A 57,671-nucleotide genomic window follows, 5' to 3' on the forward strand; every position below is an offset into this window, starting at 1 on the left:
CGACGAATGCTGGTTCAGCAGATCGGTGCGCAGCTGCCCCGGCCACCAGTCGCGGTTCTGGACGCCGCCCCCGGCCACCGACTCGGTCGTGGCGCCTGAGAACGGGCATTTGGCTTCGGTTGTCATGGCGGTCTTCCCTGTGATGGCGCGATGCGACGGGCGTGTTGGCGATAGCCCCTTCGTCGATGTGGCTATTTCTGCACGGCCCAACTTCATAAGGCCAATCGATTATCTTTGATTTCAGCATAGGCCTGGCCTATCTGCTCTGGATGCTCCCCACCCTGCGACAACTCCAGTACCTCAAGCTTCTCGCCGAACACGGCAGCTTCTCCCGCGCCGCCGAGGCCGCCCACGTCAGTCAGCCCGCCCTCAGCGCCGGGGTTCAGGAACTGGAGCGGATCCTAGGGGCCCCCGTGGTCGAGCGCGCGCGCGGCGCCGTCATCATGACCGCTGTGGGGGTCGAAGCCGTGCGTCGGGCCGAGGACGTCCTGGCCCGGACCGAGGATCTGGTCGAGGCGGCCAAGAACGCCGGCCGGCTGCTGTCGGGCCGGTTCCGCCTGGGCGTCATCCCGACCGTGGCCCCCTTCCTGCTGCCCGCCAAATTACCGTCGCTGAAGACGGCCTATCCGAACCTGAAGCTGTTCATCCGCGAGGACCTGACGCCGCGCCTGATCGCCGCCCTGAAGGCAGGCCAGATCGACGCCGCCGTCATCGCCCTGCCCTATGACGCGCCGGGCGTCGAACACGCCCGGATCGGCGACGACGAGATCATGGCCGCCGCCCCCCATGACCACGCCCTGGCCGCCCCCGGCCCGATCCGGCCGGGATCGCTGCGGGCCGAGGATCTGATCCTGCTGGAAGACGGCCACTGCCTGCGCGACCACGCCCTGGCGGCCCTGGACATCGAGGCCCCGCGCGGCGACGACGTCTTCGCCGCCACCAGCCTGCACACCCTGGTCCAGATGGTCGGCTCAGGCCTGGGGGTCAGCTTCCTGCCGAAGATGGCGGTCCAGGCCGGGCTGGCCGACACCCCCTCGGTCGTCATCCGCGCCTTCGAAAACCAGGCCGACGGCGTCCCGCCCCACCGCGAAATCGTCGTCGCCTGGCGCTCCGGCTCCAGCCGCGCCGCGGAGGCGAGGCTGCTGGCCGAAGCGCTGAAGCTGGATTGAGGCCCCCTCAACGACCGAAAGCGGGCGCTTCCACAATTCGCCAGGCCTGCGGGACTGGAAGCTCGGTCGGGCATACGGCCTCCAGGGTTCTGCCGTCCCGGGTGCGATAGCGAACCGACTGAGCAGCAGCGCAGCGCTCCTTGACCGCGTCAAACATCGCCCGGCCGTGCTCCTGGGGATTAAGGCCTTCGACCGCATCTATGATCGGCCCGCCGGACAGCGGGCCGCAGTTCTCTCCATCAAGCTTCAACGCCCCAGGCTCGTTGTAAAAGCCATAGGACCCCCTGAGGCAGTTGGCCTTGGCGACGTGGAAGAGCGCGGCCGCCATGAGCTCCTGATCACTTGGAGCGTTGACGACCCTCACCCCAAGATCCGCCATACGGCCCTGGATTCGGCCCCAGCGATCCTCGACCTGCGGGTCCAAAACAAGATGCACGGCGCTGGCGTCAGTCAGCGCCGCCAGGAATTCGGCCGTGCCGAAACCCTCCTCCCGCCCACGCGCAGTCTCCAGCATTCTCCCCCACAGCGCAAAGAAGTCGGCCTGGCCAGCCTGCCGGAGCTCCATGTCGGCGATCCACTGGATCACCGTTCCACAATCATAAACGGCGCTGCCGGACTTCAGCGCCGGCCGTCGGCCCCCAGTGCTGTTAAATGCACGACGGCAACCGTTCACCTTGTCGCTCATCCGTTCGCGGGCTTGATCTTCCGACATGCCGCCGCTGGAGACCGGCCCCGCGATTGCGGCATACTCGGCAGAGCCTTCATGCAACCAGGGGGCCGTATCTCCGTCCCTGTTGTGCACGCCATGACCGTTCCACAGATGGAAGGCCTCATGCCAGACGAAGGGCGACACCTCCTCTTGAGCTGACCGCCATTCCTCTCCCTTGAAACGTAGGGATATGACGCCCGTATCCGTGACGTCCCCCCTGAACGTAGAAGGCCCCGGACTATCGACGCTGACCACGAGGACAGGCTTCAGGGTCGGGGCGATGCCCAACCGCGACCGGTAAAACGCCCGTGACCCCGCAAAATCGTTCCGAATGGACTGGTCGAGTTCAGACGCCAATTGCGGCGGGGCGATCACCAAGGAGTCGCCGTAGTCGGTGACATAGTCCTTCGGCCCGACAAAGACGTAGCCATCTATCGCGTCGCTGGACGGCACGGCGGCGGAAGCGCCGTCTATTTCGGCGCGAAGACTGGTCGAAATATCCTCGCCCTTCAGACCAGGGCCATAGAGAACGAAGCCGGTTCCGGTTCGGCTCAGCCCCATGTAGATGCGATCCACCTCCGCGAGGTCGGGCGTGATCAGAAGCTCGAACCGGGAGATTGGCCCATCCCCCGTCACGACGCCGTCCTTGAGCTTCAGTCCGGGCGTCGTCACGCGCCACTGATCTCGGATGATGTCCTTGTCCGCGAAGGCGAAACTGTCTGAGGGTGCGGACAGGGCGTATCGCACGACCATGCCTTCCGACGTCTGGGTCAAGACAGCCTCCGCCGCTGTCGGCGCGGGAGGCGAAGGAAGTTCAATCTGAGATCCGACGAGCCCGAGAAGAAAGGCGCTCCACACCAATGACATTACATTACCCCCAGGCTGTCCAAGACACTCAACCTGAACGCGCACACAAATCAAACGAAAAGGGCCGGCGGATCGCTCCGCCGGCCCTTTCTGTTTCAACGATCAGCCGCTGCCTATTCAGCCGCGATAGGGGCTTCGGTTTCCGGGCCGCGGGCCAGGTTGCGCAGGACGTAGGGCATGACGCCGCCGGCCAGCAGATAGTCCATCTCGGTCTGGTTATCGATGCGGCAGCGGACCGGGAAGCGGGCCATCTTGCCGTCCGACGGGCGGAACAGCTCGACCCACAGGTCCTGACGCGGACGCAGCTTGCCGACATTGGCGTCTGACAGGCCGCGGATGGTGACGATCTCCTCGCCGGTCAGGCCCAGCTTCTGCCAGCCGTCCTGTTTGAACTGCAGCGGCACGACGCCCATGCCGACCAGGTTCGAACGGTGGATGCGTTCGAAGCTTTCGGCGATGACGGCGCGAACGCCCAGCAGGCGCGTGCCCTTGGCCGCCCAGTCGCGCGACGAGCCGGTGCCGTATTCCTTGCCGGCGAAGACGACCAGCGGCCGGCCCTCCGACTGGTAACGCATGGCCGCGTCATAGATCGACATGGTGTCGTTCGACGGGAAATGCTTCGTCACGCCGCCTTCGATCTCGGGCGTGATCCGGTTCTTGATGCGGATATTGGCGAAGGTGCCGCGCATCATGACTTCGTGGTTGCCGCGACGGGCGCCGTAGCTGTTGAACTCGGCCGCCTCGACGCCGTGGTTGGTCAGATAGACGCCGGCGGGCGAGGTCTTCTTGATCGAACCGGCCGGAGAAATGTGGTCGGTGGTGATCGAGTCGCCGAAGATGGCCAGAACGCGGGCCTCGACGATGTCCTGGACCGGAGTCAGGTCCATCGACAGGCCTTCGAAGTACGGCGGGTTGGCGACATAGGTGGAGGCGTCGTCCCACTCATAGGTCTGGCCGCCCGTGACCTTGATCGCCTGCCAGTGCTTGTCGCCCTTGAAGACGTCCTTGTAGCGTTTGGCGAACATGGCCGGGGTGACCGACTTCTTCTGGATGTCGGCGATCTCCTGCGAAGTCGGCCAGACGTCCTTCAGGAAGACGTCATTGCCCTTCTTGTCCTGACCGATCGGATCCTTGGTGATGTCGATCCGCATAGAGCCGGCGATGGCGTAGGCCACGACCAGCGGCGGCGAGGCCAGATAGTTGGCCTGGACGTCCGGGTTCACCCGGCCTTCGAAGTTGCGGTTGCCCGACAGGACCGAGGTCGCGACCAGGGCGTTGTCGTTGATCGCCTTCGAGATCGCCGGATCCAGCGGGCCCGAGTTGCCGATACAGGTGGTGCAGCCGTAGCCGACCAGGTTGAAGCCCAGGGCGTCCAGATCCTTTTGCAGGCCGGCGTCGGTCAGATAGTCGGTGACGACCTGCGAGCCCGGGGCCAACGAGGTCTTGACCCAGGGCTTGGCCTTCAGGCCGAGCGCGTTGGCCTTGCGCGCCACTAGGCCGGCGGCGATCAAGACCGACGGGTTGGAGGTGTTGGTGCAGGAGGTGATGGCGGCGATGACGACGTCGCCGTCGCCGACGGTGAACTTCTCACCGTCCACGGCCGCACGCGGGGCGTCGGTCGGACGGGCGAAGACATCGACCAGGGCCGTTTCGAAGGCGGGGGCGGCGGTGGTCAGTTCGACGCGGTCCTGCGGACGCTTCGGACCAGCCAGCGACGGCACGACGGTGGCCAGGTCCAGTTCCAGCACGTCGGTGAAGACCGGGTCTTCCGAGGTCTCGTCGATCCACAGGCCTTGCGCCTTGGCGTAGGCTTCGACCAGTGCGACGCGCGCCTTGTCGCGGCCCGTGGCGGTCAGATAGCCGATGGTGGCGGCCGAGACGGGGAAGAAGCCGCAGGTCGCGCCATATTCCGGGGCCATGTTGGCGATCGTCGCCTGGTCTTCGATGGTCATGTTCGGCAGGGCATCGCCGAAGAATTCGACGAACTTGCCGACCACGCCCTTCTTGCGCAGCATCTGGGTGACGGTCAGCACGAGGTCGGTGGCGGTCGTGCCTTCCGGCAGGCGGCCGGTCAGTTTGAAGCCGATGACCTCGGGGATCAGCATCGGGATCGGCTGGCCCAGCATGGCCGCCTCGGCCTCGATGCCGCCGACGCCCCAGCCCAGAACGGCCAGGCCGTTGATCATGGTGGTGTGGCTGTCGGTGCCAACGACGGTGTCGGGATAGGCGACGGTCTTCTTGCCTTCGTCCAGGGTCCAGACGGTCTGGGCCAGGTTCTCCAGGTTCACCTGGTGGCAGATGCCGGTGCCGGGGGGCACGACGCGGAAGTTGTTGAAGGCCGACGAACCCCAGCGCAGGAAGTTGTAGCGCTCGATGTTGCGCTCATATTCGCGCTCGACGTTCTGGCCGAAGGCCTTGGCCGTGCCGAAGTGATCGACCATGACCGAGTGGTCGATGACCAGATCGACCGGAACCAGCGGATTGATCTTGGCGGCGTCGGCGCCCAGGGCGCTCATGGCGTCGCGCATGGCGGCCAGGTCGACCACGGCGGGCACGCCGGTGAAGTCCTGCATCAGGACGCGGGCCGGGCGGAAGGCGATCTCGTGCTCGACCGAGCCCTTGTTCTCGACCCAGGCGGCGACGGCCTTCAGGTCGGCTTCGGTGACGGAAACCCCGTCCTCGTTGCGCAGCAGGTTCTCCAGCAGCACCTTCATCGAGCGCGGCAGACGGGAAATCCCGGTCAGACCGGCTTCCTCGGCGGCGGGAAGGCTGTAATAGGCGTATTTCTTACGCCCGACGGAAAGGTCCTGGCGGGTCTTGAAGCTGTCGTTCGACGGCATGGAGTCTTCCTCTGGTCAGCGCCGCCCGACAATCCGGTTGCGCCTTCGCGCGGCAGACGCAGCGGCTCACAGGGCCCCTGCGCGCGCGGCGAAAGCCTGCTGCGGCAATCGTGCCTATAGTCCGCTCATCGCGCACCGTCCATGTGTCCACACCCTCGACGCGGACATTGAGAAAGGTTCTCAAAACAATGCGTATTTTCTCCCTCCCCGTTCCGGGGAGGGGGGCTGAGCGGAGCGAGGCCGGGTGGGGCGGGCTGCGCGACCCATCGCTCGCCTTGTTTCCAAGACATCGAGCGCCCTCGCCGGGCCGCCCCCACCCCGTCGCTGCGCGACGCCCCTCCCCGGAACGGGGAGGGAGAGTGTCGCCGTCATGATCCACACCCTCTCCATCTCCGAGCTGACCGTCTCACGCGGAGAACGCCTCCTATTCCAGGGCCTCGACCTGCGTATCCAGGCCGGGGAAGCCGTAGTGCTGACGGGCGCCAATGGCGCGGGCAAGACCAGTCTGCTGCGGACCATCGCCGGCCTGCTACGCCCCGACGCTGGCGAGGTCGCCTTCCACGACGGCGACGGCAATCCGCTGGACGAACGGCTGGCGCGCGGCCGCGAAACCCATTTCCTCGGTCACCAGGACGGACTGAAGATCAGCCGAACGGCGCGCGAAGAACTGGGCTTCCAGTGCGATTGGCTGGGTCATGTCCAATGCGGCATGGACGATGCGGTCCAGGCTTTCGGCCTCGCTCCCCTGCTGGACCTTGAAGTCCGCCGCCTGTCCGCCGGTCAACGCCGCCGCCTGGCCATGGGCCGGCTGGTCGGATCGCCGCGCGCCCTGTGGCTGCTGGACGAGCCGATGGCCCCGCTGGACGCCCGCTGGCGCGCGGTCTTCGCCGACCAGATGCGCCGCCATCTCGACGCCGACGGCCTGATCCTCGCCGCCGTCCACGACCCCCTGCCCCTCCCGGCCCGCACCCTGGACCTGGGAGGCCTGACGTGAGCCGTCCTGTCGACGCCGAACCCCGCCCGCCCGGCCTGCGCGGCGCGACGCGCGTGCTGTTGGAGCGGGAGCTGGACCTGGCCTGGAGCGGCGGGGGTGGCCCCCTGCTGGCCTGCGGCTTCTTCGCCTGTCTGACCGCCGTCCTGCCCCTGGCCGTGGGGGGCGATCCGCGCACGCTTTCGCCCGTGGCGGGCGGGATCGCCTGGCTGGCCCTGGCCCTGGCCTCGCTGCTGTCGCTGGAGCGGCTGTTCGAGCGGGATCTGGAGGACGGGGCGCTGGACCTGTTGGCGCTGGGCCATCTGCCGCTGGAATCGGTCGTTCTGATCAAGGCCCTGGCCCAGTGGATCGCGGTCGGCCTGCCCCTGGCTCTGACCGCGCCGGTCGCCGCCCTGGCCCTGGGCCTGCCGCCCGCCTTGGTCCCGCTCACCGCCCTGTCGGCCCTGATCGGCGGCGCGGGCTTCGCCTGTACAGGAACCCTGGGCGCGGCCCTGGCCCTGGGGGCGAAGCGCGGCGGCTTGCTGATCGCCGTCGTCGTCCTGCCCCTGTTCATTCCCCCCGTGGTCTTCGGCGCCGGAGCGCTGGAGCGCGCCGCCTCGGGCCAGTCGCCCGCCCCGGCCCTGGCCTTCCTGGGCGCCTATGTCCTGTTCGCCGGGGTGATCGCCGCCTTCGCGGGAGCGGCGGCGGTGCGCAACGCCCAGGGATGACGAAGGTGATCCGCCGCTTGCCCGCCGTCGCGACCCCGCGTAATCGCTGACGCCATGTTCGGCCTGTCCAACCCGCAGCGTTTCATGGCCTTCACCGGCCCTCTGACGCCCGTCCTCTGGGCGGTCGCGGCCGTGTTGCTGGCGGTCGGGACCTGGCTCAGCTTCTCCGTCCCTGCCGACTATCAGCAGGGCGACACGGTGCGGATCATGTTCGTCCATGTGCCCGCCGCCGTCTGGGGCCTGGGCGCCTATTCGGCCCTGGGCGTCTCCAGCTTCTTCGCCCTGGTCTTCCGTCACGCCCTGGCCGACGCCGCCGCCCGCGCCGCCGCCCTGCCCGGCGCCGCCTTCACGGCCCTGGCCCTGTTCACCGGCTCGCTTTGGGGCCAGCCGATGTGGGGGACCTGGTGGGTGTGGGACGCGCGCCTGACCAGCGTGCTGGTCCTGTTCCTCTTCTACCTCGGCTATATGGCGCTGCGGGCCTCGATCGACGACGAGCAGAAGGGGGCGCGCGCCGCCGCCGTCCTGGGCCTGGTCGGCCTGATCAACCTGCCCATCGTCAAATTCTCGGTCGACTGGTGGAACACCCTGCACCAGCCGGCCAGCTTCCTGACCCCCGGATCCTCAGGCCTGGACCCCGTCTATCTGCCGCCCTTCCTGACCATGCTGGCGGCCTATGGCGTGCTGTTCGCGGCCCTGTGGCTGACGGCGATCCGCACCGAGATCCGCCGTCGCCGCGTCCTGACCCTGCGTGCCCGGAAGGCGCTGGAGGCGTAGATGCTCGACCTCGACATGACCCCCTACGCCGCCTTCGTCTGGCCCGCCTGGGGCGTCAGCGCCCTGGTGCTGGCGGCCCTGATCGTGCGCGCCGTCATCGCCTCGCGCAAATGGAAGCGTGAACTGGAGCGGCTGGAGGCGGAGGACGCGCCGCCTCCTCAAGCAACGTTGGACGCCGCCCCCCGAGCTGACGGCCCTCAAGTAGTGCGAAGCACGATAGGGCCAAAAGAATGAACCGCTGGCTGGCCCTGCTCCCCCTCGTCGTGGTGGCGGCGCTTTTCGCCTTGTTCGTCGGCTGGTCGCTGAAGCGCGATCCGGCCTTCAAGCCCGACGCCATGGTCGGCCAGCCCATCCCCGAGACGGTCCTGCCCATGCTCACCGGCGACACCGCCGGCCCCGGCAATCTGGACCTCAAGACGGCGGGCGTCGGCCGCCCCATGCTGGTCAATGTCTTCGCCTCCTGGTGCGCCCCCTGCCGGATCGAACACCCCAAGCTGCTGGCCCTGAAGGCGCGCGGGATCGCCGTCGTCGGCGTCGCCTACAAGGACGAGCCGGTCGCCACCCGCGCCTTCCTGGACGAGCTGGGCGACCCCTATTCCATGGTTCTGGTGGACCGCGAGGGTCGGGCCGGTCTGGACCTGGGCATCTCCGGCGTGCCCGAGACCTTCGCCGTCGACGCCATGGGCCGGATCACCGCCAAACAGTCCGGGCCCCTGCTGAACGACGCCGACATCGACCGTCTGGTCGCCTCGATGCAGGCCCCGCCCCGTCCGGCTCCCGGTGAAAAATCGCATTAACTTTCTTTCGAGAGGCCTTGTTAACGATTGATCGCTCCGGATGCGTTAACGTTTGGGCATGAGCGCGATTCGCCCAGGTTTGCCGCAGCCCGTCCCGTCGCAAGGTCTCGACCTGCCGACGGCGCGAAACGCACAGGCCGCCTTCTTCCGCGCTGCACTGGATCAGGCCTCACGCGTTCAACCCAGTCAGGCGCCCGCCGCCGCCGTCATGTCCACGGTGCGCACCGCCAATCCGGCGCGCCCGGTCGAACCGGCCCCGGCGGCGCCGGAACGTGAAGAGCCCCGGATCATGCGCCCCGGCTCCTATCTCGACATCAAGGTCTGATCCGACCCAAGTTGAGCGCGCGCCTCGGGCCGCCAGGGCGATGCGCTTGGCCGTAGAGCGCGTCGGGGCACGTCGTCCCTCATGATTTTGAGCTGGATACGGAGGGATACCCCTTATTGCGCTCACCTGGGCTTTCAAGGACTCTCGACGCCGAAAACGAGAGACGGCGATGGCAGAGCGCTTCGAAACCGGCCGCTGGGAGAAGACGACGTGCCAATGTCCCAAGTGGGGCGGCGTGCGAACCTGCGGACCGGCCAATCATCACGCGGTGGGGACCATGCTGCAGTCCGCCGTCATCCTGCTTGCGCGTCGATGGACGACGCGGGTGGACGAGGTGCTGGCGGAAGGCGGCCTGAACGCGGGCCAGCTGGCGGTCCTGAACCTTCTGGCCCAACGCCCCTCCGGCTTGATCCAGAGGGAAGCGGCCGATGCGCTGGCGCTTTCGGAGGCCGTCATGTCGACGCGTGTCACCAGCCTCCTTGCGGCGGGTCTGGTGGAGCGTCAGCCCCTGAAGGGGGATCGACGCGCCCACCTCCTGCGCCTTACCGACAGCGGACGAGAGGCGGCGGACGTCTGGTCGGCCTGCGCCTCATGCGTGCAATACAGCGTCGAAAGCTCTGTCTCGCTTCAGGACCTCTCGACCGCCCTCGCCGTCCTGTCCCGGATGAACGCCGCCCTTGGCGCGCACGACTGTTCCGTTGCGACGGACGCAGACCCGGCGCCGCAGCCCCGAGGCTGCACCCGCATGCCCGGACCGGTCTCCACGCTCGGCGCGTGACCGGTATTCCCATTCGTTCCTGATGGCGCCCGGGCGTTCCGAAGATCGGGACGCAGGCTCGCCTTCAGAACGCCTCCCAGTCCGATGTCGCCTGCGCAGCCTGGGCCCGTCCGCCGCCGACGGCGACGAGGCGGACCGGGCGAGGCTCGGGCGCGGCCTGCTGTCGAGTCGAGCTTCCTGCCGTTCCCAGTTGAAACCGCCCGATCATCGTCATCAGCCCTTCCGTCTCCTGACGGAGCGAATGCGAGGCGGCCGTGGACTCCTCGACCATGGCGGCGTTTTGCTGGGTGACCTGGTCCATCTGGTTGACCGCCACATTCACTTCGCTCAGGCCCGATGACTGCTCGCGGGCGGAGGTGGCGATTTCGCTGATCAAGGCGTCGATTTCCGCCACGCGCTCGACAATCACGGCCAGAGCCTGTCCGGTCTCGCCGACCAGTTTGACGCCCTTGGTGACCTGCTGCGAGCTGCCCGCGATGAGTCCCTTGATTTCCTTGGCGGCCTCCGCAGATCTCTGGGCAAGCGCCCGCACTTCGGAAGCGACGACGGCGAAGCCGCGGCCGGCGTCCCCGGCCCGCGCCGCCTCGACCCCGGCGTTCAGGGCCAGCAGATTGGTCTGGAAGGCGATCTCGTCGATCACCCCGATGATGTTGGTGATTTCAACGGCGGATCGCTCGATTTCCGACATGGCGGAGATCGCCTCGCCCATGACGTCGCCCGAGCGTTGGGCGTCCCCCCTGGCCCCGAGCGCGACGGCGGCCGCCTTCTGCGCATTGGCGGCGCTGCTGTTGACGGTCGAGGTGAGCTGATCAAGCGCCGCGGCGGTCTCTTCCAGGCTGGAGGCCTGCTGTTCGGTCCGGCGCGACAGTTCGTCGGAAGCGACGCCGATCTCGTCGGCGCCCGCGCGAATCGCACCCGCTGTCGCGCCGACGCTGGTCATGGTCGCCTGGAGGGTTTCAACGGCGCTGTTGAAGTCGAGCCGGAGCTTGTCGAGCTCTGGTATGAATTTGGTGGTTATCCGCCGTTGGAGATCGCCTCCGGCGAGCGCGGTCAGAGCGTCGCCGATCACGGTCACCGCCTCCACACGCTGCGTCACGTCCGTGGCGAATTTGACCACCTTGGCCACCTTGCCGTCGGGGCCGAGGATGGGATTGTACGCGCCCTGGATCGTGACGACGCCCCCGTCCTTGCGGACCCGCCTAAACTCGCCGGACTGGAACGCGCCGCTCGCGAGCGCGGCCCAGAAATGCTGATATTCGGGGCTTTCGCGGTATTCCTGTTCGGCGAAGATCTCGTGTTTGCGGCCGACGATTTCATTGAGCTGGTAGCCCATGACATCGAGAAAACGCTCGTTGGCGTTGACGATCGTGCCGTCCAGCTTGAACTCGATCATCGCCTGGGATCGCCCGATCGCCTCGATCTGGGCCGCGAAATCCTCGCTGGCGAGCCGGTGGTGGGCGTCCGACCACTCCACGACAAAACCGGCCGACTTGCCTCGCCGCTTCAGCGGGCTGACGTGAAGGTCGAACGCCCAGTCTCCAACGCGGATGGTCGCCGAATGCGGCTTGGTCAGCGCCGCCAGCATCCCGCGCTGATGGGCCGGGTTCTTGTGAAAGATGTCGATGTTGCTGCCGACCAGTTTGGCGACGCTGAAGTTCGGAAGTTCCTTGCGCAGATCCGCCTCGGCGGTCTGAAGCAGCTCCTGAACCGCCGGATTCAGATAGGTGATGTTCAGATCCTTGTCCGCGATCATCACATTGGTTCGCAGGGCTTCGACAGCTTCTTCAAGCACCAGCGACGCCGATCGTTTTCCCCTGCCCAACATTGCGTCCCAGTCTTTGCCCAGTTGATTCCCTGCTTGGATATCATCCATTCGCTACCAAGACGTATGGATATGCTCAGCCCCCGAAGCATCTGAATCGACACGTCGTTTTCCGCTTCGGCACGGTGGGTTCCGGCCCCTGTCAGCCTGGCCTCTCATGGCGAAGCCACCGCCTCCGACGACAGGCGCGGCGCAGGATCTCGGCCAGGGCGCTAGTTCGAGGTCCGTCGGGAGGAGGCTCGTTCGACGAGACGTCCCGGCAAGAGGACGATGCGGGTCTCCGCCCTAGGGTTTCGGATCCTGTCGGCCAGGAGCCGCATCGCTTCCTGACCGATCTGATCGACCGGCTGGGCCAGCGCGGTGAGGCCGGGATCGACGAGACTGGTCCAGGGTTCGTCGTCGAAAGTGGCCAGGGCGATGTCATCGGGGACGCGAAGCGCCTGGACGCGAAGCGCCTTCAAAAGGCCCAAGGCGAGAAGACTGTTCGAGGTGATGACGGCGTCCGGTCTCGCTTCACGCCACAGTTCGGGAAGCGCCGCTTCCGCCGCCGCGGCGCTGGGGGAAACGAGGCGGCTGAGGTCGGGCAGGCCGCGCGCCTTGAGCGCAGCGGCGTAGCCCGCCTGCCGCTCGACCCCCGTGGTGCTGGCGGCGCCGAAGAGGCCGGCGATGCGGGTGAACCCTTGAGAGGCGAGGTGATCGACCAGCAGGGCGGCCGCCCGACGATTGTCGATCATCACGGCGTCATGGCCGCATCTAGGACTGGCGCGGTCGACGAGCACGGTGGGAAGGTCGAGCGCAAAGCCCTGCTCCATCGCCTCCAGCGTAATGCGCGTCGGGGCGAAGATCAGACCGGTGACGCGCTCCTCCTGCATAGCCTGCATGTAGAAGGCCTCGCGGTCCGGATCCTCGTCCGTGTTGCACAGGATCACCCTCATCCCCTGCGCATAGGCGATATCCTCCACCGCGCGGCTCACGGCGGTGAAGAAGGGGTTGCGGATGTCAGCGACCATCAGCCCGATCGTCCGCGTGTCCTGGGAGCGCAAGCGGCGAGCGGACAAGTTGGGGCGGTAACCTATGGCCCTCGCCGCGGCCTCGACCTTGGCGCGCAGTTCGGGACTGATGGGGCCTCGCCCGAAGGCGCGGGACACGGTCGCGGGAGACACGCCGGCGGCCTGCGCAACGTCCTTGATTCCGACAGGTTCGACCGAGACAGACTTCATCGGCAGTGCATCGCGCGCGGCGACCGCCTTTGCAAGCCGCCCAGGACGGTTGACAAGCGATGTGAAAACGATTTCACATGCCGTCAATAATCGAGCGTCAGGGAGGCGCCTAATGACATCGACTTCCGCCACAGGACTGTTGACTCACGAGTTGATCCGTTTGGGCGGCGCCGCCTCGGACAAGGCGGACGCCATCGCCCAGGCGGGCGCGCTGCTGGCGGCGGCGGGATGCGTCGACCCCGACTATGCTCAGAGCATGATGCGCCGCGAGGCGGCGGCCAACACCTTCCTGGGTCACGGCGTGGCGATCCCCCATGGCCTGGTGGAGGACCGCGCGATGGTGCGCCGTAACGGCATCGCCATCCTGCAGTTGCCGAACGGCGTTGAATGGAATCCAGGCCAAACGGCGCGGCTGGTGGTGGCGATCGCCGCCCAGTCCGACGCACATCTGGACGCGCTGCGCCGGTTGACCCGCCTGCTCCAGGACGAAGACCGGCTCGTGCGGCTGTTCGAGACAGACGAGCGGTCAGAGATCATCGCAGCGTTGCAGGACGAGCATCAGACGGCCGCCCAGGGCGCGTCCCTGGGCGACTTGGCCGTCGTCTTCGATTGGGTCGTGCCCTATCCCTCGGGGCTGCATGCACGGCCGGCGGCCCGATGGGTCGAGACCGTCCGTGGTTTCGCCGCCCAGGTCAGGGTGCGGCGAAACGCCGATGCCGGGGATGCGAAGTCTCTGATTTCACTTCTGCAACTGGGGCTAAAACACGGCGAGTCCGTCGTCGTCTCCGCGACGGGATCCGACGCGGAGGCTGCGCTCGCCGCCCTGCGGCGCGTGATGGACGGCCTGTCCGTTCAGGAACAGGCCGACGCCGCGCAGGCGGCGGCGCGCGCCGCTGAGCGCGCACCGGACTGGAGCCCGCCGGGGGCGCCCGCCTATATCGCCGGCGTCGCAGCCTCGCCGGGCCTTGCGATCGGAACGCTCAGGAAGGTGTCCGCCGTCGAGGCCGAGATCCCGGATAGGCCCGTCGCCCTGACCGAAGGAGGGGCGATGCTCGACGCCGCCCTGAGCACCACGCGCTTCCAGCTTCGAGCGCTCGCGGACGATACGGCGCGACGCGTCGGAGAATCCGAGGCAGGCATATTCCGCGCCCAGTCGGAACTGCTCAACGACACCGATCTCATTACTCTGACCTGCCAGCTGATGGTGGAGGGCCATGGCCCCGCCTGGGCGTGGAACGCGGCGGTCGATCGGATCGCCGCCGGCCTCAGCGCCCTGGGCAACCCGGTGCTCGCCGCGCGGGCGGCGGATCTGCACGACGTCGGACGGCGCGTGCTGACCGTGCTGGAGCCGACGCTCAAAAGCGACGCCCTTTCCGGCTTGCCCGACGCGCCGACCGTGCTGGTGGCCAGCGACCTTTCGCCCTCCGATACGGCGGCCCTGAACGTCGACAAGGTCGCCGGCCTGATTACAGCTCTGGGGGGACCGACCTCGCACACGGCCATCCTGGCGCGGACTCTCGGCCTGCCCGCTGTCGTTGCGGCGGGATCGGCGGTGCTCGATCTGGCCGATGGGGCGACGGTCATCATCGACGGGCAGGCTGGGCGGCTGTATCTGGAGCCCTCGGAAGCGGACGTGATTTCCGCCAGCGCCTGGCTGGAGGCCCAGCGTGAGGTCCGCGAGCGGGAAAGCGAAGTCCGCGCCCTGCCCGCAGTCACCCGCGACGGGCGCCGCATCGAGGTGGCGGCCAATATCAACCAGGCGCACCAGGCCGCCTTCGCCCTGTCGCAGGGGGCGGAGGGCGTCGGACTGATGCGGACGGAGTTTCTGTTCCTGGAGGCCGATCACTCCCCGGACGAGGCCGAACAGTTCGAGGCCTATTGCGCCATGCTGGACGCGATGGGCGGCCGACCGGTCATCGTGAGAGCGCTGGACATCGGCGGCGACAAGCAGGTCGCCCATCTTGAGCTGCCGCGCGAGGACAATCCCTTCCTGGGCGTGCGCGGCGCACGGCTGCTGCTGCGGCGTCCCGAACTTCTGGAGCCCCAATTACGCGCGCTTTACCGGGCGGCGGCCCACAGGCCCGGTACGCTTTCGATCATGTTCCCCATGATCACCTCCGTCGGCGAGGTTCTGGCCTTAAAGGCGATCTGCGCCCGTATCCGCGCCGAGGTCGGCGGGCCCGAGACGCCCCTGGGCGTCATGATCGAAGTGCCGGCGGCTGCGCTTCAGGCCGAGTCTCTGGCGCGCCACATCGACTTCTTCTCGGTCGGCACGAACGACCTGACGCAATATGTGCTCGCCATCGACCGCCAGAATCCCGACCTGGCGGCTGAAGCCGACGCCCTGCACCCAGCGGTGCTGCGGCTCATCCATGAGACCGTCAAAGGGGCCGAAGCCCACGGCAAATGGGTCGGCGTGTGCGGCGGCCTTGCCGGCGACCCGTTCGGCGCAAGTCTGCTTGCGGGACTGGGCGTCCAGGAACTGTCGATGACCCCGCGCGAGGCGCCCGCAGTCAAGGCGCGGCTGCGCGAGGCCCTGTGGCCTGACCTGCGCGAGCTGGCCGAAAGGGCGCTGGCGGCGGAATCTGCGGCGGATGTGCGCGCCTTGGAAAGACGCGGCGCATGACCGAGCGGATCGTCACCGTCACCCTCAATCCTGCGATCGACCTCACCGTCGGCGTCGATGCGCTACGTCCCGGCGAAACCCATCGCGCGCGTGCGGCGGGCTCCAACCCGGGCGGGAAGGGCGTCAATGTCGCGAGTTGCCTGGCTGACTGGGGGGCGCCCGTGACCGCCGCCGGTTTTTTGGGCGCAGAGAACGCGGCCCTGTTCGAATCGCTCTTCACGGACAAGGGGATCAAGGACGCCATGACGCGTCTGCCGGGCGCGACACGGGTCAACATCAAGCTGGCCGAGCGCGACGGGCGAACCACCGACGTCAACCTGCCCGGACTATCGACGGCCCAGGACGACTTGGCGGGCGTGCGCGCTGTACTCGAGCGTTTGTCGCCGAGTCTGCTGGTTCTGGCGGGAAGTCTGCCGGAGGGTCTGCCTGGCGGCACTTGGGCGGATCTGTCCGCCGAGTGGCGCGCGCGGGGCGCACGGGTCATCATGGACGTCAGCGAGGGGCCGCTCGCCTTGGCGCTGGCCGGGCCGAGGTCCCGTCCGCATGTCCTGAAGCCCAATCGCGACGAACTGTCGATCCTGGCGGGGGGGGCGCTCGACGACATCGGCCTGTTGCATCAGGCCCGCCTGATCCGCGCCGGCGGGGTCGCGCTGACCGTGGTGTCCCTCGGCGCGGGCGGAGCCCTTTTTGTCGGGTCGGACGAGGCGCTTCACGCCGAGGCCTTGCAGGTCGACGCCTTGTCCAGCGTCGGCGCAGGCGACGCCATGGTCGCCGGTCTGGCGGCGGCCCTGGTGGAGGGCGCGGATCTGGATCGCACCGCGCGGCTCGCGACCGCGTTCGCTGCGGGCAAGCTGCGGGTCGTCGGGCCGCATCTGCCGCCCCGAGAGGTGATCGAGGGCTTGGCCGCACAGGTGAAGATCAAGTCCGCCGATGCGTGGGTCGGCGCGCAAGACGGCGCCGCATAGCGTCGCTGCAGAGAGGAAAGACACTCATGTTGTTGGCCATCATTGTCGGGGACATGCAACGCACGACACAGGCGTTGCTGGCGTCCGAAGCCTTGCGCAGGGCGGCGGCCCGTCGCGGTCTGACGCCGCCGATCGAGGTTCAAGTCGAGGGGGCGGTGCTCGGCGCCCTGGAGGTCGACGCCATGCCCGACCTTCTGCTGTTGGTCGGCGACCCCGAACCCCGACCGGTCGGATCCGAGCCCGTCCGCACTGTGGCGACCCTTGAGGCGGTCTTGGCCGACGCCGACGCCGTGCTGGCCCGCGCGATCGACGGCGCCGGCGCCCCCGCACCGACGGCGGGGCTCAGGCGGATCGTCGCCGTCACCTCCTGTCCGACCGGAATCGCCCACACCTTCATGGCGGCGGAGGGCCTGAAGGCGGGCGCCGACTCGCTGGGCTACGCCATTCGTGTGGAGACCCAGGGTTCCGTCGGCGCGCGAGACGGCCTGACGCAGCAGGAGATAAACGCAGCCGACGTCGTCGTCATCGCGGCGGATACCCAGGTCGATCTGTCGCGCTTCGCCGGCAAACGCGTTCTGGTCACAGGGACGAAGCCCGCCATAAACGACGGCGCGGCCCTGATCGAACGGGCGCTGGCCGAAGCCCGATCCCATGACGAGGCGCTGACGCCGACCCCGGGCTCGACGCCCGTCAAGGCGCCCGGCGGAGCCGGCGTCTACAAGCATCTGATGACGGGCGTGTCCTTCATGCTGCCCTTCGTCGTGGCGGGCGGGCTTCTCATCGCCCTGGCCTTCGCGGTCGGCGGAATCTACGCCGGCGACCAGCAGGGCACCTTCGCCGCCGCCCTGTTCCAGATCGGCGCCAAGGCCGCCTTCACCCTGATGGTGCCCGCTCTGGCGGGCTATGTAGCCTTCTCGATCGCCGACCGGCCCGGCCTTGCGCCCGGCATGATCGGCGGCGTCCTCGCGGCTCAGCTCGGCGCCGGCTTCTTGGGAGGGATCCTCGCCGGCTTCATCGCCGGCTATGCGGTTCGTCTGATGAGCCGATGGATTCGTCTGCCTCAGGGGCTCGAGGGGCTGAAGCCGGTGCTGCTGCTGCCGCTGCTGGGAACCCTGATCACGGGGCTGGCGATGATCTATGTCGTCGGCCGGCCGACGGCCCTGGTGCTGGCGGGCCTGACGGCCTGGCTTCAGAGCCTCCAGGGCGGGGGCGCCTCCACTCTCGGCGCCCTGCTCGGCGGCATGATGGCGATCGACATGGGCGGTCCCATCAACAAGGCGGCCTATGCGTTCTCAACCGGCCTCCTGACCAGCGACGTCTATGGCCCGATGGCCGCCGTCATGGCGGGCGGCATGACGCCGCCGCTCGGCCTCTTCCTGGGCACGCGTCTGTTTCCTCAGCGCTTCACGCCGGCGGAACGCGCGGCCGGTCCCGCCACGGCCTTGCTGGGGCTGGCGTTCATCACCGAGGGGGCCTTGCCGTTCGCCGCGCGTGATCCCTTGCGCGTCATCCCCGCACTCGTTCTGGGCGCGGCGACGGCCGGGGCGATCTCAATGGCCGTGGGCGCCGAGTTGCGAGCGCCGCATGGCGGGCTCTTCGTCATGCTCATCCCCAACGCCGTCAGCCATGTCTTCGCCTATGGCCTGGCCGTCCTCGCAGGTTCGGCGATCACGGCCGTGGCTCTGCGCGGACTGTTGCCCCGCCAAGTCGCGTAAACCCAAGAAAAGATAAAGGGAGAGGGATCGCTTATGCGTCACATATTGAAATCGTTTTCAGCCGCCTGCGTCGTCTTCGCGTCGCCGGCCGTCGCGCAGGACGCGGGGCGTGTCGTAAACTGGCAGGCAGGCTACACCGGCGAAGGCGCTGCGGTGGTCGACGGCGGGCTGGACCGAACCGGCGCCTACGCCGGTCAGCTCATGGTGGGCGCCGACGTCGATCTGAACCGACTGGCCGGTTGGAAAGGGGGCCGGTTGCACGTCGCCTTCGTCAACCGCCACGGCGACAACCTTTCCGAAGACGGGATCGGCAACAGCACCTCCGTTCAGGAAATCTACGGCGCGCAGAACAGCAGACTGACCCTGTTCACCCTTGAGCAGAGCCTGTTCGACGGGCGTCTGGTTCTGGAAGGCGGGCGGACCGTCGCCAACATCAGCTTCCTGGGTTCGCCCCTGTGCCAATATTTCCAGAACAACGCCGCGTGCGGCAATCCCACCTTCGTCTTCAAGACAAGCAATTTCACCTGGTGGCCTGTGTCCAGCTGGGGCGCGCACGCCAAGGCCTGGTTAACGCCGAACATCTACGCCCATGTCGGGGTCTATGAGGTGAATCCAGAGCGGTCTCGCGACAGCGACCACGGCTTCGACTGGGACACCCACGGGTCCACCGGCGTCGATGTGCCCTTCGCCCTGGGATACCGCACCGACGACGACACAGATCCCTACCCCCGAATGTATGAGATCGGCGGCTGGTATGACGAGGCGGACTACAATGATCCGCTGCGCGACGAGACCGGAGCCCCGGCTGTGGTGTCAGGCGCGCCTTATGCGGTGCGCAACGGACGATCCGGCGTGTTCGCCCGGTTCGAACAGAAGGTCTGGAAACCTGAATCCGAGGGCGAGCGGGGATTGACGGTCTTCGGCGCTGTCCTTGCCGCGACCTCCGGCGAGACTTTGGAGACGGATTTTCAGCAGCTGGGTTTCGTTCTGAAAGGCCCCTTCGCAAGCCGCCCGGCGGATAGCCTCTCCTTTGTGGCGTCCCGCCAGGCCTACTCGGACGCGGCGCTGGAAAACCTTCGCCTCGCCCGCGCCGGCGCTGGCGGCTTTGGCACGCCGGCCGACGACCAGATCATGGTCGAGCTGGGCTATGGTCTTCAGGTGACGCCCGCCGTGCGGGTCCAGCCCAATCTGCACTACATCGTCAATCCGGACCAACTGAACGCGCCGGCCCGGAGGGTCGATTTGCCCGACGCGGTCGTGATCGGTGTTCGGCTGGATATCGACCTGGCCGGTGCGCTGGATCTGAACCGCTGACGAGAGGGCGCGGCTGCACCTGCTGTCAGACGGCCGCCGTCCCCGCTGCCAAGGGGCGACGGCGGCCTGACCATCACCGGGCGCATCCCGCCCGCCGCAGAGCGGACGGGACGAACGCGCTGCATCGAACCCTTCGCATTGAAATGCCGCGCTCCCGCACGCGGTGGCATCGACGGCGTCGCTCGGCTGACCAAACGCCCAACCAATCCGGTCGAGGGCGTCTCTCGGCGCTCATCGTTGCTCATGATGGACGGACGGAGGCCTCACACCTCGCTGCTCAGCTGCACTGCCATCTCAGTCCAGGCGCGTCACGCGAATCGCCATCCATGGACGACCAGGCAGCTCAAGAGTCGGGCGTTCGCGATCATGGAAATAGTATTTGGTGTCCTTGGCCGACATCACAAACGCGCCTGGCACGCGCTCGATGGTCATGTTCCATGTGTCGATCACGTCAACGGCGAAGCGCTCTCCGCCTTTGATCTCGTCGCGAGGCAGATCAAGGGCCCACTGGGTGGGAGCCTCCTCGCCGAAATAGCGCAGGTAGTATTGGCCGGGGATGCCGCCCAGGTGCTGCTCCCACCATTTGTCGATTGGATCGATACCGGGCTTTGGACCGGCCTCCATGAGACTCTTGAGGAAGGTCAGCCGCGGCGCGCTTTCGCCGCGAAGTTCTCCTCCCTCGCCCAGCCAGAAGCCATCGTCCGGATGTCTAGGCAGGCATTCGCTATGGCCGACATAGGTTCCGCCGATCAGACCATGCCAGAAGCCGCGCACCAGCTCGGGGCCCGTGAGGTTTCCCCAACGCTCATCCAGATTCCCCTCGTAGCAGATTTCATCGAATATGACGGGCTTCTTCCAAACACTGCGGTAGGTCTCGGCGCGTGCATCATCGCGAACGGCCGCACCATTTTGAATGCTGGCGTGCGTCACCCAGGGCTTGCCGTGATCATACAGCCGTCGCCAGTTGTGGATCGAGCGTAGTCGGCCGTACGGGTCCTCGGTTTGAACCAACTGGAACATTCGGTCGAAATCGGCGTCGGTTTTGCTTTTCAGCAGATCGTATTCGTTGGCTAGCGACCACCATACGTTCCGATAGGCCGACAGACGGGCGATGATGTAGCGGACGTAGTGATCATCAGCCTCGGCCCCCATCTCCTCGAAGCCGTAGGTCTCGTCGTAAGGGTGAAACAGAATAATGTCGGCCTGCACGCCTTGGTCGCACAGCGCGGCCACGCAAGCATCCAGTCTTTGGAAGTAAGCCGGATCGAAGCGGGCCAGATCCCAATCACGGTTGCCTGGTCCCGTCCTCGCGAACGGGAAGATCGCTTCATTTGTCTTGATGGTCGCGTTGGGGAAAACCAGCATTCGGAGCTTGTTGAAGGGCGACGCTCGAAGCGTCTCGAGCGTCTGACGCCGCTTCAACTGAGGCTGGTGGGTCCAGCCGTAACTCGTCGTCCCGACCTGACGAAAGGGCGTCCCGTCCGCATAGGCGAAATGGTAGCCGTCCTTGACCCCAACCGGCCCCCGGTTGCCCGCTGCCGGCGCCACGGCTTCAAAGCGACCTTCGCGACCATTGAGAGCCGGAAAATCGCTCTCTACAAACCATCGCCACTGGCCCGTCTCGGGTGGTGAGAAGCGGATGCGATAGACGTCATCGCCGTCGTAGAAGCCGGCCGCTCTGATCGTTGTGACGCCGTTGGTGAAAACGCCCCGCAGGCTCACCTGGTAGGGCGCGACTGCGCCCGAGGCGGTCAGCGCGGCTTCGAACAGGCCCCAACGCTCCACACTCATCCCATGAGCCTGAGAGGCGAAGGCGCCCTGACCGCCTAGAGCCAAACCCGCTGCTCCGGCGGCTACGACACCCCTCCGGGTCATACCCAGCGTCATCATTTCGTCTCCCCAAAACTCTGCGGCATCAAATCCGATCAAAAGTCATCATACAAGTCAGCTTCGGTGACAGCGACGTCCCGCCGCGTTCGGAGACCTGCCGGCGCTGAGAATCCGGTGCCTTCACAGGCCTTCCATGTCGCCGCTGATGGCGCGCGTGGCGGCCACAGCGTTGCGGGCCATCAGTGCGCCGCCGGGGTTCTCGATCAGTCAGGAAAGGGGTGTGACTCTGACGGGCTGTCGACGACGAAGGCAGGGTATTGAAACGCGTCGTTCAGCGACGTCGCGACAAACCGGCGGCGGCCAGGCGGCTTAAGCAGCGACGGTTCCGAAGCCCCGGTTTAGCGTTTCGGCGCTCTTTAGTGGGACACCCCACGCCAAACGAAATCCCCGCCGACCAAAGACTTCACCCCGTCAGCGTCGGGATGGTGCTCTACGGCTGCAGCCGCAAACGACGCATTCGGCGAGGAGAAAATAGCGGCGAAAAGCTATCGGGGTGCAGCCGCTCAAGCTTGCGGTCGGGTTAGGGCGAAAGACGGCTTCGCCGCTCTCGTCGTCAGCCCGTGACGGCCTTAGTCGATTTGTCCTTCGGCCCTGGACGCCGCTTACGCCAGGACTGCTCGATATGGTCCCTCATGGCCGCCGAAGCGCCGGCTGCGTCGCCCGATATGATGGCGTCGAACACCTTCGTGTGCGCCTCATGGGTCGCACGGATATGGTCCACATTGAGCCGGCCGCTGTAGCTGTAGGTCTTGATCGCCTTGCTCTGGATGCTGTCGATGATGGCCTTGCTGAGCCGATCTCCCGAAAGCCGCATGATGATGTCGTGGAAGGCCACATCCTCGTGCACATAGCCGGCGGGCGTGGCGATCAGCTTCTCCAGCTTCTGCATCTGTTGGGTCAGCTCTGAAATGGCTTCCGGCGTAATGTTCCGCGCCGCCTTGGCCGCCATGTCCCCTTCCAGCGAGGCCCGGATCGACGAGAGATTGTCGAGATAGCTCAGGCCGTCCTCGCGCCGGAACAGGGCGCTGAGGATCATCGGGTCGAGCAGGTTCCACGACGAGGGATCCTGGATGATCGTCCCGCGGCCCTGCTGCGAGATCACAAGGCCCTTTTCCGTCAGCGCCGTCGTCGCCTCGCGCACCACCGTCCGGCTGACGCCGTAGATGTCGCACAGCACGTTCTCGGGCGGCAGGGCTGAACCGACGGGATGGATCTCGGTGACGATGGCGTTCACCAGATCCTCCACGACCGCAGCCGCAAGACGAGGACGCCGAGTGGCGCGGTGAATGGAGGGGTTTGGCAGGGCGGTCATATTCGTCGGCATCTCGCTGATTCCCGAAGCGACTTTGCGGGAGGCCAGATCGTATCACGATATGGAATTCGCCGCCGCCGCCCCTTTCCACGTCAAGCTCGCCTGAACCGCACAGTCAAGGGTTGCCAACACTCAAACATCATACGTATTATCAAATTGGACCGACGGTCCGGCATTCGACATGAGACGACGTATGAAGATCACCGGGTATCGCAGCCTGACCACGGTACACGACTGGGGACGGCCGGTCGGCGACGTCAACGGCGTCGTCGAGTCCGGCCTGACGGAGGTGCCGGTCCTGCTCCTGGAGACAGACGGCGGACTGACGGGCGTCGGCCTTGGTCAGCACGCCGACATCGCCCGCGTCTTTCCCGCCGTCGAGGATGAAGATCCACGGGCCGTCTCGTCGCTTTACGACCGCATGCTGTCCCATGTGTTCAAGAGCGGCCACGCCGGATCGACCTATGGCGCCATCGCCGCTGTCGACATGGCCTTGTGGGACCTCAAGGCGAAAATGGCGAACGAACCGTTGTGGCGGACGCTGGGGGCGCGCGACCGGTTCGTGCCGGGTTACGCCTCGGGACTTTGCTATGGGCTGACGGACGCCGCTTTCAGCGACCTCTACGAACGCTGGGCGGATCTCGGCTTCACCTCCGCCAAGATCAAGGGCGGCAAGGATCAGGATCGCGACATTCGGCGGTTGCTGGCCGCGCGCGAGATCATGAGCCGGAATACGGATCGCCCCGCCATGATGCTGGACGTCAACGAATGCTGGAGCCGCAAGCAGGCGGTGCGCCATATCGGAGAGATCGAGGCGCATCTCGACCTGACCTGGATCGAGGAGCCGCTGCGCCGCTGGGATGCGGAAGGGCACGCGATCGTCAGCCGCTCGGTGAAGACGGCTGTCGCCACCGGGGAAAACCTGACGGGACTGGATCAGTTCACGCCGCTGTTCGACGCCCGCGCCATCGATGTCGTCCAGACGGGCAGCGTGTGGGGCATCACCCATTTCAACCGCGTCGCGGTCGCCGCCCATGCGCACAATCTGCCCGTCTCTCCGGTGGGCTATAACGCCAATCCCGTCGCCCATGCTGCGGCGGCGGTCCCCAATATGGTCGGGATAGAAATCCAGGATTTTGGTTTCCCCCTGGGTTTGAGCGTCGATCAGCAGATCATTGACGGCGGCATCGTCCTCGGCGACAGGCCCGGCCTGGGCATCGAGGTCGATGAGATCGCTATCGCCAACAATCGCCTCAACGGCGCATGGTCCAAACCGGAGGGGCCGCATGTCCGACCCCGGCGCGCGGGTCTGGGTCTGGTGCCAAACAGCCGCGCCGCAGCGGAACGATAAGACGTCTCAAGACGCGATCGGGGAACGACAGGATGCACAAGACCAGGATCGGGCGCGACGGCCCGAACGTCTCCGTACTAGCGCTGGGCGGCGCCTCGCTGGGCGGCGTCTATCAGGACGTCTCACAGGGCGAGGCGGACGCTGTGGTTCAGGCGGCGCTGGACGCCGGGATCAATCTGATCGACGTGGCGCCCTATTACGGTCTGACGCGCGCCGAAACGGCCCTCGGCGCCGCGCTGAAGGGCGTACCGCGCTCCGACTTCGTGCTGATGACCAAGGTTGGCCGCTACGGCGACAAAACCTGGAATTTCTCGCGTGAAGCCACGCTGCGCAGTCTGGACGAGAGCCGAGCCCGGCTCGGCGTCGATTACATCGATGTCCTGCAATGCCACGACATCGAACATGGCGACCGCCGCCAGTTGATCGAGGAGGCTCTGCCGACGCTTCGTGACCTGAAGGGCCAGGGGGCGATCGGCCGGATTGGAATCACCGGCTATGACCTGTCGGTGCTTGAGGACGTGGCGACCACCGAACAGGTCGACACGGTCATGGCCTACTGCACCTACAGCCTGCAGGACCGGCGTCTGGCCGGTGTCGCACAGCGTCTGGGCCGCAGCGGCGTGGCCGTCTTCAATGCGTCTCCGCTAGGCATGGGATTGCTGACGTCGAAGGGACCGCCGGACTGGCATCCCGGGCATCCTTCGGTCTGGGCGGCGGCCGCAGAGGCGGCGCGACGCTGTGAGGCCCTGGGCGTCGATCTGTCATTTGTGGCCCTCCAGTTCGCCCTCCAGACGGCGGCCGCCAACGGCATCGTCTCGACCGTCGTCGGCATGTCCAAGCCCTCGAACCTGGACCGCAACATCGAAGCCCTGACCACGCCGATTGACCCGGCCGTCCTGACTGCGGTCGAGGCGGCGCTGGCGCCCGTGCGCGACAAGGGGTGGGATGTCCTGCCCGGCGGAGGCGGCAAGGCCGGGAAATGATCGATTCCCACCTCCATCTCTGGGATCCCGGACAACTGGACTACGACTGGCTGCAGCATGTTCCGGCGATCGCCGGGCGTCACGGGCCGGAGGATTTCGTGCGGCTGGATCGCCGGCCGAGCCAAGCCGTCTTCGTCCAGGCGGACTGCGCCCCGACCCAGGCGCTGGCGGAAGTGGACTGGGTGGCGGGCTTGGCGCCGTCCGCGCTCGACATCCCTGCGATCGTCGCCTTTGCCCCGCTGGAGACGGGAGCCGCCGTTCAGTCCCACCTCGACGCCCTGATACGCCGCCCACAGGTTCGCGGCGTGCGACGCTCGACGCAGAACGAGGCGGACGGCTTCCTGTCGACGCCCGCCCATATCGACGGCATGGTCGCTGCGGCCGAGCGAGGTCTGACGCTGGACGTCTGCGTCCGCGACCGCCAGCTGCCCGAACTGGTGAAGGTGCTGCAGACGTTCTTCGCGCGCGTCCCCACAGCGCGGGTCGTTCTGGACCATCTTGGAAAGCCGGACATCGCTCTGCACGGCGGCGACATCACGGGCGCCGACTGGGCCGACAATCTGAAAAGACTGGCGGCATTTCCCCAGGTCTTCGCCAAGATTTCCGGCCTGACCACCCAGGATGACTGGGCTACGGGACGGGACGCGACCCTGCGTCCCTATATCGATCACGCCCTCGCCTGTTTCGGTCCTGACCGGCTGATGTTCGGCGGCGACTGGCCTGTCGTTGATCTGGCGGGCGGCTACGGCCGATGGCTGACGATCTTCGATCAAGCGACGGCGCACCTGTCGGCCGAAGATCGCGACCGCATCTCCGGCGGCGTCGCTGCCGACGTCTACCGTATCACCCCCTCGCCCGACGTTCAGGAGACGGCCCGATGACCCTCGAGACCCCGGCGCGGTATGTCGCCGGCCCCGGCCGCGTGCGACTTCAGCTGTCGCTGATGGTCAACTTTTTCCTGCTGATGGCGCTCTACAGCGGCGTTCTGGGCGTGTTGCTGCCCAACCAGATCGCGGCGCTGAATCCGGTGGAGAAGGCGAACAATCTCGCCCTGATGTTCGCAATCACGTCGGTCTTCTCGACCCTGACCACCCCCATAGCCGGGGCCCTTTCGGATCGCACCCGCACGCGCTGGGGCCGCCGTTCTCCGTGGATCGCGATCGCGTCGCTGATCGGGTCGCTGTGCCTGTTCGGCGTCTCCTGGCAGACGAGCTTCTGGTCGCTGATGGTCCTGTGGGTCATGGCGACCGTGGCCTACAACGCCATGCAGCCGGCGATGACGACCGTGATCGCGGATCGATTCTCGCCGGAGTCGCGCGGCGTCGTCTCCGGCGTCGTGGGAGCCGGCATGACCGCCGGGCTGACCGCAGGCACGGTCGTCGCCGGCTATCTGGCTGGCGCCCAGGTCCTGGCCTACGGCCTGTTCGCCGTCGCGATCGCCGTCTCTTGCCTCGCCTTCGTCCTGATCAACCGCGAACCGTCTACCGCTCACCAGCCGGCGCGCAGCTTCTCGTGGATCCCGTTCGCCAAGGGCTTCTGGATCAGTCCGAAAGAGCATCCCGACTTCGCCTGGGCTTTCGCCGGTCGGTTTACGATCTACATGGGCTATCAGGCGGTCGCGGCCTATCTGCTCTACATCCTGCGCGACTACATCGGCCTCTCCGACGCCGCCTCGAACATCGCCATCGCCAATATGGCCATGATCACCCTGGTCTGCCTGGTCGTATCGTCCCTGGCCTCGGGCTTTCTGTCCGACCACTTCCAGCGCCGCAAGCCGTTCGTCATCATCGCCAGCCTGATCATGGGGTGCGCCATGGTGGTTCCGCTGCTGATGCCGAACATGAACGGCATGTGGATCTACGCCGGCGTCATCGGGGTGGGCTACGGCATGTTCATGTCGATCGACATGGCCCTGATGACCCAGGTTCTCCCCCAGAGCGCGGAGGGCGACGAGGGCAAGGATCTGGGCGTGCTGACGACCGCAGTAAATATTCCGCAGATCCTCAGCCCCGTCATGGCGGCCATTTTGTTGAACGTCTTCGGCGGGAACTACGCCGCCATCTTCATCGCCGCTGTGATCTTCGTCTTCGGCTCCGCCTTCTGCGTCCTGCCAATCAAATCCGTGCGTTAGCCACAATATTCGTAAGATGTATGATGATAATTTGACATACATCCCTCCCCCTGCATAAGCTTTGTGCAAGGCTTGAAAAAAAGCCGTTGGGGTTGAAACGAACAGGATCCGAGGATGTCCAAAAAGACGACAATGATGGCCGCGACCGCCTTGGGGCTGGTCGTCGCATGGTCGCTTCCGACCGCGCTCATGGCGCAGGAAGCGGCCCCGCCCCCGCCCGCCGATCAAGATGTCAGCAATGTCGACGAGATCGTCGTCACAGGCATCCGGGCCAGCCAGGCCCAATCGATCGACATCAAGCGCAACAACATCGGCGTGGTCGATTCGATCGCTTCCGAGGACCTCGGCAAACTGCCGGACCAGAACGTCGCCGAGTCGCTGCAACGCATCGCCGGCGTCACCATCGAACGGAACCGTGGCGAAGGCCGCTACGTCTCTGTTCGCGGTTTTGGACCCAAGTTCAACGCCGTGACCGTGAATGGACGCACCCTGGCCACGGACAACAACGGTCGCGAGTTCTCCTTCGACGTTCTGCCCTCCGAGGTCATCGCGGGCGCCGACGTCTACAAGTCGCCGCAGGCCAACATCAACGGCGCCTCGATCGGCGCGACCATCGACGTGCGCACTCTCCGCCCTCTGGAGCAACGCAACGCCGGTTTCGACGCGGCAGGCTCCATCGGTTCGATGTGGGCGGAACTGCGCGACACCTACAATCCCGAGGCTTCGGGCGTCGTCAGCTGGCGTAACGAGGATCGCACCCTGGGCGTCGCCCTGTCCGCGTCCTACAGCGACCAGCAGGTGCGCGACGACGAGTTCACCATCGGCGCGGGCCACGTGTACCGCTCCAGCACGGACTCCTATTACAACGCCGGCGGCGTCGCCGGCGCCCGGATCGGCCCCGGCGTCGCGCCCTTCAGCCGCGTCTCCATGCCTTCCAACCTGTCGCCCTTCTTCTTCGAGCGCGACAAGACGATGACCGGCCTGAACGGCGTCGTTCAGTACAAGCCGATGGACAATCTGACCCTGACGGTCGACGCCCTCTACGCCAACGCCGACATCACCGAGCAGCAGACCGGCCTGGCCTATGACTTCGCCGGCGGCCGACTGGTCGAACAGGTCGTCCAAGATGGAGAGGCCGTCTACCAGCGCTACCAGGGCGGCTTCGTCGACCAGATCATCCAGTATGATCACCGCGAGGTCACCACCAACCAGTTCGGCTTCAACGCCAAATGGCAGGCGACCGACGACCTGAGCCTGACCTTCGACGCCTCCTCCTCAAAGGCCGAGCGTCGCGGAAAGGAAGACAATGACTTCACGACGATCCGCCGCAAGAACGTGGACCTGTGGTTCGACCGCCGGTCTGGCAGCCCGATCTACGACTACGGCTTCACCAGCCCGAACTACGCCAATGCCGCGACCAACCCCCAGGGCGTCACCGCTCACTACTATATCTGGGGCGGCGGCTCGGACGTCGATGACGAGATCAACGAATACCGCCTCGACGGCGCGTGGAAACCCGCTGGCGCCGTTTCAGTCTATGCCGGCCTGAGCGCCCAAAGCCGCACCAAGACGATCAACGCGTCGGAAATGCCTTTCGGCGAACAATGCGCCTACTGCGACTCCAATCAGCTGTTGCCGCAATCCCTGTTCCAGTCGACCGACCGCAACTTCTTCGGCGGCAAGGGCGGCGGCGACATCCTTCGCGACTGGCTCATCTACAATCCCCGCGACCTGATCCTTCAGGTCAAGGAATACGCGACCCGCGACGGCAAGGCGTTCAACCCGGCGGTCTTCTCCCCATCGGCGTCCTCGGTCGTCGATGAGGACGTTCTGCTCGGCTATCTGATGACCAACATCGATACCGAGCTGGCTGGCATGCCCCTGGCCGTGAACTTCGGCGTGCGGATCGAGGACACGGATTACACCTCGTCCGGCGCTTCGCGCACGGTGCTCAGCGCCACGCCCAATGGCGCAGGCCAGAACATCATCGTCGTGTCGCCGGTCGTGCCCGTCAGCTTCGACGGTCACTACACCGACATCCTTCCGTCGCTGAACGCCCGTCTGAACGTCACGGACGATCTGATCCTGCGCTTCGCCACGTCTCGCGTGATGACCCGCCCGACCCTGTCGGATCTGTCGCCGCGCCAGAGCATCCAGACCAACCCCGGCAACGAAACCATCAAACGGGGCAATCCGGACCTGGAGCCCTTCCGGGCCACCCAGATCGAAGCCGGCGTTGAATGGTATTTCGACAAGGCGTCGCTGCTGTCATTCGCGGCCTTCTACAAGAACATCGACTCCTTCGTGACCCTGGTCACGACGCCCCAACGGGTCGATCAGGTCACCTTCCAGGTCACGGTTCCGGCCAATGGCCAGGGCGCTGTGGTGAAGGGCTTCGAGCTCGGCTATCGTCAGGCCTTCGACAACCTGCCGGCGCCCTTCGACGGCCTGGGCGTTCAGACCAGCTTCACCTTCGCGGACTCCGACGCCAACTACACCAACACCGTCGCGAACGTGTCCTACGGCCTGGAAGGCCTGTCCAAATACTCCTACAGCCTCGTCGGCTTCTACGAGAAGGGTCCGATCCAGGCCCGGATCGCCTACACCTGGCGCGACAAGTTCCTTCAGGTCGCCTCGGGCCGAAACGGCGAACCGGAGTATTTCGACGCCTATGGCCAGCTGGACGTCGGCGCCTCCTATGACATCGGCGACAACTTCACCGTCTTCGTCGACGGCCTCAACCTGACGGACGAGGACGAGTTCATCTATTCGGTCAGCGAAGACCGAACCAAGGAATTCCGCACCACTGGCCGCCGGGTTTCGGCGGGCGTGCGCGTCCGCTTCTAACTCCCTCTCCCCTGCCGATTTCGGTCAGCCGCATTGCGCCCGTCGCAATGCGGCTTCTTTTTTGCGCAGCCTTGACGATCAAAGCCCTGCCCACTAGCAAACATCATACGTCTTATGTTTAGAGGGGCAGGCGATGAGATTGGCGGGAAAGACCGCGCTGGTGACGGCGGCGGCTCAGGGCATTGGTCGCGCGACGGTGGAGGCCTTCCTGGAGGAAGGCGCCTCGGTGATCGCGGCGGACATCAACACCGATCCGTTGGCCGATCTGCCAGGCGTCACCGTCCGGAAACTGGATGTCACGGACCCTGACGCGGTCAAGGCCATCGCCGCCGAGTTTGCAGGGGTCGATGTCCTCTACAATTGCGCCGGCTATGTTCACGCCGGCACGATCCTGGACTGCGATGAAGACGTCTGGACCTTCTCGAACGCCCTGAACGTCACTGCCCAGTACCGGATGATCCGGGCCTTCCTGCCCGCAATGATCGCCAATGGCGGCGGCTCCATCATCAACATGTCGTCGGTGTGTTCCAGCATAAAAGCCGTCCCGAACCGGTTCGCTTACGGCGCCACCAAGGCCGCCGTCATCGGCCTGACCAAGTCGGTCGCGGCCGATTTCGTGACCCAGGGCGTGCGCTGCAACGCCATCTGCCCCGGCACAGTGGAAACCCCCTCGCTTCTGCAGAGGCTCCGCGACACCGGCGACTTCGACAAGGCCTATGCGGAGTTCACCGCACGTCAGGCGATGGGGCGCTTCGGCCGTCCGACGGAACTGGCGGCGCTGGCGGTCTATCTGGCGTCCGACGAATCCGCCTTCACCACCGGCACGGTCAATGTGATCGACGGCGGCTGGGTCAACTGAGCTTCTCGGGGAAACACCATAATGAAACTGCTGCGTTTCGGCCCGATCGGCCAGGAAAAGCCCGGCGTGATCGACGCCGAGGGTCAAATCCGCGATCTCAGCGCCATCATCGGCGATATCGACGGCGAGGCCCTGTCCGACGCCGGCCTGGCCCGGATCCGCGCCCTCGACATGACCGCCCTTCCGCTGGCCCCCGAGGGGGTTCGATACGGCGCCTGCGTGGGCAAGGTCGGCAAGTTCCTGTGCATCGGCCTGAACTATGCGGATCACGCTGCAGAGTCGGGCCTGCCGATTCCCGAAGAGCCTGTTCTCTTTTCCAAGGCGACGTCCTGCATCGTCGGCCCGAACGATCCGGTTCTGAAACCGCGCGGTTCGACCAAGCTCGACTGGGAGGTCGAGTTGGGCATCGTCATCGGCAAGGACGCCGCCTACGTCTCGGAAGCCGAGGCCGAGGCCTGTATCGCCGGCTATTGCACGATCAACGACGTGTCCGAGCGCGCCTTCCAGACCGAGCGGGGCGGCACTTGGGACAAGGGCAAGGGCTGCGACACCTTTGGCCCCATCGGCCCCTGGCTGGTGACCCGCGACGAGGTGGCGGACCCCGCGAACCTGCGACTGTGGCTGAAGGTCAATGGCCAGACGTTCCAGGACGGCTCGACCGCGACGATGATCTTCAAACCGGCCTTCATCGTCCATTACGTCAGCCAGTTCATGAGCCTGCAGCCGGGCGACGTCATCTCGACCGGCACGCCGCCTGGCGTCGGCCTGGGGCAAAAACCGGCCCCCGTCTATCTGAACGCCGGCGACGTAATGGAACTGGGCATCGAGGGCCTGGGGGAACAGCGACAGGTCGTCGCGCAAGCCTGAGTTACACCCCCCGTCCGCATTGACACGAGAGGCTCATCCGCTACGTTATTTTCATAATACATAATATGTTTTGGGAGCGTGCGTATGGGCCAGGGATCAGGATTCGGCAGGATTGCCGCTGGCGTGATGTCCGTCGGCCTTGCGCTCTCAGCGACGAGCGCCCTAGCCCAGGCGGTTGTCCATGTCTCACCAGAGGGAGACGACAGCAACAGCGGCAGCCAAACGCGTCCGGTGCAGTCGCTCACGCGCGCCCAGGCGCTGGTTCGAAGCCAGAACGGGCGCTCCGATGTGACCGTCGAACTCGCGGGCGGCACCTATCGGCTCGACCGCCCCCTGACGTTCACGGCCCCCGATGGGGGCCAGGGCGACCACGGCGTGATCTGGCGCGCCAAGGCCGGAGACACACCCGTCATCTCCGGCGGCTTCGACGTCTCGGGCTTCATGCTCTTCGACGACGAACGCCGCGTCTATGTCGCCGACATTCCCAAGGGTCTCGACGCCCGTCAGGTCTGGGTCAACGATACCCTGGCGGAGCGGCCCTGGCTGGAGATCCGTGCTTCCGACCTGAACTTCACCGCAACCGGGATCGAGATCACCAATCCGGATCTGGCCTACATCGGCGCGATCCAGCACCCGGACCGCCTTGAGGTCGAGGCCACAGGTTTCTTCACCGACCGCTTCTCGCCCGTCGCCTCGATCAGCGGCACGACCCTGACGATGCAGCAGCCCGGCTGGGACAACAACACTTGGGGCTACGACACGATCTCGAAGCCGATCTTCCCCGACGACTCCCGCCTGTTTCTGGTCAATGCGCCCGAGTTGATCGGCAAGACCAACGACTGGCACGCCAAGCCCTACCAATGGTTCATCGATCCGAAGGCCGGCAAGCTCTACCTGCGCATCGCTCAGGACGACGACATCGCCAAACTGCGCGTGACCGTGCCGGCCTTGCCTGCCCTTATGTCGATCAGCGGCACGCCGGATGCGCCGATCCGGAATCTGACATTCAGCGGTTTGCGGTTTTCCTACACCTCATGGATGGGGCCGTCCGAGCCAACGGGTTACGCCAACCAACAGAGCGGCGCCTTCCTGAAGGATCCCTCGCCGCTGCGGCCAGCCGACGCCTGGTCGAGCTGCGGTTGGGGTTGCCCCGAGTTCGAGTCGATGCGCCAGCTTTGGAACCAGATGCCCGCAGCGGTCCAGGTCGCCGCAGCCCGCAACATCGTTTTCGAGAACAACCATTTCACTCAGTTGGGCCAGATCGGTCTCGGCCTCGGCAATGACGCCAACGCCAATCTTTCCGGCGTCGGCCTGGCCGTTCAAGACATCCGCGTGACCCGCAATCATTTCGGCGTCCTGTCAGGCAGCGCGATCATGGCGGGCGGCATCCGTCTGGACGCTCACCACCCGACCAGCCCCGATCTGATCAATCGCAACATCGAGATCGCGGACAATGTCATCGCCGGCGTCAGCCAGGACTACAAGGATAATGCGGCGATCCTGACGACCTACATCGACGGCGCCCGCATCCTGCACAATGACATCACCGACGCCCCCTATGACGCGATCGCCGTCGGCTGGGGCTGGGGCTACAATGATGCCGGCGGCAATCCGAACTATGACGAGAACCAGAAGGGCTATCTCTACAACACCCGGTTCACCACCCCGACGACCCTGCGCAACACCCTGATCGAGGGCAACCGGATCCACGGGGTCAAGACCTGGTACATGGACGGCGGGGCCATCTACAATCTGTCGGCCAACCCCGACGCCATCATTCGCGCCAACCACATCTTCGACATCGGCGACCGGATCGCCGTCTATCTGGACGAAGGCTCCAAGCACTTCACCGTCACGGGCAATGTCATCGACACCCAGGGCAAGTGGCTGAACATCAATACGGCGGGTCGGATGTATCAACGCCGGATCTCGACCGACAACACGGCCACCGGCAACTGGCACAACTCGATGCGAACCGGCGGCCGCTGGCTGCGTGAAATCGGCAATGTGGCCGAGGGCAATATATTGGTCCCGGACCGCGACTGGCCGGCGGACGCCCAGGCGGTGATCGACGCCGCAGGTCCCCGTCGCGAGGCCGGTCAATGAGCGCCGTCTCGCGTCGCGGCCTGCTGGGCGGCGCCGGCCTGGCAGGCCTGGCCGCCACGGCGCCCGCCGCGTCTGCGCATGCGTTTCAAGCGTCGGCGCTGGACGTCCTGGACCTAAAGGCTCACTCGGCCGTCGAGCCCATGGGGCTGGAGGACCAAGCCGTGCGCCTGTCCTGGCGGCTTCAGAGCCCCGACCGCGACGTGCGCCAGACCCGCTACGAAATCCAGGCCGCCAGCACCCGCGAACTGCTGGAGGGGGGCACGCCGGACCTGTGGCACGCGGGTGAGGTCCTCACCGATCAGAGCATGGACGTGTCCTGGCTGGGCAGTCCGCTGAAGTCGCGCCAGGTCGTCTGGTGGCGGGTTCTAGTGCGCGACAACAAGGGCCGACGCGCGACCAGCGCCTCGTCCCGTTTCGAAATGGGGCTGCTCACGCCGTCCGACTGGCGCGCCGAATGGATCGCCGCAGAGACAGAGACAGCGCGCGCGGATCGTCAGGCCGGCCTGTTGTGGATGCGCGGCGACCGCCCTTCCGATAAGTCCGACCGTTATTTCCGCCTGAGCTTCGACCTGCCGTCGGCGGCGGACGTGACCCTGTTCTCCATCGCCAATTTCGACTCCGACATCTGGCTGGATGGCCGCACAGTCGAGCGACCGCCCCACCCGTCCATCGCCTTCGGCGTGGCGCCGGTCGCCGAAACCCGCCACCCCCTCGCTGCGGGCCGCCATGTGGTGGCCATCCGGGTCAAGGATCCAGCCGGGTTCAATGAGCCGAAACTGCACGAGATTTCCGCCGCCGTTATGGTGCGCGCCGATCTTGGCCGGGGCCGCACCGTTCGCATCACGTCGCGGGGGATGAAGACAGCCTTGCACGCCCCGACGGGCTGGGAACGCCCCGGCTTTTCCGATGCGCGCTGGTCCGCCGCAGAGGTGTCGAAAATACAGCCGCAGTCCTGGCCCGGATACGGCGCCTTCCTTCTGCGCAAGGCCTTCTCCGTCTCCAAGCCGGTCGCGGCCGCACGCCTCTACGCCACGGCGCTGGGCGTCTACGAGGCCCAGATCAATGGACGGCGGGTCGGCGACGCCTTGCTGAGCCCCGAGAGCACCGACTTCCGCAAGACCGCCCTCTATCAGGTCCACGACGTCACCGATCTTCTGGTTCCAGGCGACAACGCCATCGGCGCCATGGTCGGGGACGGCTGGTACGGCAGCTATCATGCACCCGCCGGCCGCTACGCCTTCGGCGACGCGCCGCTGCGGTTCCTGGGCCAGCTGGAAATTCTCTATGTCGACGGGACTCGCGATCTGGTCGTGTCGGACGCGACTTGGCGCCTGACCGAGGCGCCGGTCACGCGTGGAGAAATCTATTACGGCGAGGACTATGACGCGCGGCTCGAAAGGGCCGGTTGGGCCAATGCCGGGTTCGACGCCGCCGAATGGCGCGCGGTGGATATCGCGCCGACGCCGCCCTGCGTTCTGAAGGCCCAGGTCAGCCCCCCGCTGCGCCGCATCGAGACGCTGAAGGCCAGAACGGTCGCCAAGGTGGGGACCAGCTATGTCCTGGACTTCGGGCAGAACTTCGCCGGTTGGGCGAGATTGAAGGTCCGCGGCCAGGCGGGCCAGGCGATCACGCTGAAGTTCGCGGAGGTCCTGCAGGCCGACGGCCACGTCGACCAGTCCAACCTGCGCGCCGCCCGTGCAGCCCTTGTCTATACGCTCAAGGGCGATCCGGCGGGCGAGACCTACGAACCGCGCTTCACCTATTTCGGCTTCCGCTATGTCGAGGTCGAGGGGCTGGAGCAGGCCTTGGGCCGCGCGCCGACAGCGGACGACGTGGAGGGGATCGTCGTCTCCTCAAACCTGACCGAGACGGGTCATCTGCGGATCGCCAACCCGGTGATCCACGGCCTGTGGCGAAATACGCTGTGGAGCCAGCGGTCGAACTTCTTCGGGGTGCCCACCGACTGCCCCCAGCGCGACGAACGGCTCGGCTGGACCGGCGACGCCAATGTCTTCTGGGACGCCGCCGCCTTCAACATGGACGTGGCGGCCTTCACCGAACGCTACGCCGGCGACATGCGCGACGCCCAGGGACCGCGCGGGGAGTTCCCCGACTATGCGCCCGCAGGCTGGCAGGACCTGGGCCTCGGAACCTCGCCCGGCTGGGCCGACGCCGGCGTCATGCTGCCCTGGACGACGTGGCGGCGCTACGGCGACACCGCCATCATCGATCAGAACTGGGCGGCGATGACCCGCTATCTGGGCTTCATCCTGGACAACAATCCGGACCTGATCTGGCGCAACGAACGCGGCTACGACTTCGGCGACTGGGTCGCGCTGGACGCCGTCAATCCAGGCGACGAAACCACGCCCAAGGCCCTGATCGCCACCGCCATGTGGAAGCACTCGGTCGAGGCCATGGCCGATATGGCGATGGCGTCCGGCCGTCGCCCCGACGCCACCCGCTATCGCGATCTGGCCCGGCGCCTCACCTCCGCCTTCCAGCGGGAGTTCGTGCGACCGGACGGCGCGATGGGCAACGGCTCGCAGGCCGGCTACATCCTCGCCCTGCGGTTCGGCCTCGTTCCCGAGGCCCTGCGGCCCGCCTCCACCGCGCATCTGGTCGCGGATATCCGGCGGCGCGGCACTCTGCTGTCGACCGGATTCCTGGGCACGCCCTACAGCCTGGACGCCCTGGCCGACAACGGACAGGACAGCCTGGTCTATGACCTGCTGCTGCGCACCGACTTCCCGTCCTGGGGCTATATGATCCGCAAGGACGCCACCACGATCTGGGAGCGGTGGAACGGCGACGTCGGCGATGTGGCGATGAACTCGTTCAACCACTATGCGCTGGGCGCCGTGACCGGCTTCGTCTTCCGCCGCATCGCCGGGATCGAGCCGACGAAACAGGGCTTCCTGACCTTCCGCTTCAACCCGGTCCTGGACGCGCGCGTCCCCCGCGGCGGGGGTGACTACGACAGCATCCTTGGCCGGATCACCACCGACTGGGAGATGAAGCCGGACGGCGGCTTCGACCTTAGGCTTGTCGTTCCCACCAACAGCCGCGCCGAGGTCCACATTCCCGCGACATCGCCAAATGGCGTGCGAGAGAACGGCCTGCCGCTGGCCCAGGCCGCCGGCGTCGCCGTGCGCGGCATGGAGGGCGATCGGCTGGTGCTCGATGTCGGGTCCGGCGCGTATCGGTTCCAGTCCCAGGGCTGACCGACCCTGACGCCAAAAAAGCCCTGCCGGGTCGGACCGGCAGGGCTTTTCAGTGCAGGTCCACCGGATCAGGGATTGGTGCGATAGGTCCAGCGCACGCTGTCGGTCAGTTCGCGACCGTCCACCTCGGTCACGGCATCGACGACATTCTCGCCGCTGGCCAGGTCGATATCCCAGACCGCCGCGTGATCCACGACGGGCACGGTCGCCCAATCCCCTCCGTTCAGGCGCAACCGGACCTGCGGCTGGTTGGAGAAGACCTTCACCTTCACGCGCGCGATCCGCTTGTTCACGTCGCGGCGGCTGGTGATGTGCAGCATCGGCACGTCGGACCAGTTGGCCTGGTACCAATAGTAGGCGTCCTTGAAGGTCCGCCGATCCTCGGTCACCAGGCCTTTGTCGTTGATCGCGGGGCGATCGCCTTCGTTGCGCTTGAACGAGGGGAAGTCGAAGCCCAGCCAGATGAAGTTCGACCACAGGTACGGGCGCGCGCCCAGCTCGCGCCAGTGCACCTCATGGAAGCTGGTCTGCCATTGTTCGGGATGCCAGTAGCCGTCGGCCACCGGACGACGCATCACCGGATCTTCCTGATGCAGGATGCTGGCGCCGGCGCCATATTCGCTGACCCCGATCGGGCGGTTGGGCATCCGCGCGTGGAGTTCGTCCGCCCACGGCCCGATATCCTTGGCCTCGGTCCAGTACCAGCCGAAGTAGCGGTTGTAGGAGACGGTGTCGCTGTGCTGGGCGATGGAGTCGTCATCATCGAGACAGCAGTGGGCGTAGGTCGTCGGCCGTCCCGGATCCAACGCCTTCGCGGTAGACTGCAGGGCGGCAAGCAGCCGGTTCGCCGCATCGCCCGACGTCCGCAACTCATTCCCGATGCCCCACAGCCCGACCGAGGGGTGGTTGTCAGTCTGGGCGATCAGCTCGCGCATCTGCTGGACCAGGTTCTCGCGGAAATGATCCGAGGGATCCATGTCGTCGATCAAGGGCACTTCGGTCGTCAGCAGGATGCCCAGCCGATCCGCTTCCTCATAGACGCGGGGCGGATGCTGCATGTGCGCCAGTCGAAGGGCGGTCACGCCCATGTCGGCCATGATCTTCATGTCCTCGTCGATCTCGGCGTCCGTAACGATCGGTCCCTTGCCGAAGCGTGTGGGCATCTGGATATTGGCGCCATAGAGGGCATAGGGCTGTCCGTTCAGGGTGAACTGGCCCTGGGCGTTCAGCCCGACGGTCCGCACGCCAAGAAGCGCCTGCGCGCTGTCGATGGGCTGACCGTCGACCAGAATTTCGGTCTTCACCTGATAGAGATAGGGCGAGCGGCGCCCCTCCCACAGTTTTGGCTCGGCGAGCCGAAGGGTTTGTTCGACGGCTTGGCCCCGTCCCGCCTCCAGCGTCGTGGGCGTCCGGCTTTCCGCGACCGTTGCACCATCGGCGTCGATAATCCGCGTCACCACCTCGAACTGCGCTGAAGACCGCCGATCGTTCTTCACCAGGACACGCGCCGCGATGTCCGCCTGACCGTCGGCCAACGACGCCGTGCGCACATGCAGGCCCGGACCGGCGTGATCCAACAGATCAATGTGGAGGTCCGGCGCTTCGATCAGCTTCACCTCCCGGTAAAGACCGCCGAAGATGTTGAAGTCTCCGTTGAGCGGCGCATAGCGGGTGTTGCGGGCGTTATCGACCCGCACGGCAAGCAGGTTCCGACCGGCCCGCAGAGCGTCCGTCACGTCATAGCGAAAGGCGGCGTAACCGCCCTCGTGCGTGCCGATCGCACGCCCGTTCAGGAAGATGTCGGCCTTCAGCGTCGCCCCGCCGAAATGCAGATAATAGCGTTTGCCTGGCTCCGGCGCGTGATCCAGAGATAGGCGGTACCAAGCCGGCCCGCGATAATAGACGCCTTCCGGTTCGCCCCGGGCCTTGGCCCCGCCGATCCCCGAGTCCGCCGCATTATAGGTGTGAGGCACGACTACCGACGACCAGGCCGCATCGTCGAAACGCGGAGCCTGGGCGCCCTGAACATCCTCGCGAACGAAGCGCCAGCCCTCGACCAACGCCGTCTCTTCGGCCGAGAGCGCCGTGCCGGCGGCCAGCGCCCAGACGGCGCCGCCAATGATCAGTCGATGCCGCAGGGCGCGGGGTGAAATGGGCTTCATGTCGTCCTCCTCGCGCCCGCTTTCGGGGCGTCGTTGTTCGTCATCAGGCCAGGCGGCTGACGGCGGTCGTCTGGATGTCGCGGCTGCGCACGACGCGCACAGCGGCGCGCGGCGCGAGGCTGGATCGCAGGCCGTCGAGGATCGCCCCCTGCACATTGTCCAGAACCACGGCGGGCCTTGCGTCAGGCTGGTCGACCGCGAAGCTCACGTCCTTGACGCTGATGTTGCGGGCGTGCCGGACGTAGAGACCGTGCGCCGGGAAGGTCCCCATGAAACTCGGCTCCAGCGAGGAGGTGCGCCGCTCGGGGATGTCCCGCACCGCATCCGCCCGTGTGCCGCCGCCCACCGAGCGGACGTGAATGTCGGAGAAGCTGACATCCTCAATGATCCCGTCGGGCAGACCGACGACGCCGCTGGCGTAGGGTCCGGGCGCACCGGAGACATTGATGTTGGAGAACCGCACGCGCCGCACCTGCGACAGTCCCGTTCCGGCAGGCGCCCGATTACGGGCCGACAGGCGCACGAAGATCGGGTGATTGACCGGATTGCGCAGGATGATGTTTGCGAAGGTCACGTCCTCCAGCACGCCGCCGTCGATCGCGCCCATTTGCAGGCCGCGCGTGTTCTCGCAAATGCAGTCCGACACCAGGATGTTGCGGAAACCGGCGACCGAATCCGTGCCCAGCTTGATGCGGCCCAGAACCCCGACCTCGTCCACCGACATATAGGGCGAGGGTTGATAGGTGCCGTCCACCACCGTGCCCAACAGATAGCCGCTGGTCTTGCAGCCCATGACGGTCACGTCCTCGCACAGGCGCGGCTCCTTGAGCGCCATGCTGCTCTTGAGAACAATGGCGTCGTCCTTGGGCGCATTGACGGTGCAGCTGGTGACCCGCACGTCGCGACAGCAGTCGATGTCGATGCCGTCCCGGTCGGTATCCACCGTCAGGCCGTCGATCCGCACATTGGTCGAGCCCAGGACATAGCAGGCGAAATGCCCGCCCTGCAGGATGGTGAAATCGCGCAGCAGGACGTTGCGGCAGCCCGTCAGGCCGATGCCTTTGTTGCCACGCCCTTCATAAGCCATCTCGCGCGGGATGGCCCGGCGCGCCTGATCCGGCGTCAGGCCCTGCTCGGCCGGCGAACGATAGCCGGCCATGCCGTGCCAGCGTGGCGTGGGGCCTTCACGGTCAAGGCCCAGACCGTGGATCAGGCCCTTGCCGATGATCGCGATGTCGTTGACGTTGTCGCCATAGATCAGGCTGTTGTGGAAATGGCTGACGCCATAGTCCTGATACTGTTCTTCGTAGACATTCTCGGGCAGGTCGTACCGCCCGGCATGTTTGCGCGGGTCGGCGGCCTCGATCACCGAGCCATTCATCAGCAGCAGAGTGATGTAGCTCTTCAGCCGGATGGAGAAGCACAGATAGTGGCCCGGCGGCACGATGACCGTGCCGCCCCCCTTGGCTGACGCCGCCTCGATGGCGCGATTGAAGGCGCCGGAATCAATGGCGATGCCGTCACCCACAGCGCCAAAGTCACGGACATCGTAAAAGCCGGCCAGCGACCCCGACGCGCGGACCAGTGTGGGGCTCATCGCCATGGCCGCGCCCAGTCCCAGCGTTATGAACCGCCGACTGAACTCCGCCTTTTCGCCGACCGCGCCGTCCGCCATGCTTCCTGTCCCCGTCTCTTATCGCTGGGGCGCATGTTGTATGATGTATTATATTGAATCAACCCTCGGCCCGGATGAACAGGGCTCAGGAGATGGGCCGCGCCAAGGTGTCGCGGGTGATCTCGGCGACGGATTTTGTCCCCGTCAGGGTCATGGCGACCCGCATCTCGGCGGCGATCAGATCCAGCAGCCGGGTCACGCCCGCCTCCCCACCCGCCGCCAAGGCGTAGATGTAGGCCCGACCCAGCAACACACCCTTTGCGCCCAACGCCAGCATCCTCACGACGTCCAGCCCCGTCCGCACCCCGCCGTCCACCAGCACGGTCAGGTCCTGACCCACGGCGTCCGCAATCGGCGGAAGCGCCTGGGCCGTGGACAGGGCGCCGTCCAATTGCCGCCCGCCATGGTTCGACACCACCAGGCCATCCGCGCCGAACCGCACGGCGTCGCGGGCATCAGCTGGATCGAGGACCCCCTTGATGATGATCTCGCCCTTCCAGAGGTCGCGAATCCATTCCAGATCGGACCAGCTGATCGACGGATCGAAGTTGGCGCCCAGCCAGCCTATATAGTCCTGCAAGCCTGTCGCCTGGCCGCGGTAGGCGGAGATGTTTCCCAGATCGTGCGGGCGTCCCATCAAGCCCACATCGCAGGCCCAACGGGGCCTGAAGGCCGCCTGGACCATCCGCCGCGTCCCCGACCACGGACCGCTCATGCCCGAATGGGGATCGCGATAGCGCGACCCCGGCACCGGCATATCGACGGTGAAGACCAGCTTGGTGACGCCCAGCGCCATCGCGCGTTCCAGAGCGTCGCGCATGAAGGCGCGGTCCTTGAGCACATAGAGCTGGAACCACACTGGCCGCCCGCCCCCCTCGACGACCTCGGCCGCCGAACAGACGCTGACGGTCGACAGGATGTAGGGAATGTTCGCCGTGCGCGCCGCGCGCGCCACCTGAACCTCGCCGCGTCGCGCCGCCATGCCGCCCAGACCGATCGGAGCCAGGGCCACCGGCATCGCGGTCTTCTCGCCGAAGAGCTCGGTCTCCAGGCTCAGGCTGGACACATCGCGCAGCACACGCTGGCGCAAGGCGATGCCGGCCAGATCGTCGACATTGTCCTGCAGCGTCTTTTCCGCGAAGGCGCCGCCGTCGATGTAATCGAACAGGAAGCGGGGCAACCGTCTGCGGGCCGCCTTACGGAAGTCCGACGTCGAAGCGATGATCATGGGGTTTCTCTCGGGCGTCGCGCTTCGTCCAGCCTGATGGTCAGGTCGGCATAGGCGGGCATGTCGGACAGGATATGACGGGTCAGGCGCTCATAGTGCTGAACGAAGATCGCGATCTCGGCGTCGCTCATCCCCCGCCCGCCGGCGCGAAGGCGCAGGGCGTGTTCCTGCTCCAGACGCCACCGCTCCACCACGCCGAACTCGGGCGCGGCGAGCAGCACCAGCCGATCCAGGCGCCCGAACAAGTCGGCGTAGGCCCCGGCAAGCGCAGCGTTGGCGTGACGCCGCCAGACACCCTCCGCATCACTGTCGCGTTCCAGTCCGTTGATCGGATCGTTCAAGGCGGCGACGTCCTGCGCGCGCGCGCCGATGCACCACCCCTCGAAGATCAGCACATCGACCGGCCCCTCCATCACGGGCCATTCTGCTCGAGGTACAGGATCGTCGATCCCCTTGTCGAAGCGCGGCAGGGTGACCCCGCGCCCCGTCCTCACCGCATCCAGAAGCGCGACGCCCAGGGCGACGTCATGTGTGCCGGGCACGCCGCGCGTCTTGAACAGCGGATGCACCGCGCGCGCCAGATCAGCGCGACGGGCGCGCGACAGATAGAGATCGTCCAGCGACAGGACCGCGGTTCTTATCCCTCGCCCGTTCAGGCGCTCGGCCAAGGCGTCCGACAGCGTCGATTTGCCAGACCCCTGAGCGCCGCAGATCCCGAGGACCAAGGGCTGTGATCCGCGCCAGCCGTCCAGCGCCTGTTCGACCCTCTCAAGCGACCCGGTCAAGCGGAGCGTCTCCGTTAAAGAAGCGGTCCAGATTGTCTGCGACCCGCATGCCCATGGCGGTGCGCGTCTCCTGGGTGGCGCTGCCCAGGTGTGGCAACAGGACGGCGTTCGGAGCGGCCAGCAAGGCCGCGCTGAGGTTCGGTTCGCCCTGGAAGACATCCAGACCAGCCGCCGCGATCGCGCCCTCCGCCAACGCCTGCGCCAGGTCGTGCTCGTTCACCACCGACCCGCGCGCCGTATTGATCAAGATCGCGCTTGGCTTCATCCGCTTCAGCAGAGCGGCGTCGATCATATGGTGGGTTTCAGGCCCGCCAGGCGTATGCAGCGACAGCACGTCCGCCGCACCCGCCAGTCCGTCCAGGGCGCCATGATAGACGGCGCCGTCTTCGTCAGCGGCGCGTTTGCGGCTGTGATAGGCGATCTTCATTCCCAGCGCCGCCCTGGCGCGCATCGCCGTCGCCCGGGCGATCCGGCCGTAGCCGACCAGGCCGAGCGTCTTGCCCGCCAGCGACTGGCCCAGCAGATGCGTGGGTCGCCATCCGGTCCATCGCCCCGCCCGCAGCTCACGTTCGCCCTCGCCCGCCCGTCGGCTGGCCATCATCATCAACAGGATCGCCAGATCGGCGGTGGCGTCCGTCAGCACGTCGGGCGTGTTGGTGACCACGACGCCCGCCGCCTTCGCCGCCTCAAGGTCGATATGCTCATACCCCGCGCCATAGTTGGCCAGGATCCGAACGCGGGCGTCAGCCGTCGCCAGAACGGCGGCGGGCACGCGGTCGGACACGGTTGGGCAAAGGGCGTCGTAGTCACGCATCGCCGCCTGAAGCTGTTCGATCGTCAGGGGCGTGTCGCTGATGTTCAACGTCACGTCGTAGCGCGCCGAAAGTCGCGCCTCGACCGCCTCGGGCCAGCGTCGGCTGATCAGAATCCTGGGCTTCATCGGCGCGCTCAGATCAGAGCCCGACGGGCCAGGTTGCGCATCAGGTCCCCGGCGCCGAAGGTCCAGGGCTCGCACTGATCCGTCGGCCGCACGCGGTTCACCAGCGCCCCGAGCTCGTCGCAGGCGATCCGCACGACGTCATTGATCGCATGGGTGAAGCCCTTGCCCTTTTCGTAGCGATCCTCGACCGGAGCGAACAAGGTGCCCAGGAACAGCACCAGTCCATCGGGATAGCGATGGTGGGCGTTGATCGCCTGACCGACCAGATCGGCAGGCTCGCGACTGATCTCGCTCAGCGAGGAACGACCCTGCATGACGAACCCGTCCTCTCCCGTCACCGTCAGCGAAATCTCCAGCCGCCCGACTGTCGCCAGATCGAAGCCTTCGTCAAACAACCGAACGAAGGGCCCCACTGCTGCCGCCGCATTGTTGTCCTTGGCCTTGCCCAACAGCAGGGCCGAACGCCCTTCGACATCGCGCAGATTGACGTCGTTGCCCAGGGCCGCTCCCACGATCCGCCCGGTGGACGACACCACCAGCACGACTTCGGGTTCGGGGTTGTTCCAGGTCGACGCCGGGTGAACGCCGACATCCGCGCCGGCGCCCACGCTCGACATCGGTTGGCCCTTGGTGAAGATCTCGGCGTCCGGTCCGATGCCCACCTCAAGATACTGGCTCCAGGCCCCTGCCGCGATCAGGGTCTGTTTCAGCGCGGCGGCCTCCGGCGATCCGGGTTTGAGCCTGCGTAGATCGTCGCCGACCAGTTCGCGGATGCTGTCGCGGAACCCGGCGGCGGCGCTCAGGTCGCCGCGCGCCTTTTCTTCAATGACCCGCTCCAGCATGGAGGTGACGAAGGTCACGCCCGCCGCCGTCACCGCCTGAAGATCGATCGGCGACAAGAGCCAGGGCCGTGAAGGCTCGCGCGTCTCCGGCGCGGTGTTGGCCAGGACATCGGACAAGGCGCCGACATCCTCGCCGGACGCCGCGCGCAGGGCCGTCGCAGGCTCCTGCGCCTCGCACAAATCTCGCGCTGTCGGGAAGAGGGGCGTCACATCGGTGAGCCGGTCCTTATCCACGCGAACAATGATCGGCCCTCCTGCCTTGGGAGACCACACGCGCCCGAACAGCAGAGCCTTCGGGTCGGCGGGAAGGATATCGGCGGGTGCGAGACGCATATCAGTTCCGATCAGCGACGGTTGAATACGGGCGCGCGCTTTTCGGCGAAGGCCGCACGGCCTTCCTGCGCATCCTCGGTGGCGAAGCAGATGGTTTGCAGGTCGCGTTCGTATTCGACAGCCTTCTCGTAAGGCATGGCGTGAGCCGCCTTCAGGTTCAGCTTGGCGGTTTCAGCGGCGATGGGCGCGCGCGAAGCGATGATGTGCGCGATCTCGCGGGCGCGAGCGACCAACTCGCCAGGCTCCACCACCTCGGTCACAAGACCCCAGCTCCGCGCGGTCTCCGCATCAATCACGTCGCCGGTCAGGATCATCATCGCGGCGTTGGACGCGCCGATCGAATGGGCCAGCCCCGCCGCCATGCCGCCGCCGCCGATCCAGCCCAGCTTGATTTCCGGGGCTGCGAACCTGGCGTTGGTGGAGGAGATGCGGATGTCGCAGCTCATCGCAGTTTCCAGCCCGCCGCCCAGAGCATAGCCGTTGACCGCCGCGATGGTGGGCTTGCGGCACAACCGCACCGCATCGCAGTAGTCGCCGCGATTACGGAACTGCCAGGGCGTCTTGTACTGGTCCAGCGTCTTGATGTCGGACCCGGCGCAGAAGGCCTTTTCCCCTGCGCCGGTGATGACGACGCAACGGATCGTGTCGGAGGCGTCGCACTCGGCGATCGCCGCCTCGATGGCCTTGGCCATGTCGGGCGTGACGGCGTTCAGCTTGTGCGGCCGGTTCAGGGTGATGACGGCGACATGGCCGTCCACCTCGAACAGCAGTTCGTTGTCTTCGCTCATATCATCCGTCCTCAGGTTTCCGCGCCCGCCGGGCGATGGCGTTCGAACAGGGTTTGCAGGTCTTCCAACACCGGATCGGCTGCCTCTGCAGCGTCCAGTCCGTCGCGAATCCGTCGCGAGGCCGCCGTCTGGAAGGCGATCGCGCCGTCATATCGCGGTCTCAGGCTTGCGCCTTCCAAGGTGGCGAAGGTGTCGGCGTAGAAGTCGCCCCAGCGGGCGTTCACGCCCTCATCGCGCCATGCGCTCTTCAGCGAGGGCTGACCTTCGTGGTCGGGTATGAAGCCCGCCTGCGCCTCAGCTGACATCAACCAGCGGAGATGATCGAGCAGCTGAGGCGTCACCGTGCATCGTTTCGACACGCCAATCCCTGTGCCGCCAAGGATCGAACCCACCGGGCCGTTTTCATGGACACGCGGCGCATCCGCAAACCCAAGCGCCCCGCCAGGCGCATAGTTCACATAGCCGTAGACGAGGGGGCACACCGCCACGTCATCGTGGGCGCTCATATGCTCCAGAATGCCGATCGGGTTCAGGTCCCGCAGCGCCTTCGGACTGTTCGCCGCAAGCCGCGACAGCAACGCCCAGGCCTCACGTCCGGCCGACCGCGCGACGAAGGTCTCACCGTCCGCCGCCGGTCTTGCGCCAAACGCGGCGCAGATCGACTGAAAGCTCAGGGCGGCATGCGGGCCCGACAGAGACAGCGCCACCACACCCGTATCGGACAGGCTCGCCACCTGATTCCATGTCGTCGGCGCCCGATCCATCGCCGTGCGCCGCCAGGCCATCACCTGGGTTGCGGCGTCCAGGGGCAGCGCCCAATGACGACCGGCATAGTGATAGCTGGACAGGCTGCGGCCCATCACCGCGCCCCGCCAGGCCTCCAGTTCTTCCGCCTCGAACAAGTCTTCCAGAGGTACAAGGCAATCCGCCGCCACCGCCTCTCCGACATGCGGATGATCCAGCACGACCAGATCATACAGGTCGCACTGTTCGCGGATCGGCCGTTCCTCGAACCCCTCCAGCGAATGCCTGTCCCAGGTCAGGGAAAAGCCGTCACGCGCCGGATACACGCCTTGAGCCGCCGCCTCCAGCGCACGATAGCCCCGCGGATGATCCCAGGTCAGGCCGCGATAGGCAGGCGTCGTCATCTCGCCCGCACCACGCCGGAGGCGATCAGCGCCTCGATAGACGCGGCATCCCGGCCGGTTTCCTTCAGGATCTCGCGCGTGTGTTCACCGACCAATGGCGCGCCCCGATCGATGACGGACGGCGTCTTGGAAAATCTGATCGGGAAGCCCGGCGTCTTCACTCGCCCTTCGGTCGGATGGTCATACTCAACGAAGGTGGCGTTGTGCTTGATCTGGGCGTCTTCAACCAGATCGGCATAACCATAGACCGGACCGCACCAGATATCGGCCTCACGGAACAGCGCCAGCCATTGATCGGTGGGCCGCGTCTTCAGTCGCGCCTTTGTGCGGGCGAAGATTTCGTCGCGGTGCGCCCAGGCGTCGGTGGTGTCGTTCAGGCCATCGAAGAAGGGCTCTTCGATCAGCGGACCCAGCTTCTGCAACGACGCCATGGCCACCGTGATGTAGCCGTCCAACGTCTCGAACACGCCGTAGGGCGCGCGAATATAGCTGTGGGCGTGCGGCTCCGCCGACCGGGTCTGCGGCACGCCGCCGACGGTGAAGACCGACAGTTCCTGCATCTGGATGGTGGTGATGGCGTCCAGCATATTCACCTGGACCAGTTGCCCCTCGCCGGTTCGTTCGCGATGGAACAGGGCCGCCAGCGCGCCTTCGAAAGCGGTATAGGCGGTGATGGCGTCGACCAGGTACTGGCCGGCGGCCTGCGGCGGCACGTCCGACGATCCCGATGACATCATCGCGCCGGACATGGCCTGCAGCAGCAGGTCCTGCCCTGGATAGTTCTTGTAGGGCCCATCCTCGCCGTAGCCGGACATCGAGACATAGATCAGCTTGGGATTGATCTGCGACAGGGTCTCGTAATCGACCCCCAGACGCGCCGCGACGCCGGGCCTGTAGTTCTGAAGGAAGACATCCGCCGTCTTCACCATCTCCAGCAACAGGGCCTTGCCCTCCGGCGCCTTCAGATCGACGGCCAGCGACCGTTTGTTCCGGTTCAGCGACAGGAAGGAGACGTTGATCTCATTGCCGTTCGCGCCGCCGGCCGAGGCGTGACGCTGCCACTCGCCGGTGATTGGTTCGACCTTGATGACGTCGGCGCCCATGTCGCCCATACGCTGAGCCGCGAAGGGCCCAGCCATGGCGATCGAACAGTCGAGGACGCGGATTCCGCTCAGGATTCCCATTGGATTCAGTTCCTGTCGATCAAGACATCACCCATCCGCCGTTCACGTGCAGCGTCTGTCCGGTGATGAAGCCCGCCTCGTCGGCGGCGAAAAAGGCGATGGCGTGGGCGATGTCGCCGACATGGCCCCGGCGCTTGACCGCCTGGCTTTCGAGAACGCGTTTGACGTACCCTTCCGGGTCCGGATGGATCGCCTCGGCGTCGGTGGGAAAGGCGCCCGGAGCGATGGCGTTGACCGTGACGCCGTAAGGCCCGAACTCCCGCGCCCAGGCCCGCGTCAGACCGATCAGCGCCGCCTTGGACGCCACATAGGGCGACAGGTTCGCCCACTCCCCCGAAACCGTGATGCTGGAAATATTGATGATCCGGCCGAAGCCTTTGGCGCGCATGCCCGGCAGCGCTTCCTGCACCGCCACAATGGCCGCATCGACGTTGATCCTCTGGACGCTCTGGTGGTCCTCGACCGTGTAGTCCTCGAAGGCCTTGGACGGATAGATGGCGGCGTTGTTGATCACCACGTCGAACCCGCCGACCTCGGCCAGCCTCGCCCTCAACGCCGCGCGGAAACCTTCAAGATCGGACAGGTCCGCCGTCGAAACCACCAGACGTCCGCACCCCACCGAACCCGCGGCCTGTTCCAGCGCCGTGACCTTGGCCGGATCATTGTCGACGGCCACGACCGTCGCGCCGCGCTCCATCAGCTTCAGGGTCGTCTGCAAGCCCAGACCGCCGGCCGCGCCTGTATAGAGAACGACCTTTCCCTCCAGATCCTGAACGGCCCCCATCTCAGCGACCTCCAATGGGCGGATAGACGCCGGACGGCGCCGGATATTCGTCCTCGGGCTGAAGCGCCACGCCCTCTATCCGACGCACGGCGTCCGTCACCGCGTCGCCGTTCGGCAGGATGCGGAAGACGCTATCGTAGCGCCGCTCCTCCCCATGCTCGAGCTGGATCAGTTCGCCGCGATCACGGGCGAAATCCTTGCCCTGCACGTGATTGGTCGAAGGCTCGAGCCCCAGGGCGTAGTGGCCCGCGTGCAGATTTTGCCATTCATACATGGCCGGGAACTGGGACTTGAGCGTCTCGACCTCAAAACCGAAACCGAGGGCCTCGTTGACCAGGGCGACGTTGACGCGGTCGTTCGCGTCCGCCGCCATCTCATGCTGCCAGACCTGTTCATGGAAGTTCAGGATCGGCGCCGGCAGCGTCCGGTATCCGGCGCCCTGTCTGCGATAGTCAGCGCCGTCGTGGGACGCCCAGACCACATCGCGGATCGGCGCCACATAGCGCGAGCCTTCCGACAGCACCGGATAGCCGACATTGATGTGGTAACAATACATGTGGGGCGTGCGGTAAAAGCCGTGATTGACCACCCGGTCGTGCAGACGGATTTCGTCGGTCCCGACCTTGGCCTCGATCCGTCGGATCAGATGCAGATCCTCGCCGAACACCGTCGACTGCTGCACCACGCCCTCGGCCCACAGCACGCAGTCTTCGCCCTCCCAGCGTTCGCCGTAGCCGGTCAGTCTCGCGGGAATTGTACCGATCCGACCATGCAGAGATGAACTGACGGTCTTCCTCGGGCCGTAGACATAATGGTCTGCCGGATCGTCGTGCATGAACAGGACATGGTCCAGTCCGCACGTCACCATCAGACCCGAGAAGGACCGAAACCAACCCAGTCCTCCCTCGCCTTCATACTCATGCAGCCCGGGATGCCGGAACCCCGATGGGGAATGCCATCCCACCGCCCGGCCGCTATGGTCGCACTCTGCGATATCCATCGCCCGGTCGATCAGCACCGTGAAGCGCAAGCCCGTCCCGGTCCGAAACTCAAGCTGGCGCACCCCGCGCTCGACACCGTCGCCCAGCGTCATCAGCCGCACGCCGGCGAACTGCGACAGCGAACCCGTGCGCTCGGCCAGCGCCCGGCGGGTCATGGTCTGTCCGTATAGGTTCGCCACGTCTTGCCTCCCTGAACAGGCTCGTTATTATAATATGTATGATGTTTACAAGAGCCATTTCCGGTCCGTCAATGCCACTCCCGAGATCGACGTGAGCGCCGCCGTGACGCGGCGGTGTTTCGCTGTCGACCTCCACGACGACCCGATCCAGATTGCGCGTTACCGCGAGTGGCATCGTGTCGGCGGCCCGCCTCAGGCCGTGACCGACGCCATTCGCGCCGACGATGTTCGCGACCTGGAAATCTGGCTGGTCGGCGACCGCATGTTCATGATCCTGGAACAGGGGGACGCCTATGACGCCGCCGCGAAAGCCGCTCGCGACTCCGCTAATCCCGATGTCCAGGCCTGGGACGCCCTGATGCGGACCTTCCAGAAATCGCTCCCCTTTGCGCCCGAACACACCTGGGTCGAGATGGCTCGCATCTACGCCCTCTCCGAACAGCCCTTCCCCAAGACTGAAGAGATCCTCCCATGACCGACACGCTTGAACTTTCGCACTGGATCGGCGGCGAAAAGGTCTCCGGCGCGTTCGCCGGCGAGAGCCTGAACCCGTCGGACACGCGGGATGTGGTGGCGCGCACGCCCAGGGGCGGGGCGGCCGAGGTGGATCAGGCCGTTCAGGCGGCTCGCGCGGCCTTCCCCGGCTGGTCCGACGCCTCGCCGGAAGTCCGCTTCGACGTGCTGGACAAGGCCGGGTCGCTGATCATGGAACGCGCGGCCCAGATCGGCCGCCTGCTGGCCCGCGAAGAGGGCAAGACCCTGCCCGAGGGCATCGGCGAGACCATGCGCGCCGCCCGCATCCTGAAATATTTCGCCGGCGAGGCGCTGCGCGTCCACGGCCAGAACCTGGCCTCGACCCGTCCGGGGGTCGAGATCCAGACCTATCGCCAGGCGGTCGGCGTGTTCGGCCTGATCACGCCGTGGAACTTCCCCATCGCCATTCCGGCCTGGAAGATCGCGCCCGCCATCGCCTTCGGCAACACCGTCGTCATCAAGCCCGCCGGCCCGACCCCGGCGACGGCCGAGGCCCTGATCGCCGTCCTGCATGAGGCCGGCCTGCCCAAGGGCGTGGTCAATATGGTCATCGGCGACGGCGACGTCGGCCGCGCTATCGTGGCCCATCCGGGCATCGACGGAATCAGCTTCACCGGCTCGCAGGCCGTGGGCGCCGGCGTCGCCGAGGGCGCGATGAAGCGTCAGGCCCGTGTCCAGCTGGAGATGGGCGGCAAGAACCCGCTGATCGTGCTGGACGACGCTGACCTGGACCGCGCGGTCGCCGTCGCCCTGGACGGCAGCTTCTTCGCCACCGGCCAGCGCTGCACCGCCTCCAGCCGCCTGATCGTTCAGGATGGGATTCACGACCGCTTCGTCGCCGCCCTGGCCGAGAAGGTCGCCGCCCTGCGTGTCGGCGACGCCCTGGACCCCAACACCCAGATGGGCCCGGCGGTCAGCGAGGCCCAGCGTGAAACCTCGTACAAATACATCGACATCGCCAAGGAGGCCGGCGGCCGGATCGTCACCGGCGGCGAGCGCCCGAACTTCGACAAGCCCGGCTGGTATGTTCAGCCGACCCTGATCGCCGACACGGTCGCCGACGCCCGGATCAATAACGAGGAGGTCTTCGGCCCCGTCGCCTCGACCATCCGCGTCGCCAGCTATGAAGAGGCCCTGGCCGTCGCCAACGGCGTCGAGTTCGGCCTGTCGGCCGGCATCGTCACCCAGTCGCTGAAATACGCCCGCGACTTCCAGAAGAACGCCCGCGCCGGTATGACCATGGTCAATCTGGCCACCGCCGGCGTCGACTATCACGTCCCGTTCGGCGGCTCGAAGAAATCCTCCTACGGCTCCCGAGAACAGGGCTTTGCGGCGGTGGAATTCTATACCCAGATCAAGACCAGCTACTCGGCTGGCTAGAGGTTTGGAGGTCTACAGCTTCGGTACGAATCCAGGCTCAACCTGAGCCATCCGCACAGCGCCGCAGCACGACGCGCTGTGCGGTCCCGGGCGAAGGATCGAACGTTCTAGCGCTGCGGTTCCGCTGTGAGGAAAGCTCAGTCATCAAAACAGGCACTTGGGCATCAACGGGAAACCCTAGGGTTCGAGCTCGATGTCCCAGTAGAGATAATCCAGCCAGCTCTGGTGCAGATAATGCGGCGGAAAACGCCGGCCCGCTTCCTGAAGCTGCCAGGCGTTGGGGCGATAGGGTTCGCGGCGGATCGGCATCATGGCCTGGCGCGGGGTGCGGCCGCCCTTGGTCAGGTTGCAGGGGCCGCAGGCGGCGACGATATTCTCCCAAGTCGTACGGCCGCCGTGCGAACGCGGAATGACGTGGTCGAAGGTCAGCTCGGTCGATTCCCCGCAGTACTGACAGGCGAAACCGTCGCGCAGGAAGACGTTGAACCGGGTGAAGGCGGGGTTTCGATCCTGATCGACATAGGTTTTCAGCGCGATGACGCTGGGCAGTTGCATCTCTACGGACGGAGAGCGAACCACCTTGTCATACAGCGACACCACGTCCACCCGGTCCTGATAGACCGCCTTGACCGCCTCTTCCCACGGCCAGAGCGACAGAGGGTAGTAGGACAGGGGGCGGAAGTCCGCGTTCAGGACGAGGGCGGGAAAGCCCGAAGGCGCTCGATGGAGGACCTGCATCAGGCCCTCCCGGTCGGCGCGGGGGGTATGGAAGCTACAGGATTGAAGACGCGTCTCCTTCCTTAGTCCGAGGCGTTCAGCCTAATCCCGATTCGAAGACGCCGCCATGACGAACAGGCGACGAACCGTTCAATTTCGTTCTGGAAAGCCCGGCAGGGTCCAGCCCCAGCGCAGGGCCCCCGCCCGCAACATGAAGCCGGCGACGGCGGCGACGATGGCGGCGGGCCAGATCGGCGCCTCGGGAATCCGCAGGACGATGTAGAGGGTCGCCGCCAGTATGGCTGCGGTCACATTGATCTCGCGCCGGAGCAGGATCGACGGCTGGCCCGCCAGGGTGTCGCGCACCACCCCGCCGAAACAGGCGGTAAGGGTGCCCATGACGATGCAGATCAGCGGGTGGGCCCCGGCCGCCTCCGCCTTGGCCGCCCCCATGACGCCATAGGCGCCCAGGCCGATGGCGTCGAGCCACAGCAGGGCCCGGAACCGCCAGTCGCGCTGTCCGATCAACCAGACGACCACCGCCGTCACCAGGCAGACCGCCATATAGCGCCAGTCCTGCACCCAGAAGACCGGCAGGCCCAGCAGCAGGTCGCGCAACGTCCCCCCGCCGACACCGGTTATGGCCGCGAAGAAGGCGAAGGTGACCACGTCGTGCTTCTCGCGCGCGGCGGCCAGGGCGCCGGTGGCCGCGAACACGGCCACCCCGGCGAAATCGAGCGCCGCGAGCACCGTCTGCGGATTGCGCAGCGGCTCGGTCAGGGCGGGGTCGAGGGGGGTCACGCGCTCAGATCCTCCAGCACGATGTCGCCGCGCCGAACGCCGCCATACCATCCCCACAGCAGATGCGCCGCCACCCCGCGATGGGGCCGCCAGATCTCGGCGCGGGCATAGGCCTGTTTCTCGTTCGGGCGCAACTCGGCCCGGTCGGCCCAGCGCATGGCCTCCTGCAGGGCCACGTCCCCGCCGGGAAAGACGTTCAGCCGCCCCTCGCAGAACATCAGATAGGTCTCGGCCGTCCATTTGCCGACGCCCTTGATGGCGGTCAGGGCGGTGATGGCGTCGTCGTCCGACAGGGTCTGCATATGGTCCAGATCGACGCGCCCCTCGACCTGGGCCAGGGCGATCTCGCGACCGTATTTGGCCTTCTGTCCCGACAGGCCGAAGGCGCGCAGGGCCTCGATGTCGCGCGCCAGCACCGCCTCGGGCGTCACCGTCCCGCCCAGTCCCTCGACCGTACGCGCCCAGATGGAGGCGGCGGCGGCCACGGACACCTGCTGCTCCACGATCATGCGGAACAGGCCCTCGTAACCGCCGGGCCGCAGCCGCCATTCGAAGGCCGGCGTCTGGGCGTGGGCGCGCGCCAGGGCGGGATCGGCGACGGCAAGGGCCTCGCGCGCGGCGGCGATGTCCTGGGATGTGGGCGGGACGGGCATTCCTCCTGCTTACGGCCCATACGCAAACTCGGAAAGAGCGGGGGGCGCCGTTGGCGTCCGGAAACCGCTAAGGATTGCAGAGATGTTCGCCACCCGTTTCGCCCCCTCTCCCACCGGCCGCCTGCACAAGGGCCACGCCTTTTCGGCCCTGACCGCCTGGTCGGCGGCCAAGGCGGCGGGCGGGCGGTTTCTGCTGCGGATCGAGGACATCGATCCCACGCGCTGCCGACCGGAACATGAGGCCGCCATTCTGGAAGACCTGGCCTGGCTGGGGCTGGACTGGGAGACGCCGGTCCGACGCCAGTCGGATCATCTGTCCGACTATGCCGCGGCGATCGAGGCCCTGAAGGCGCGGGATCTGTTGTACCGGTGTTTCCGTACACGGAAAGAGATCCTGGACCGGATCGGCGATGCGCCGCACGGGGCGAGCGAAACGGTGCGGCCGGGGCCGCATCCGGCCGAGGAGGAAGCCCGTTTCCTGGCCCAGGGGCGGCCTTTCGCCTGGCGACTGTCGCTGGACCGGGCGCGCGAAACCCTGGGCGAGGCGACGTGGACCGGGCTGGTCTTCATCGAGCAGGGGGCCGGCCCGGATGGAGAAACCGGCGTTGTGCCCGTGCGGCCCGAGACGGCCGGGGATGTGGTGCTGGCGCGCAAGGATGCGGGCGTCGCCTATCATCTGGCCGTGACCCACGATGACGCCTTGCAGGGGATCGACCATGTGATCCGGGGGCAGGACCTGTTCGAGGCCGCCCATGTGCAGCGCCTGATCCAGGCCCTGATGGGCTGGCCCGCCCCTGTCTATCGCCACCACCGCCTGCTGGCCGGGCCGGACGGGCGCCGCTACGCCAAGCGGGACCAATCCGTAACCCTGGCGGAGCTGAGGGCGGGCGGCATGACGGCCCAGGCCCTGCGCGCCGAACTGGGGTTCAGTCCCGACGGCTGAAGATGCGCGAAGCGCCATAGCCGGTCAGGGCGGCCAGAACCACGCAGAGGAGGCCGTACAGCCACGGCCGCCGATGGGCGAACTCGTAGATGTCGCGCTCGATGCCGACCTTCTCGACCGTCAGGGTCAGATTGGACACAGACCGGGGCTCGCCGTCCTGGAACAGCCAGACCTCAGCATAGTATTTCCCGGTCGGGGCGACGGTCGGCAGTTTGACCTCGGCCCGGAACAGGCCGCGATCGACGAACTCGACTCCGTCAGGATCGGTGTCATAGAGGGCCGCCGCCTCCTTCAGCCGGATCACGGCGCGGCGCCAATCCAAGTAGTCGTCGCCCAGACGGCTGACGACCACGTCGCGCACCCCGTAGCGGGTCACGGTGCCGACCTCTTCCGGCGCGTCGATGCGCAGATGGTCCACCCCGACGCCCAGCCGACGCAGCTGGCCGAAGTCGGCGATGTCCGACAGGGGCCGGGTCGAGGCGGTCATGTAGAAGCCGGGCGCCCCTTCGAACAGGACCGGGCGGCTGTTCAGCCAGACCCCCATGTTGCGGGTCTTCTTGACCAGGCGGACCGGGGCGTCGGGGCCGCGCACCACCACGACCACATCGACCGGATCCGGCGTCGGATTGAACACCGCGCCATACAAGACGATGGAGGCGCCGGTGAAACCGGAATCGACGTGGACCTGGGCGTCGGTCAGGGCGGCGGCGACGCGCAGTTCGCCCGTCGTGGCCTCGGACCGGTCGGGGGCCGGCGCCGCGACGGCGGCCGCCTCGATGGGGGGCGCCTCGATGGCCGGAGGGGGGGGAGGAAGCGCCTGCATCAGTCCGACACCCCCGGCGCGAGCAGGAAAATGTCGCTGGGCCGCACGAACAGCTCCAGCCCCATCTGGATGCCGACCAGCAGCACGATCAGGCCCAGGGCCGCGCGCAACTCCTCGGCCCGGAACCGACCCGCGAACCGGGCGCCGATCTGGGCGCCGACCACCCCGCCCAGCAGCAGGATGGTGGACAGCAGGATGTCGACCGTCTGGTTGCGGCCGGCCTGGAGAATGGTGGTGATGGCCGTGGTGATGATGATCTGGAACAGGCTGGTGCCCACCACCGCCCCGGCTCGCATCCGCAATACATAGAGCATGGCCGGCACCAGGATGAAGCCGCCGCCGACCCCCATGATGGCCGACAGGACCCCGGCGAAGACGCCCAGGCCGAACGGCGGCAGGGCGCTGATATAGAGGCCCGATTTGGGGAATTTCATCCTAAGCGGCAGGCCGTACAGCCACAGGGGACGGCGGCGGTCCTTGCGCGGCGGGGGCAGGCCGCGACGCCGGCGCAGGATCTCGGTCAGGCTTTCGTGCAGCATCAGCAGGCCGATGGCGCCCAGGAAGACCAGATAGGACAGAGCCACCACCAGATCGGCCTGGCCCAGCAGGCGCAGATAGCGGAACAGTTCGACGCCCGCGATCGCCCCGGCGGCCCCGCCCGCGGCCATGACGCCGCCCATCTTGAAATCCACCGCGCCCTGGCCCGCATAGCGGATCACGCCGGATGTGGAGGAGGCGACGACGTGGCTGGCCTGACTGGCGACGGCCACGGTCGGTGGAATCCCCATGAAGACCAGGATCGGCGCCATCAGGAAGCCGCCGCCGATGCCGAACAGGCCCGAGACGAACCCGACCACCGCCCCCAGAATCACCAGGGTCGGCCAGTTCACCGAAACCTCGGCGATCGGCAGATAGATGTCCAAAGGACGCGCCTTCGGCTGGAGCGGAACGGGAGACGCCGAACGGCGACAGGGTGTTCTTTAGCGACGGGGACGGCGCGCCGCCACCCGTGCGCGAAAGGTTTGGCGGCCTAGCCTCGGCCCTGCGCCGGGCTTTGGACCTGCTGCTGCACAAAAGCGTCGGCGGCGGTGCGGGCGGCGCGCTGGGCGGTGGCGGTGGCGGCGGGACGAAGTCGGGTGACGGCCGCCTGGGCCTCGCTGTCGCCGCCGCGCGCAGCGATCATGTACCATTTCAGGGCTTCGGTCGGGTTCTTCGCCACGCCCTCGGCGCCGGTCTCATAGATGCGGGCGACATTGTACTGGCTGTCAGTCAGGCCCCGCTCGGCCGCCCTGAGCAGCCAGATCAGCCCCTCGGCCTGATTGGCCGCGCCGCCGTCGCCTTCGTACAACTGCATGCCGTACAAATGCATGCCGCCGGGATCGCCGGACTCGGCCGCGCGGCGGCCCCACCGACGGCTCTCGGCCGGATTGGCGGACACGCCGTTTCCACCCATGAGATAGAGCTGACCCAGATAGGTCTGGGCCGGGCCGTACCCCAGGTCGGCGGCGCGCTTCAGTTCGTCCACGCCTTCCAGGTCGCCGCTCTCGATCCGATTCACGGCCCGTTCGAACTCGGCCGCGCC

48 protein-coding genes (2 of these 48 only partly in view) are annotated in these 57,671 nt (G+C 66.5%); 24 read left to right on the plus strand and 24 right to left on the minus strand.

Going from position 1 to position 57,671, the window contains the following annotated elements; all coding sequences use genetic code 11:
* Positions 1 to 126, minus strand: the 5' end (the start) of a protein-coding gene (katG, locus tag GGR11_RS09755; protein WP_183196567.1) for a catalase/peroxidase HPI. Its footprint begins 2,145 nt before the window's first position; 126 of the gene's 2,271 nt are visible here — the first part of the coding sequence; its start codon is at positions 124 to 126; its stop codon lies off the left edge, out of view.
* Between the two features lie 143 nt (positions 127 to 269).
* Here katG and GGR11_RS09760 point away from each other — a divergent pair, with 143 nt between their 5' ends.
* Positions 270 to 1,169, plus strand: a complete 900-nt coding sequence (locus GGR11_RS09760; protein ID WP_183196568.1) for a hydrogen peroxide-inducible genes activator — start codon at positions 270 to 272, stop codon at positions 1,167 to 1,169.
* A 7-nt stretch (positions 1,170 to 1,176) separates the two neighbouring features.
* Here GGR11_RS09760 and GGR11_RS09765 read toward each other — a convergent pair whose 3' ends face one another.
* Positions 1,177 to 2,625, minus strand: a complete 1,449-nt coding sequence (locus GGR11_RS09765) for a hypothetical protein (RefSeq protein WP_183196569.1) — start codon at positions 2,623 to 2,625, stop codon at positions 1,177 to 1,179.
* A 233-nt stretch (positions 2,626 to 2,858) separates the two neighbouring features.
* The gene (acnA, locus tag GGR11_RS09770) at positions 2,859 to 5,585 is read right to left on the minus strand and encodes an aconitate hydratase AcnA (protein ID WP_183196570.1); all 2,727 of its coding nucleotides are present in this window, start codon (positions 5,583 to 5,585) and stop codon (positions 2,859 to 2,861) included.
* Positions 5,586 to 5,955: 370 nt separating this feature from the next.
* On the opposite strand from acnA, the gene ccmA reads away from it, so the two are divergent.
* The 7 genes from ccmA (at position 5,956) to GGR11_RS09805 (ending at position 9,957) form a co-directional block, all read left to right on the plus strand.
* Positions 5,956 to 6,579 (plus strand): heme ABC exporter ATP-binding protein CcmA, encoded by a 624-nt coding sequence (gene ccmA, locus GGR11_RS09775; RefSeq protein ID WP_183196571.1) that lies wholly within the window; start codon positions 5,956 to 5,958, stop codon positions 6,577 to 6,579.
* Positions 6,576 to 7,283, plus strand: a complete 708-nt coding sequence (ccmB, locus tag GGR11_RS09780; RefSeq protein ID WP_081836095.1) for a heme exporter protein CcmB — start codon at positions 6,576 to 6,578, stop codon at positions 7,281 to 7,283. The genes ccmA and ccmB overlap by 4 nt, the downstream gene beginning before the upstream one ends.
* A 54-nt stretch (positions 7,284 to 7,337) precedes the next feature.
* A complete protein-coding gene (locus GGR11_RS09785) occupies positions 7,338 to 8,057 on the plus strand; it encodes a heme ABC transporter permease (RefSeq protein WP_183196572.1) in 720 nt (239 codons plus the stop codon).
* Complete coding sequence (gene ccmD, locus GGR11_RS09790) at positions 8,058 to 8,291, plus strand: heme exporter protein CcmD (RefSeq protein ID WP_183196573.1); 234 nt, start codon at positions 8,058 to 8,060, stop codon at positions 8,289 to 8,291. It abuts the gene before it with no gap.
* Positions 8,288 to 8,854 carry a DsbE family thiol:disulfide interchange protein gene (locus tag GGR11_RS09795; RefSeq protein WP_183196574.1) on the plus strand — a complete coding sequence of 189 codons (567 nt, stop codon included), beginning with the start codon at positions 8,288 to 8,290 and terminating at the stop codon, positions 8,852 to 8,854. The genes ccmD and GGR11_RS09795 overlap by 4 nt, the downstream gene beginning before the upstream one ends.
* 58 nt (positions 8,855 to 8,912) lie before the next feature.
* Positions 8,913 to 9,179 (plus strand): hypothetical protein, encoded by a 267-nt coding sequence (locus tag GGR11_RS09800; protein ID WP_183196575.1) that lies wholly within the window; start codon positions 8,913 to 8,915, stop codon positions 9,177 to 9,179.
* 277 nt (positions 9,180 to 9,456) lie between these two features.
* The gene (locus GGR11_RS09805) at positions 9,457 to 9,957 is read left to right on the plus strand and encodes a MarR family winged helix-turn-helix transcriptional regulator (RefSeq protein ID WP_183196576.1); all 501 of its coding nucleotides are present in this window, start codon (positions 9,457 to 9,459) and stop codon (positions 9,955 to 9,957) included.
* Between the two features lie 64 nt (positions 9,958 to 10,021).
* Here GGR11_RS09805 and GGR11_RS09810 read toward each other — a convergent pair whose 3' ends face one another.
* Positions 10,022 to 11,749, minus strand: a complete 1,728-nt coding sequence (locus tag GGR11_RS09810) for a methyl-accepting chemotaxis protein (RefSeq protein WP_343051114.1) — start codon at positions 11,747 to 11,749, stop codon at positions 10,022 to 10,024.
* Positions 11,750 to 11,991: 242 nt separating this feature from the next.
* Positions 11,992 to 12,999 (minus strand): LacI family DNA-binding transcriptional regulator, encoded by a 1,008-nt coding sequence (locus GGR11_RS09815; RefSeq protein ID WP_183196578.1) that lies wholly within the window; start codon positions 12,997 to 12,999, stop codon positions 11,992 to 11,994.
* 112 nt (positions 13,000 to 13,111) lie between these two features.
* On the opposite strand from GGR11_RS09815, the gene ptsP reads away from it, so the two are divergent.
* The 4 genes from ptsP to GGR11_RS09835 are packed head-to-tail and all read left to right on the plus strand — an operon-like array spanning position 13,112 to position 19,619.
* Positions 13,112 to 15,625 carry a phosphoenolpyruvate--protein phosphotransferase gene (gene ptsP, locus GGR11_RS09820; protein ID WP_183196579.1) on the plus strand — a complete coding sequence of 838 codons (2,514 nt, stop codon included), beginning with the start codon at positions 13,112 to 13,114 and terminating at the stop codon, positions 15,623 to 15,625.
* Positions 15,622 to 16,590, plus strand: coding sequence for a 1-phosphofructokinase family hexose kinase (locus GGR11_RS09825; RefSeq protein WP_183196580.1), 969 nt, complete (start codon positions 15,622 to 15,624; stop codon positions 16,588 to 16,590). The genes ptsP and GGR11_RS09825 overlap by 4 nt, the downstream gene beginning before the upstream one ends.
* A 26-nt stretch (positions 16,591 to 16,616) precedes the next feature.
* On the plus strand, positions 16,617 to 18,305 hold the full coding sequence (locus tag GGR11_RS09830) for a fructose-specific PTS transporter subunit EIIC (protein WP_183196581.1): 1,689 nt from the start codon (positions 16,617 to 16,619) through the stop codon (positions 18,303 to 18,305).
* Positions 18,306 to 18,350: 45 nt separating this feature from the next.
* Positions 18,351 to 19,619 carry a carbohydrate porin gene (locus GGR11_RS09835; RefSeq protein ID WP_246331754.1) on the plus strand — a complete coding sequence of 423 codons (1,269 nt, stop codon included), beginning with the start codon at positions 18,351 to 18,353 and terminating at the stop codon, positions 19,617 to 19,619.
* 294 nt (positions 19,620 to 19,913) lie between these two features.
* Here the strand turns inward: GGR11_RS09835 and GGR11_RS09840 are convergent, their stop codons facing one another.
* Complete coding sequence (locus GGR11_RS09840) at positions 19,914 to 21,509, minus strand: DUF5605 domain-containing protein (RefSeq protein WP_246331755.1); 1,596 nt, start codon at positions 21,507 to 21,509, stop codon at positions 19,914 to 19,916.
* Between the two features lie 553 nt (positions 21,510 to 22,062).
* A complete protein-coding gene (locus GGR11_RS09845; protein ID WP_183197812.1) occupies positions 22,063 to 22,821 on the minus strand; it encodes a FadR/GntR family transcriptional regulator in 759 nt (252 codons plus the stop codon).
* A gap of 193 nt (positions 22,822 to 23,014) precedes the next feature.
* On the opposite strand from GGR11_RS09845, the gene GGR11_RS09850 reads away from it, so the two are divergent.
* From GGR11_RS09850 to GGR11_RS09890, 9 genes are all read left to right on the plus strand, one after another.
* Complete coding sequence (locus GGR11_RS09850; protein WP_183196583.1) at positions 23,015 to 24,172, plus strand: mandelate racemase/muconate lactonizing enzyme family protein; 1,158 nt, start codon at positions 23,015 to 23,017, stop codon at positions 24,170 to 24,172.
* Positions 24,173 to 24,204: 32 nt separating this feature from the next.
* Positions 24,205 to 25,155, plus strand: coding sequence for an aldo/keto reductase (locus GGR11_RS09855; RefSeq protein WP_183196584.1), 951 nt, complete (start codon positions 24,205 to 24,207; stop codon positions 25,153 to 25,155).
* Entirely contained in the window at positions 25,152 to 26,036 is an 885-nt protein-coding gene (locus tag GGR11_RS09860) for an amidohydrolase family protein (RefSeq protein WP_183196585.1), read from the plus strand. The genes GGR11_RS09855 and GGR11_RS09860 overlap by 4 nt, the downstream gene beginning before the upstream one ends.
* Complete coding sequence (locus GGR11_RS09865; protein ID WP_183196586.1) at positions 26,033 to 27,286, plus strand: MFS transporter; 1,254 nt, start codon at positions 26,033 to 26,035, stop codon at positions 27,284 to 27,286. Before GGR11_RS09860 ends, GGR11_RS09865 begins: the two co-directional genes overlap by 4 nt.
* Positions 27,287 to 27,400: 114 nt before the next feature.
* A complete protein-coding gene (locus GGR11_RS09870) occupies positions 27,401 to 30,133 on the plus strand; it encodes a TonB-dependent receptor (RefSeq protein ID WP_246331756.1) in 2,733 nt (910 codons plus the stop codon).
* Between the two features lie 133 nt (positions 30,134 to 30,266).
* Positions 30,267 to 30,992, plus strand: a complete 726-nt coding sequence (locus tag GGR11_RS09875; protein ID WP_183196587.1) for an SDR family oxidoreductase — start codon at positions 30,267 to 30,269, stop codon at positions 30,990 to 30,992.
* A gap of 21 nt (positions 30,993 to 31,013) precedes the next feature.
* Positions 31,014 to 31,859, plus strand: coding sequence for a fumarylacetoacetate hydrolase family protein (locus GGR11_RS09880; protein WP_183196588.1), 846 nt, complete (start codon positions 31,014 to 31,016; stop codon positions 31,857 to 31,859).
* 288 nt (positions 31,860 to 32,147) lie between these two features.
* Positions 32,148 to 33,965 (plus strand): right-handed parallel beta-helix repeat-containing protein, encoded by a 1,818-nt coding sequence (locus GGR11_RS09885; protein ID WP_343051116.1) that lies wholly within the window; start codon positions 32,148 to 32,150, stop codon positions 33,963 to 33,965.
* Positions 33,962 to 37,189: an alpha-L-rhamnosidase gene (locus GGR11_RS09890; protein ID WP_183196590.1), complete on the plus strand. Its 3,228-nt coding sequence runs from the start codon at positions 33,962 to 33,964 to the stop codon at positions 37,187 to 37,189. The genes GGR11_RS09885 and GGR11_RS09890 overlap by 4 nt, the downstream gene beginning before the upstream one ends.
* 68 nt (positions 37,190 to 37,257) lie before the next feature.
* Here the strand turns inward: GGR11_RS09890 and GGR11_RS09895 are convergent, their stop codons facing one another.
* The 11 genes from GGR11_RS09895 to GGR11_RS09945 form a co-directional block, all read right to left on the minus strand.
* Positions 37,258 to 39,351, minus strand: a complete 2,094-nt coding sequence (locus GGR11_RS09895; RefSeq protein WP_183196591.1) for a glycoside hydrolase family 2 protein — start codon at positions 39,349 to 39,351, stop codon at positions 37,258 to 37,260.
* Between the two features lie 43 nt (positions 39,352 to 39,394).
* The gene (locus GGR11_RS09900) at positions 39,395 to 41,026 is read right to left on the minus strand and encodes a rhamnogalacturonidase (RefSeq protein ID WP_183196592.1); all 1,632 of its coding nucleotides are present in this window, start codon (positions 41,024 to 41,026) and stop codon (positions 39,395 to 39,397) included.
* Between the two features lie 85 nt (positions 41,027 to 41,111).
* On the minus strand, positions 41,112 to 42,254 hold the full coding sequence (gene lldD / locus GGR11_RS09905; protein ID WP_183196593.1) for an FMN-dependent L-lactate dehydrogenase LldD: 1,143 nt from the start codon (positions 42,252 to 42,254) through the stop codon (positions 41,112 to 41,114).
* Positions 42,251 to 43,039 (minus strand): kinase, encoded by a 789-nt coding sequence (locus GGR11_RS09910; RefSeq protein WP_183196594.1) that lies wholly within the window; start codon positions 43,037 to 43,039, stop codon positions 42,251 to 42,253. Before GGR11_RS09910 ends, lldD begins: the two co-directional genes overlap by 4 nt.
* Positions 43,023 to 43,979: a 2-hydroxyacid dehydrogenase gene (locus GGR11_RS09915; protein WP_183196595.1), complete on the minus strand. Its 957-nt coding sequence runs from the start codon at positions 43,977 to 43,979 to the stop codon at positions 43,023 to 43,025. Before GGR11_RS09915 ends, GGR11_RS09910 begins: the two co-directional genes overlap by 17 nt.
* 8 nt (positions 43,980 to 43,987) lie before the next feature.
* Positions 43,988 to 45,154 (minus strand): fumarylacetoacetate hydrolase family protein, encoded by a 1,167-nt coding sequence (locus GGR11_RS09920; RefSeq protein WP_183196597.1) that lies wholly within the window; start codon positions 45,152 to 45,154, stop codon positions 43,988 to 43,990.
* A gap of 11 nt (positions 45,155 to 45,165) precedes the next feature.
* Positions 45,166 to 45,942, minus strand: a complete 777-nt coding sequence (locus tag GGR11_RS09925) for an enoyl-CoA hydratase/isomerase family protein (RefSeq protein WP_183196599.1) — start codon at positions 45,940 to 45,942, stop codon at positions 45,166 to 45,168.
* Between the two features lie 11 nt (positions 45,943 to 45,953).
* Complete coding sequence (locus GGR11_RS09930; RefSeq protein ID WP_183196601.1) at positions 45,954 to 47,090, minus strand: ABC transporter substrate-binding protein; 1,137 nt, start codon at positions 47,088 to 47,090, stop codon at positions 45,954 to 45,956.
* On the minus strand, positions 47,087 to 48,274 hold the full coding sequence (locus GGR11_RS09935; RefSeq protein ID WP_183196603.1) for a CaiB/BaiF CoA transferase family protein: 1,188 nt from the start codon (positions 48,272 to 48,274) through the stop codon (positions 47,087 to 47,089). Before GGR11_RS09935 ends, GGR11_RS09930 begins: the two co-directional genes overlap by 4 nt.
* 19 nt (positions 48,275 to 48,293) lie before the next feature.
* Entirely contained in the window at positions 48,294 to 49,058 is a 765-nt protein-coding gene (locus GGR11_RS09940) for an SDR family NAD(P)-dependent oxidoreductase (RefSeq protein ID WP_183196605.1), read from the minus strand.
* Between the two features lies 1 nt (position 49,059).
* On the minus strand, positions 49,060 to 50,214 hold the full coding sequence (locus GGR11_RS09945) for an aldose 1-epimerase family protein (protein WP_221205241.1): 1,155 nt from the start codon (positions 50,212 to 50,214) through the stop codon (positions 49,060 to 49,062).
* 58 nt (positions 50,215 to 50,272) lie between these two features.
* On the opposite strand from GGR11_RS09945, the gene GGR11_RS09950 reads away from it, so the two are divergent.
* Together GGR11_RS09950 and GGR11_RS09955 are read left to right on the plus strand one after the other, a co-directional pair.
* Positions 50,273 to 50,713, plus strand: coding sequence for an L-rhamnose mutarotase (locus tag GGR11_RS09950; protein ID WP_183196608.1), 441 nt, complete (start codon positions 50,273 to 50,275; stop codon positions 50,711 to 50,713).
* Positions 50,710 to 52,152: an aldehyde dehydrogenase family protein gene (locus GGR11_RS09955; protein WP_183196610.1), complete on the plus strand. Its 1,443-nt coding sequence runs from the start codon at positions 50,710 to 50,712 to the stop codon at positions 52,150 to 52,152. The genes GGR11_RS09950 and GGR11_RS09955 overlap by 4 nt, the downstream gene beginning before the upstream one ends.
* 177 nt (positions 52,153 to 52,329) lie before the next feature.
* Here GGR11_RS09955 and GGR11_RS09960 read toward each other — a convergent pair whose 3' ends face one another.
* The 3 genes from GGR11_RS09960 to GGR11_RS09970 all read right to left on the minus strand — a co-directional run bounded on the left by GGR11_RS09960 (position 52,330) and on the right by GGR11_RS09970 (position 54,323).
* Positions 52,330 to 52,890 carry an HNH endonuclease gene (locus tag GGR11_RS09960; RefSeq protein WP_183196612.1) on the minus strand — a complete coding sequence of 187 codons (561 nt, stop codon included), beginning with the start codon at positions 52,888 to 52,890 and terminating at the stop codon, positions 52,330 to 52,332.
* A 129-nt stretch (positions 52,891 to 53,019) separates the two neighbouring features.
* Positions 53,020 to 53,670, minus strand: coding sequence for a trimeric intracellular cation channel family protein (locus GGR11_RS09965; RefSeq protein WP_183196615.1), 651 nt, complete (start codon positions 53,668 to 53,670; stop codon positions 53,020 to 53,022).
* Complete coding sequence (locus tag GGR11_RS09970; protein WP_183196617.1) at positions 53,667 to 54,323, minus strand: DNA-3-methyladenine glycosylase family protein; 657 nt, start codon at positions 54,321 to 54,323, stop codon at positions 53,667 to 53,669. The genes GGR11_RS09965 and GGR11_RS09970 overlap by 4 nt, the downstream gene beginning before the upstream one ends.
* 82 nt (positions 54,324 to 54,405) lie before the next feature.
* On the opposite strand from GGR11_RS09970, the gene gluQRS reads away from it, so the two are divergent.
* Complete coding sequence (gluQRS, locus tag GGR11_RS09975; protein WP_035308718.1) at positions 54,406 to 55,266, plus strand: tRNA glutamyl-Q(34) synthetase GluQRS; 861 nt, start codon at positions 54,406 to 54,408, stop codon at positions 55,264 to 55,266.
* Here the strand turns inward: gluQRS and GGR11_RS09980 are convergent.
* The 3 genes from GGR11_RS09980 to GGR11_RS09990 all read right to left on the minus strand — a co-directional run.
* Positions 55,250 to 56,089 carry a TIGR02186 family protein gene (locus tag GGR11_RS09980; protein ID WP_183196619.1) on the minus strand — a complete coding sequence of 280 codons (840 nt, stop codon included), beginning with the start codon at positions 56,087 to 56,089 and terminating at the stop codon, positions 55,250 to 55,252. The two genes, gluQRS and GGR11_RS09980, sit on opposite strands and share 17 nt — an antisense overlap.
* On the minus strand, positions 56,089 to 57,012 hold the full coding sequence (locus GGR11_RS09985) for a sulfite exporter TauE/SafE family protein (RefSeq protein WP_183196621.1): 924 nt from the start codon (positions 57,010 to 57,012) through the stop codon (positions 56,089 to 56,091). Before GGR11_RS09985 ends, GGR11_RS09980 begins: the two co-directional genes overlap by 1 nt.
* A gap of 107 nt (positions 57,013 to 57,119) precedes the next feature.
* A protein-coding gene (locus tag GGR11_RS09990; protein ID WP_343051118.1) for a hypothetical protein crosses the window boundary here: on the minus strand, positions 57,120 to 57,671 show its end. The gene runs 2,379 nt beyond the window's last position; 552 of the gene's 2,931 nt are visible here — the last part of the coding sequence; the start codon falls outside the window, past its right edge; it ends in the stop codon at positions 57,120 to 57,122.

This window comes from Brevundimonas mediterranea, assembly GCF_014196125.1.
Taxonomy (GTDB): Bacteria; Pseudomonadota; Alphaproteobacteria; order Caulobacterales; family Caulobacteraceae; genus Brevundimonas; species Brevundimonas mediterranea.

Bases quoted from the DNA above. Each gene is read 5' to 3' on its own strand.
- ccmD (WP_183196573.1), top strand. From the start codon at position 8,058: ATGCTCGACCTCGACATGACCCCCTACGCCGCCTTCGTCTGGCCCGCC.
- GGR11_RS09950 (WP_183196608.1), top strand. From the start codon at position 50,273: ATGTATGATGTTTACAAGAGCCATTTCCGGTCCGTCAATGCCACTCCC.
- GGR11_RS09830 (WP_183196581.1), top strand. From the start codon at position 16,617: ATGTTGTTGGCCATCATTGTCGGGGACATGCAACGCACGACACAGGCG.
- GGR11_RS09925 (WP_183196599.1), bottom strand. From the start codon at position 45,942: ATGAGCGAAGACAACGAACTGCTGTTCGAGGTGGACGGCCATGTCGCC.
- GGR11_RS09860 (WP_183196585.1), top strand. From the start codon at position 25,152: ATGATCGATTCCCACCTCCATCTCTGGGATCCCGGACAACTGGACTAC.
- GGR11_RS09930 (WP_183196601.1), bottom strand. From the start codon at position 47,090: ATGACGACGCCTGCCTATCGCGGCCTGACCTGGGATCATCCGCGGGGC.
- GGR11_RS09840 (WP_246331755.1), bottom strand. From the start codon at position 21,509: ATGATGACGCTGGGTATGACCCGGAGGGGTGTCGTAGCCGCCGGAGCA.
- ptsP (WP_183196579.1), top strand. From the start codon at position 13,112: ATGACATCGACTTCCGCCACAGGACTGTTGACTCACGAGTTGATCCGT.
- GGR11_RS09890 (WP_183196590.1), top strand. From the start codon at position 33,962: ATGAGCGCCGTCTCGCGTCGCGGCCTGCTGGGCGGCGCCGGCCTGGCA.
- ccmA (WP_183196571.1), top strand. From the start codon at position 5,956: ATGATCCACACCCTCTCCATCTCCGAGCTGACCGTCTCACGCGGAGAA.
- GGR11_RS09785 (WP_183196572.1), top strand. From the start codon at position 7,338: ATGTTCGGCCTGTCCAACCCGCAGCGTTTCATGGCCTTCACCGGCCCT.
- GGR11_RS09940 (WP_183196605.1), bottom strand. From the start codon at position 49,058: ATGGGGGCCGTTCAGGATCTGGAGGGAAAGGTCGTTCTCTATACAGGC.
- GGR11_RS09935 (WP_183196603.1), bottom strand. From the start codon at position 48,274: ATGGGAATCCTGAGCGGAATCCGCGTCCTCGACTGTTCGATCGCCATG.
- GGR11_RS09960 (WP_183196612.1), bottom strand. From the start codon at position 52,890: ATGCAGGTCCTCCATCGAGCGCCTTCGGGCTTTCCCGCCCTCGTCCTG.
- GGR11_RS09805 (WP_183196576.1), top strand. From the start codon at position 9,457: ATGCTGCAGTCCGCCGTCATCCTGCTTGCGCGTCGATGGACGACGCGG.
- GGR11_RS09955 (WP_183196610.1), top strand. From the start codon at position 50,710: ATGACCGACACGCTTGAACTTTCGCACTGGATCGGCGGCGAAAAGGTC.
- GGR11_RS09880 (WP_183196588.1), top strand. From the start codon at position 31,014: ATGAAACTGCTGCGTTTCGGCCCGATCGGCCAGGAAAAGCCCGGCGTG.
- lldD (WP_183196593.1), bottom strand. From the start codon at position 42,254: ATGATCATCGCTTCGACGTCGGACTTCCGTAAGGCGGCCCGCAGACGG.
- GGR11_RS09870 (WP_246331756.1), top strand. From the start codon at position 27,401: ATGTCCAAAAAGACGACAATGATGGCCGCGACCGCCTTGGGGCTGGTC.
- GGR11_RS09845 (WP_183197812.1), bottom strand. From the start codon at position 22,821: ATGACCGCCCTGCCAAACCCCTCCATTCACCGCGCCACTCGGCGTCCT.
- GGR11_RS09980 (WP_183196619.1), bottom strand. From the start codon at position 56,089: ATGCAGGCGCTTCCTCCCCCCCCTCCGGCCATCGAGGCGCCCCCCATC.
- GGR11_RS09970 (WP_183196617.1), bottom strand. From the start codon at position 54,323: ATGCCCGTCCCGCCCACATCCCAGGACATCGCCGCCGCGCGCGAGGCC.
- GGR11_RS09855 (WP_183196584.1), top strand. From the start codon at position 24,205: ATGCACAAGACCAGGATCGGGCGCGACGGCCCGAACGTCTCCGTACTA.
- GGR11_RS09825 (WP_183196580.1), top strand. From the start codon at position 15,622: ATGACCGAGCGGATCGTCACCGTCACCCTCAATCCTGCGATCGACCTC.
- GGR11_RS09795 (WP_183196574.1), top strand. From the start codon at position 8,288: ATGAACCGCTGGCTGGCCCTGCTCCCCCTCGTCGTGGTGGCGGCGCTT.
- GGR11_RS09850 (WP_183196583.1), top strand. From the start codon at position 23,015: ATGAAGATCACCGGGTATCGCAGCCTGACCACGGTACACGACTGGGGA.
- GGR11_RS09875 (WP_183196587.1), top strand. From the start codon at position 30,267: ATGAGATTGGCGGGAAAGACCGCGCTGGTGACGGCGGCGGCTCAGGGC.
- GGR11_RS09920 (WP_183196597.1), bottom strand. From the start codon at position 45,154: ATGCGTCTCGCACCCGCCGATATCCTTCCCGCCGACCCGAAGGCTCTG.
- GGR11_RS09800 (WP_183196575.1), top strand. From the start codon at position 8,913: ATGAGCGCGATTCGCCCAGGTTTGCCGCAGCCCGTCCCGTCGCAAGGT.
- GGR11_RS09900 (WP_183196592.1), bottom strand. From the start codon at position 41,026: ATGGCGGACGGCGCGGTCGGCGAAAAGGCGGAGTTCAGTCGGCGGTTC.
- GGR11_RS09895 (WP_183196591.1), bottom strand. From the start codon at position 39,351: ATGAAGCCCATTTCACCCCGCGCCCTGCGGCATCGACTGATCATTGGC.
- GGR11_RS09865 (WP_183196586.1), top strand. From the start codon at position 26,033: ATGACCCTCGAGACCCCGGCGCGGTATGTCGCCGGCCCCGGCCGCGTG.
- gluQRS (WP_035308718.1), top strand. From the start codon at position 54,406: ATGTTCGCCACCCGTTTCGCCCCCTCTCCCACCGGCCGCCTGCACAAG.
- GGR11_RS09945 (WP_221205241.1), bottom strand. From the start codon at position 50,214: ATGACCCGCCGGGCGCTGGCCGAGCGCACGGGTTCGCTGTCGCAGTTC.
- acnA (WP_183196570.1), bottom strand. From the start codon at position 5,585: ATGCCGTCGAACGACAGCTTCAAGACCCGCCAGGACCTTTCCGTCGGG.
- GGR11_RS09815 (WP_183196578.1), bottom strand. From the start codon at position 12,999: ATGAAGTCTGTCTCGGTCGAACCTGTCGGAATCAAGGACGTTGCGCAG.
- GGR11_RS09760 (WP_183196568.1), top strand. From the start codon at position 270: ATGCTCCCCACCCTGCGACAACTCCAGTACCTCAAGCTTCTCGCCGAA.
- GGR11_RS09915 (WP_183196595.1), bottom strand. From the start codon at position 43,979: ATGAAGCCCAGGATTCTGATCAGCCGACGCTGGCCCGAGGCGGTCGAG.